This is a genomic window from Kitasatospora sp. NPDC097605, from assembly GCF_040302725.1.
Classification (GTDB): domain Bacteria; phylum Actinomycetota; class Actinomycetes; order Streptomycetales; family Streptomycetaceae; genus Kitasatospora.
Map to the genome: position 1 here is coordinate 1 of NZ_JBEOSF010000015.1, position 56,907 is coordinate 56,907.

The 56,907-nt window shown below is 75.2% G+C and carries 48 protein-coding genes (1 of these 48 only partly in view); 20 read left to right on the forward strand and 28 right to left on the reverse strand.

Annotated features, from left to right (window positions below; all coding sequences use genetic code 11):
- Positions 1–322: 322 nt before the first annotated feature.
- Both ABTX81_RS18490 and ABTX81_RS18495 read left to right on the forward strand, forming a co-directional pair.
- Positions 323–1,867, forward strand: coding sequence for an FAD-binding oxidoreductase (locus ABTX81_RS18490; protein ID WP_350546689.1), 1,545 nt, complete (start codon positions 323–325; stop codon positions 1,865–1,867).
- Between the two features lie 134 nt (positions 1,868–2,001).
- A complete protein-coding gene (locus ABTX81_RS18495; RefSeq protein WP_350546692.1) occupies positions 2,002–3,468 on the forward strand; it encodes an ABC1 kinase family protein in 1,467 nt (488 codons plus the stop codon).
- 103 nt (positions 3,469–3,571) lie between these two features.
- Here ABTX81_RS18495 and ABTX81_RS39665 read toward each other — a convergent pair whose 3' ends face one another.
- From ABTX81_RS39665 to ABTX81_RS18515, 4 genes are all read right to left on the reverse strand, one after another.
- Positions 3,572–3,817 (reverse strand): putative WhiB-interacting protein, encoded by a 246-nt coding sequence (locus tag ABTX81_RS39665; RefSeq protein WP_376092170.1) that lies wholly within the window; start codon positions 3,815–3,817, stop codon positions 3,572–3,574.
- 149 nt (positions 3,818–3,966) lie between these two features.
- A complete protein-coding gene (locus tag ABTX81_RS18505; RefSeq protein WP_502892801.1) occupies positions 3,967–4,332 on the reverse strand; it encodes a WhiB family transcriptional regulator in 366 nt (121 codons plus the stop codon).
- A 168-nt stretch (positions 4,333–4,500) separates the two neighbouring features.
- Positions 4,501–4,977: a hypothetical protein gene (locus ABTX81_RS18510; protein WP_350546698.1), complete on the reverse strand. Its 477-nt coding sequence runs from the start codon at positions 4,975–4,977 to the stop codon at positions 4,501–4,503.
- A 279-nt stretch (positions 4,978–5,256) separates the two neighbouring features.
- Entirely contained in the window at positions 5,257–7,521 is a 2,265-nt protein-coding gene (locus tag ABTX81_RS18515) for an ATP-dependent DNA helicase UvrD2 (RefSeq protein ID WP_502892802.1), read from the reverse strand.
- A 264-nt stretch (positions 7,522–7,785) separates the two neighbouring features.
- Here ABTX81_RS18515 and ABTX81_RS18520 point away from each other — a divergent pair, with 264 nt between their 5' ends.
- Positions 7,786–8,043: a mycoredoxin gene (locus ABTX81_RS18520; protein ID WP_344345785.1), complete on the forward strand. Its 258-nt coding sequence runs from the start codon at positions 7,786–7,788 to the stop codon at positions 8,041–8,043.
- Between the two features lie 92 nt (positions 8,044–8,135).
- On the opposite strand, the gene ABTX81_RS18525 is transcribed toward ABTX81_RS18520, so the two are convergent.
- From ABTX81_RS18525 to ABTX81_RS18550, 6 genes are all read right to left on the reverse strand, one after another.
- Positions 8,136–8,990, reverse strand: coding sequence for a GntR family transcriptional regulator (locus ABTX81_RS18525; protein WP_350546707.1), 855 nt, complete (start codon positions 8,988–8,990; stop codon positions 8,136–8,138).
- Between the two features lie 237 nt (positions 8,991–9,227).
- Positions 9,228–10,178 carry an NAD(+) diphosphatase gene (nudC, locus tag ABTX81_RS18530; protein WP_350546710.1) on the reverse strand — a complete coding sequence of 317 codons (951 nt, stop codon included), beginning with the start codon at positions 10,176–10,178 and terminating at the stop codon, positions 9,228–9,230.
- Positions 10,179–10,308: 130 nt separating this feature from the next.
- Complete coding sequence (locus ABTX81_RS18535) at positions 10,309–11,721, reverse strand: dipeptidase (protein ID WP_350546713.1); 1,413 nt, start codon at positions 11,719–11,721, stop codon at positions 10,309–10,311.
- 136 nt (positions 11,722–11,857) lie between these two features.
- Complete coding sequence (locus ABTX81_RS18540; protein ID WP_350546715.1) at positions 11,858–14,740, reverse strand: FtsX-like permease family protein; 2,883 nt, start codon at positions 14,738–14,740, stop codon at positions 11,858–11,860.
- Positions 14,737–15,510, reverse strand: coding sequence for an ABC transporter ATP-binding protein (locus ABTX81_RS18545; protein WP_350546717.1), 774 nt, complete (start codon positions 15,508–15,510; stop codon positions 14,737–14,739). The genes ABTX81_RS18540 and ABTX81_RS18545 overlap by 4 nt, the downstream gene beginning before the upstream one ends.
- 93 nt (positions 15,511–15,603) lie before the next feature.
- Entirely contained in the window at positions 15,604–16,239 is a 636-nt protein-coding gene (locus ABTX81_RS18550) for a PadR family transcriptional regulator (RefSeq protein ID WP_350546719.1), read from the reverse strand.
- A gap of 134 nt (positions 16,240–16,373) precedes the next feature.
- Between ABTX81_RS18550 and ABTX81_RS18555 the strand changes: the two genes are divergently transcribed.
- The gene (locus ABTX81_RS18555) at positions 16,374–17,345 is read left to right on the forward strand and encodes an endonuclease/exonuclease/phosphatase family protein (RefSeq protein ID WP_350546721.1); all 972 of its coding nucleotides are present in this window, start codon (positions 16,374–16,376) and stop codon (positions 17,343–17,345) included.
- Positions 17,346–17,361: 16 nt separating this feature from the next.
- Here ABTX81_RS18555 and ABTX81_RS18560 read toward each other — a convergent pair whose 3' ends face one another.
- The 4 genes from ABTX81_RS18560 to ABTX81_RS18575 form a co-directional block, all read right to left on the reverse strand.
- Positions 17,362–18,627 (reverse strand): PP2C family protein-serine/threonine phosphatase, encoded by a 1,266-nt coding sequence (locus ABTX81_RS18560; RefSeq protein ID WP_350546723.1) that lies wholly within the window; start codon positions 18,625–18,627, stop codon positions 17,362–17,364.
- A 190-nt stretch (positions 18,628–18,817) separates the two neighbouring features.
- Entirely contained in the window at positions 18,818–22,030 is a 3,213-nt protein-coding gene (locus ABTX81_RS18565) for an ATP-dependent helicase (protein ID WP_350546725.1), read from the reverse strand.
- 96 nt (positions 22,031–22,126) lie between these two features.
- Complete coding sequence (locus tag ABTX81_RS18570) at positions 22,127–25,567, reverse strand: ATP-dependent helicase (RefSeq protein ID WP_502892803.1); 3,441 nt, start codon at positions 25,565–25,567, stop codon at positions 22,127–22,129.
- A gap of 30 nt (positions 25,568–25,597) precedes the next feature.
- Complete coding sequence (locus ABTX81_RS18575; RefSeq protein ID WP_350546730.1) at positions 25,598–25,954, reverse strand: MGMT family protein; 357 nt, start codon at positions 25,952–25,954, stop codon at positions 25,598–25,600.
- Between the two features lie 134 nt (positions 25,955–26,088).
- Between ABTX81_RS18575 and ABTX81_RS18580 the strand changes: the two genes are divergently transcribed.
- Entirely contained in the window at positions 26,089–28,860 is a 2,772-nt protein-coding gene (locus tag ABTX81_RS18580) for a flippase-like domain-containing protein (RefSeq protein WP_350546732.1), read from the forward strand.
- Between the two features lie 62 nt (positions 28,861–28,922).
- Here the strand turns inward: ABTX81_RS18580 and moeZ are convergent, their stop codons facing one another.
- The 5 genes from moeZ to ABTX81_RS18605 form a co-directional block, all read right to left on the reverse strand.
- Complete coding sequence (moeZ, locus tag ABTX81_RS18585) at positions 28,923–30,101, reverse strand: adenylyltransferase/sulfurtransferase MoeZ (protein ID WP_350546734.1); 1,179 nt, start codon at positions 30,099–30,101, stop codon at positions 28,923–28,925.
- Positions 30,102–30,364: 263 nt separating this feature from the next.
- A complete protein-coding gene (locus ABTX81_RS18590) occupies positions 30,365–31,366 on the reverse strand; it encodes an NAD-dependent epimerase/dehydratase family protein (RefSeq protein ID WP_350546736.1) in 1,002 nt (333 codons plus the stop codon).
- 124 nt (positions 31,367–31,490) lie between these two features.
- Positions 31,491–32,531 carry a hypothetical protein gene (locus ABTX81_RS18595; protein ID WP_350546738.1) on the reverse strand — a complete coding sequence of 347 codons (1,041 nt, stop codon included), beginning with the start codon at positions 32,529–32,531 and terminating at the stop codon, positions 31,491–31,493.
- Complete coding sequence (locus tag ABTX81_RS18600) at positions 32,528–34,159, reverse strand: DUF3492 domain-containing protein (protein WP_350546740.1); 1,632 nt, start codon at positions 34,157–34,159, stop codon at positions 32,528–32,530. The genes ABTX81_RS18595 and ABTX81_RS18600 overlap by 4 nt, the downstream gene beginning before the upstream one ends.
- 362 nt (positions 34,160–34,521) lie before the next feature.
- Complete coding sequence (locus tag ABTX81_RS18605) at positions 34,522–35,451, reverse strand: alpha/beta fold hydrolase (RefSeq protein WP_350546742.1); 930 nt, start codon at positions 35,449–35,451, stop codon at positions 34,522–34,524.
- A 234-nt stretch (positions 35,452–35,685) separates the two neighbouring features.
- Here ABTX81_RS18605 and ABTX81_RS18610 point away from each other — a divergent pair, with 234 nt between their 5' ends.
- The 3 genes from ABTX81_RS18610 to ABTX81_RS18620 all read left to right on the forward strand — a co-directional run bounded on the left by ABTX81_RS18610 (position 35,686) and on the right by ABTX81_RS18620 (position 37,241).
- Entirely contained in the window at positions 35,686–36,345 is a 660-nt protein-coding gene (locus ABTX81_RS18610) for a TetR/AcrR family transcriptional regulator (protein WP_350546745.1), read from the forward strand.
- Positions 36,346–36,476: 131 nt separating this feature from the next.
- Complete coding sequence (locus ABTX81_RS18615) at positions 36,477–36,704, forward strand: DUF3107 domain-containing protein (protein ID WP_350546747.1); 228 nt, start codon at positions 36,477–36,479, stop codon at positions 36,702–36,704.
- Positions 36,705–36,908: 204 nt separating this feature from the next.
- Positions 36,909–37,241: a hypothetical protein gene (locus ABTX81_RS18620; protein ID WP_350546749.1), complete on the forward strand. Its 333-nt coding sequence runs from the start codon at positions 36,909–36,911 to the stop codon at positions 37,239–37,241.
- Between the two features lie 57 nt (positions 37,242–37,298).
- On the opposite strand, the gene ABTX81_RS18625 is transcribed toward ABTX81_RS18620, so the two are convergent.
- Positions 37,299–38,030: a ferritin-like fold-containing protein gene (locus ABTX81_RS18625; protein ID WP_350546751.1), complete on the reverse strand. Its 732-nt coding sequence runs from the start codon at positions 38,028–38,030 to the stop codon at positions 37,299–37,301.
- 658 nt (positions 38,031–38,688) lie between these two features.
- Between ABTX81_RS18625 and ABTX81_RS18630 the strand changes: the two genes are divergently transcribed.
- The 5 genes from ABTX81_RS18630 to ABTX81_RS18650 all read left to right on the forward strand — a co-directional run bounded on the left by ABTX81_RS18630 (position 38,689) and on the right by ABTX81_RS18650 (position 43,930).
- Positions 38,689–40,470: a DEAD/DEAH box helicase gene (locus ABTX81_RS18630; RefSeq protein ID WP_502892806.1), complete on the forward strand. Its 1,782-nt coding sequence runs from the start codon at positions 38,689–38,691 to the stop codon at positions 40,468–40,470.
- 114 nt (positions 40,471–40,584) lie between these two features.
- Positions 40,585–41,475: an alpha/beta fold hydrolase gene (locus ABTX81_RS18635; protein ID WP_350546753.1), complete on the forward strand. Its 891-nt coding sequence runs from the start codon at positions 40,585–40,587 to the stop codon at positions 41,473–41,475.
- Positions 41,476–41,846: 371 nt separating this feature from the next.
- Entirely contained in the window at positions 41,847–41,993 is a 147-nt protein-coding gene (locus ABTX81_RS18640; RefSeq protein WP_350546755.1) for a DUF8834 family protein, read from the forward strand.
- A 341-nt stretch (positions 41,994–42,334) separates the two neighbouring features.
- Complete coding sequence (locus ABTX81_RS18645; RefSeq protein ID WP_350546758.1) at positions 42,335–42,973, forward strand: DUF6758 family protein; 639 nt, start codon at positions 42,335–42,337, stop codon at positions 42,971–42,973.
- 96 nt (positions 42,974–43,069) lie between these two features.
- A complete protein-coding gene (locus ABTX81_RS18650; protein ID WP_350546760.1) occupies positions 43,070–43,930 on the forward strand; it encodes a PHP domain-containing protein in 861 nt (286 codons plus the stop codon).
- A 39-nt stretch (positions 43,931–43,969) separates the two neighbouring features.
- Here the strand turns inward: ABTX81_RS18650 and ABTX81_RS18655 are convergent, their stop codons facing one another.
- On the reverse strand, positions 43,970–44,611 hold the full coding sequence (locus ABTX81_RS18655; protein WP_350546761.1) for a suppressor of fused domain protein: 642 nt from the start codon (positions 44,609–44,611) through the stop codon (positions 43,970–43,972).
- 497 nt (positions 44,612–45,108) lie between these two features.
- Here ABTX81_RS18655 and corA point away from each other — a divergent pair, with 497 nt between their 5' ends.
- Complete coding sequence (gene corA, locus ABTX81_RS18660; protein ID WP_350546762.1) at positions 45,109–46,233, forward strand: magnesium/cobalt transporter CorA; 1,125 nt, start codon at positions 45,109–45,111, stop codon at positions 46,231–46,233.
- 8 nt (positions 46,234–46,241) lie between these two features.
- Here the strand turns inward: corA and ABTX81_RS18665 are convergent, their stop codons facing one another.
- Positions 46,242–47,195: a DMT family transporter gene (locus ABTX81_RS18665; protein WP_350546764.1), complete on the reverse strand. Its 954-nt coding sequence runs from the start codon at positions 47,193–47,195 to the stop codon at positions 46,242–46,244.
- 141 nt (positions 47,196–47,336) lie between these two features.
- On the opposite strand from ABTX81_RS18665, the gene ABTX81_RS18670 reads away from it, so the two are divergent.
- From ABTX81_RS18670 to ABTX81_RS18685, 4 genes are all read left to right on the forward strand, one after another.
- A complete protein-coding gene (locus ABTX81_RS18670; protein ID WP_350546766.1) occupies positions 47,337–47,897 on the forward strand; it encodes a pyridoxamine 5'-phosphate oxidase family protein in 561 nt (186 codons plus the stop codon).
- Positions 47,898–48,047: 150 nt separating this feature from the next.
- Positions 48,048–49,334 carry a magnesium transporter MgtE N-terminal domain-containing protein gene (locus tag ABTX81_RS18675; protein WP_350546768.1) on the forward strand — a complete coding sequence of 429 codons (1,287 nt, stop codon included), beginning with the start codon at positions 48,048–48,050 and terminating at the stop codon, positions 49,332–49,334.
- Positions 49,335–49,383: 49 nt separating this feature from the next.
- Entirely contained in the window at positions 49,384–49,962 is a 579-nt protein-coding gene (locus tag ABTX81_RS18680) for a DUF1003 domain-containing protein (protein WP_350547063.1), read from the forward strand.
- A gap of 56 nt (positions 49,963–50,018) precedes the next feature.
- Positions 50,019–51,179: an Mrp/NBP35 family ATP-binding protein gene (locus ABTX81_RS18685; RefSeq protein WP_350546770.1), complete on the forward strand. Its 1,161-nt coding sequence runs from the start codon at positions 50,019–50,021 to the stop codon at positions 51,177–51,179.
- Positions 51,180–51,262: 83 nt separating this feature from the next.
- Here ABTX81_RS18685 and ABTX81_RS18690 read toward each other — a convergent pair whose 3' ends face one another.
- The 4 genes from ABTX81_RS18690 to sigE all read right to left on the reverse strand — a co-directional run bounded on the left by ABTX81_RS18690 (position 51,263) and on the right by sigE (position 54,478).
- The gene (locus ABTX81_RS18690; RefSeq protein WP_350546772.1) at positions 51,263–51,937 is read right to left on the reverse strand and encodes a hypothetical protein; all 675 of its coding nucleotides are present in this window, start codon (positions 51,935–51,937) and stop codon (positions 51,263–51,265) included.
- A 219-nt stretch (positions 51,938–52,156) separates the two neighbouring features.
- Positions 52,157–52,600 carry a sec-independent translocase gene (locus ABTX81_RS18695; RefSeq protein WP_350546774.1) on the reverse strand — a complete coding sequence of 148 codons (444 nt, stop codon included), beginning with the start codon at positions 52,598–52,600 and terminating at the stop codon, positions 52,157–52,159.
- Positions 52,601–52,739: 139 nt separating this feature from the next.
- Complete coding sequence (locus ABTX81_RS18700) at positions 52,740–53,741, reverse strand: zf-HC2 domain-containing protein (RefSeq protein ID WP_350546776.1); 1,002 nt, start codon at positions 53,739–53,741, stop codon at positions 52,740–52,742.
- Positions 53,738–54,478, reverse strand: coding sequence for an RNA polymerase sigma factor SigE (gene sigE, locus ABTX81_RS18705; RefSeq protein ID WP_350547066.1), 741 nt, complete (start codon positions 54,476–54,478; stop codon positions 53,738–53,740). The genes ABTX81_RS18700 and sigE overlap by 4 nt, the downstream gene beginning before the upstream one ends.
- Before the next feature lie 330 nt (positions 54,479–54,808).
- Between sigE and ABTX81_RS18710 the strand changes: the two genes are divergently transcribed.
- A complete protein-coding gene (locus ABTX81_RS18710; protein WP_350547068.1) occupies positions 54,809–55,441 on the forward strand; it encodes an O-methyltransferase in 633 nt (210 codons plus the stop codon).
- Between the two features lie 109 nt (positions 55,442–55,550).
- Here the strand turns inward: ABTX81_RS18710 and ABTX81_RS18715 are convergent, their stop codons facing one another.
- The gene (locus ABTX81_RS18715) at positions 55,551–55,718 is read right to left on the reverse strand and encodes a DUF3117 domain-containing protein (protein WP_014137929.1); all 168 of its coding nucleotides are present in this window, start codon (positions 55,716–55,718) and stop codon (positions 55,551–55,553) included.
- Between the two features lie 298 nt (positions 55,719–56,016).
- Between ABTX81_RS18715 and ABTX81_RS18720 the strand changes: the two genes are divergently transcribed.
- Positions 56,017–56,817 (forward strand): enoyl-CoA hydratase-related protein, encoded by an 801-nt coding sequence (locus tag ABTX81_RS18720; protein ID WP_350546779.1) that lies wholly within the window; start codon positions 56,017–56,019, stop codon positions 56,815–56,817.
- An 18-nt stretch (positions 56,818–56,835) separates the two neighbouring features.
- On the opposite strand, the gene ABTX81_RS18725 is transcribed toward ABTX81_RS18720, so the two are convergent.
- A protein-coding gene (locus ABTX81_RS18725) for a DNA-3-methyladenine glycosylase I (RefSeq protein WP_350546781.1) crosses the window boundary here: on the reverse strand, positions 56,836–56,907 show its 3' end. Its footprint extends 516 nt past the window's final position; only the last 72 of its 588 coding nucleotides appear in the window; the start codon falls outside the window, past its right edge; its stop codon occupies positions 56,836–56,838.

Below are 56,907 nucleotides of genomic sequence, written 5' to 3' on the forward strand. Positions count from 1 at the left end.
CGCGCCCCGCGCTTGCGTGGTGGGCCAGGCGCCGCCCCCCCGCGCGGCGGGGGGCGCGCGCCCCCCCCCCCCGCGGGGGCCCGAGGGTGCCCGAGGGTGCCCGAGGGTGCCCGAAGGAGCCCGAGGGTGCCGTGGAGGAGGGAGGAGGAGGGGCGGGGTGGGGGGTGGGGGGGAGGGGGCCCCGGAGAAAGGAGTGGAAAGAAAGGGGGTTGCGGCGGGGTGGCGAGCGATTACTGTGGCGTCGGCCATCCGGCCGACGCGGCCCGGGCGGCCGGCACAACGATCGCAACGCTCGTGCACGACCTCACCGAGAGGTATCGACATGATCACTCGCAGATCGCTCATCGGCGCCGCCGGCGCCCTGGCCCTCCCGCTCTCCGCCGTCTCCGCCGTTCCCGCCGTCGCCACGGCGGCCGAGGCCCGACGACGACGCTGGTCCCGGCTCTCCGGCCACCTGCACGGCACCCTCGTCCTCCCCGGCGACCCGGCCTACGGCACCGCCAAGCAGATCGGCCAGGCCCGCTTCGACGCCGTCGAGCCGGCCGCGATCGCCTACTGCGCCGACGAGGCCGACGTGGCCCTCTGCCTGCGCTACGCCCAGGACCAGGACCTCCCGATCGCCGTCCGCGCCGGCGGCCACAGCGGCGGCGGCTACTCCACCGGCACCGGCCTGGTGATCGACGTCTCGCGGCTGAACTCCGCGACGGTCACCCCCGGGGCCGCCACCTTCGGCGGCGGCAGCCAGCTGGTCGACGTCACCAACGCCGTCGCCCCGCACGGGCTCGCCGTCTCGGGCGGCTTCTGCCCCACCGTCTCCCTCGGCGGCTTCCTCCAGGGCGGCGGCATCGGCCTGCTGACCCGCCACGTGGGCATATCCAGCGACAAGGTGACCGCGGCGCGCGTGGTGCTCGCCGGCGGCCGGACGGTCACCGCCTCGCCCGACGAGCACGACGACCTGTACTGGGCGCTGCGCGGCGGCGGTGGCGGCAACTTCGGCGTCGTCACCTCCTACACGGTGACGCCCGTCCCGCTGGCCACCCTCACCCTCGCCAGCCTCACCTGGTCCTTCGACCACGCGGTGGACCTGCTGGACGGCTGGGCGCACTGGCTGCCGGACGCGCCGCGGACGCTGGGCGGCGGCGCGGTGGTCGGCCTGCGGGACGCCGCGCCCGGGGCGACCCCGTTCGTCTCGGTGCTGATCGGCTCGGTCGGCACCGAGGCCGAACTGGCCGCCGAAACGGCCCGGTTGACCGACCTGGTGGGCGCGCTGCCGGCCACCGGGAACAGCTTCACCGCCCCCTACCTCTCGGTGATGATGGGCCTCTACGGCTGCGGCTCCTACACCCAGGACCAGTGCCACCGGGCGGGCACCGGCCCGGCGGCGGTGCTGGCCCGGCCGACCGCCGCCGTGGACCGGGGCCGGCTGTTCGACGCACCGCCGCCGCGCTCGCTCTGGGACGCCGCGATCGGCCTGTTCGACCGGGACCGGCTCGCCGGCCAGCAGCGCATGGTGCAGCTGAGCGCGCTGGGCGGCGCCGCCAACGACCCGGCCCGCACCGCCACCGCGTACGTCCACCGCGGTGCGCTGTTCAACGCGAGCTTCGGCGCGGTGATCGCGACCGGCCCGGCGGACGAGGCGGCGCTGGCGGCGGCCCGCCGCTGGGCGGACACCGGGTTCGCGCTGCTCGACCCGCACTCCACCGGCGAGACGTACCAGAACTTCGTCGACCCCGGGCTGCCGGACTGGCGGCACGCCTACTACGGCGAGAACTATCCGCGGCTGGTCGCGGTGAAGCGCCGCTACGACCCGTACCGCCTGTTCTCCTTCCCGCAGGCCGTCGGCGCGGCCCCGGACCCCCGGGACTGACCCGCGCGGCGCGGCCCCGGCGGGACGGCGGGGCGGCGGATTACGGCCGGGGCCGCGCCGCCGAGCGGGCACAATGGCGTATGACGGTCGGCTCCCGCCCCGGGGGCCTTGGGCGTGTCGACTTGGAGGCCCGGGTGAGCGATCTTCCGCGCAAGGCAATGACCCGCACGGCAAGACTCGCCGCCCTGCCGCTGGGGATAGCCGGCCGGGCCACCCTGGGCCTGGGGAAGCGGATCGGCGGCCGGTCGGCCGAGGTGGTCACCGCCGAGCTGCAACAGGCCACCGCCGACCAGCTGTTCAAGGTCCTGGGCGAGCTCAAGGGCGGGGCGATGAAGTTCGGGCAGGTGCTGTCCGTCTTCGAGGCCGCCCTGCCGGAGGAGGTGGCCGGCCCCTACCGGGCGGCGCTGACCAAGCTGCAGGACGCCGCGCCGCCGATGCCGGCCGCGAAGGTGCACGCGGCGCTGGCGCAGCGGCTGGGCGGGGACTGGCGGAGCCTGTTCCGGGAGTTCGACGACCGGCCGGCGGCGGCCGCCTCGATCGGCCAGGTGCACCGGGCGGTGTGGCACGACGGCCGCGCGGTCGCGGTGAAGGTGCAGTACCCGGGCGCGGGGGACGCACTGTTGGCGGACCTGTCGCAGTTGAGCCGGGTGGCGTGGCTGCTGGGTCCGCTGATTCCGGGTCTGGACATCAAGCCGCTGATCACGGAGCTGCGGGAGCGGGTCGCCGAGGAGCTGGACTACGAGCTGGAGGCGCAGGCGCAGCGTCGTCACGCGGAGGAGTTCGCGGGCGATCCGGAGATCGTGGTGCCGGGTGTGGTGGCGCAGGCGGACCAGGTGCTGGTGTCGGAGTGGATGGGCGGCACGCCGCTGGCCGAGGTGATCGCCTCGGGTTCGCAGGAGGAGCGGGACCGGGCGGGCCGGCTGCTGGCGCGGTTCCTGTTCGCCGGTCCGTCGCGGACGGGGTTGCTGCACGCGGATCCGCATCCGGGCAACTTCCGGCTGTTGAAGGACGACGGCCCGGTGGAGGGCTGGCGGCTGGGGGTGCTGGACTTCGGCACGGTGGACCGGTTGCCGGGCGGGTTGCCGGCGCCGATCGGGGCGTCGTTGCGGATGGCGTTGGCCGGGGACGCGGCGGGTGTGCTGACGATGCTGCGCGAGGAGGGTTTCGTGAAGCCCTCGATCGAGCTGGATCCGGACGCGGTGCTGGACTATCTGCTGCCGATCATCGAGCCGGCGGCGGTGGAGTCGTTCCACTTCACCCGGGCGTGGATGCGGGCGCAGGCGGCGCGGATCGCCGATCCGCGGTCGCCCGCGTACAACCTGGGCAAGCAGTTGAACCTGCCGCCGTCGTACCTGTTGATCCATCGGGTGACGCTGAGCACGATCGGGGTGCTCTGCCAGTTGGGTGCGAAGGCGCCGTTCCGGGCGGAGATGCTGGAGTGGCTGCCGGAGTTCGCCGAGGCTGGCTCGCCGGGGAAGCGGGCGGCCGCGCGGACGGCCGGGCCGGTGAAGAAGGCGACGGCGAAGAGCCCTGCGGCGAAGAAGGCGGCGCCCGAGAAGGCGACCCCGGCCAGGCGTCGGAGCCCGTCCGCGGAGGGCTGATCCGCCGTCCGCCACAACGGCCGCAGGCCGCCTCCCGGTGTCGGGGGGCGGCCTGCGGCGCGACGGGGGTCCTGGGTTCAGTGCACCGGCGTCCCGGTCACGGTCACATCAGGGCGACGGCGAGGGCCTTGCGGGCCCGCAGCGAGGCGCGTTCGGCCTTGCGCTTGAGCCGGTGGGCCCGGGCCAGCCGGCCGACGAGCCGTTGGTGCTCGGCCTCCTGGAGGCGCTCTTGCATATGCGCCCGGGCCAGGGATTCGTGGAGGAGTTGCATCTCGAGGGTCCTGTTCTGGATCTGGAGTTCGGTGGTCTGCTCTGCGCGGACGGTCGGATCGATGGCGGCGGCGGTCATGTGGTGGTCCTGCTCGTGGTGCGTCGTCGGGAAGGGGTGGATGCGGGCGGCGTCGGCCTTGGCGGCGGCGAGGCGTACGGAGCGGCGGAGGGCGTTGTCCAGCGGGGGCTGCTCTCCCCGGCGGACGGTTCCGGCTCCGGACGCGGGGTTCACGCCGCGACCTCGGTCTTGCGCGGGCGGCCACGCGGCCGCTTGCGGGCCACGACGACACCCTGGACGAAGAGCTCGCCACCCCAGACGCCCCACGGCTCGCGGCGCTCGAGGGCGCCGGTGAGACAGGCGTCCTTGACCGGGCAGGTGCCGCAGAGGGACTTCGCGTACTCGACGTCGGCGGGCGTCTCGGCGAAGAAGACCTCGGGGTCGAAGGCGCGGCACGGGATGGGGAGGCCGAGCTCCTCGGCCTGGTCGATCGAGGTGATCTGCATGGGGAGAACCTCCGGGGGGTCGGCCTGGTCGGCCTTGATCTGGCTTGTCGGCGGTACGGACGGGGTGGGCGGCGTGATGACCGTGGACACTGTGGGCGTCTTCCTCGTCTTCTCAGTGGGTCCGGCTCAGCTGACTGGTGGGGCTGGGCCGGAGGCCCCGGGGGGCCTGGGTGGTCTTGCGTACCGGACAAAACAGAAGGGCCGCGGATCCCGGTGTGTGGGGTTCCGCGGCCCTGGAGGCGCCGACCTGAGGCTGGCTCAGGTTCGTTCTCTCCAGGGTTCGGGGCCGCGGAAGGCCCGCATCCGGATGGCCGTGGCGCCGTTAAAGGCGGCCATGGCCTGGTTGATCTGCTGCTCGTTCTGCTTCTGGGTGTTTCCGGCACCGATGACCCGCGCATAGCCGCCATGCATGGCAATGGCTACGGCCGTCTTCGATGCCTGGGTCGGTCGCTCATCACGCAGGGAGCGCGAAGCATCGGCCGACGCCCAGTCGCGGGACAGACCAGTCTCGACACTGGTGCCGTCGAGGCTGCCGCCCTGGATGCCGTTGCTGCCGGGGCCAGTGTGTCCGAGGCCACTGACAGCGGGGGCGGGGGAGGCGGGAACGACGGAGACACCGGTGGTGCCGAGACCCAGACCGGCTCCGCACAGCTGGACGGCGAGCCGCTGGTTGGCGGCGCGCAGCGAGGCGGCGACGACGGTCTGGCCAGTCATTTTGGTGATCATGGTTTCCACTGCATTCGCCTCCTCTCGGCGTCTCGCGGAGCCTGGTCTCCCGGGCTCCGAACTGTTCGGATGTCTGTCTCGGTGAAGCTGATGAAGCTGGTGGAGCTGGTTCGAGCTGATGGGCGCAAGGGCGTGCGGCGGCAGGCGTCACCCCGTCCGATCGCGTCCCCTTGACCGCTCCGGCAGGCTATTGCGCTCCCGGTACGGCGCGCAAACTATTTTTCCGGCGAGTTTCCCGACGGTCTCCGCGGCGCCTCGCGGCGCCGGCTGTGATCGCCCCGGACCGGCTCAGGCCGGTTCGTCCGGCTGGTCGTCCATGACGTCCACCGGATCCCTGACGGGCTCCTCCCCCGCACACAACGAGAGCACGGCGGCCCCGTATTTGTCCAGCTTCATCGCGCCGACCCCGGAGATGCCGGCGAGCTCCTGGCGGTTGGCGGGGACGTCCTCGGCGATGGCCATCAGGGTGGCGTCGGTGAAGACGACGTAGGCGGGGGCGCCCTGTTCGCGGGCCTGGGCGGCGCGCCATTCGCGCAGCCGCTCGTAGAGCGCCTCGTCCATGGTGGAGGGGCAGCTCTCGCAGCGGCGGAGCTTGCGCTCGACGGCCTCGGTCAGGGCCCGCCCGCAGACCCGGCAGGTGACCGGGCCGCGGACCCGGCGCCCGGCGGAGCGCTCGCCGGCCTCGCCGCCGCGCCCGGCGCGCCCGGCGGGGCGGCTGCCGGGGGCGCTGGAGCCGGGGCGCAGCCCGTCCAGGAAGCGGCTGGGCTTGCGGGAGGCGCGCCCGCCCGGGGAGCGGGAGAGCGCCCAGGAGAGGGTGAGGTGCTTGCGGGCGCGGGTGACGCCGACGTAGAGGAGGCGGCGTTCCTCCTCGACCTGCTCGTCGGTCTTGGCGTAGATGATCGGCAGGGTGCCCTCGGTGAGGCCGACGAGGAAGACGGCGTCCCATTCGAGGCCCTTGGCGGCGTGCAGGGAGGCCAGGGTGACGCCTTCGACGGCGGGGGCGTGCTGGGCGGCGGCGCGGGCGTCGAGTTCGGCGACGTAGGCGGCGAGGTCGGTGCCCAGGCCCTCGGCGGTGCGGCCGCGTTCGAACTCCTCGGCGAGCCGGACGAGGGCGGCCAGGGACTCCCAGCGGTCGCGGACGGCGCCGGAGCCGGCGGGGGGTTCGGCGGTGAAGCCGCGGGTGGCGAGGACGGCGCGGACCTGGCCGGCGAGGTCGGGGGCGCCGTCGGTGACGGGGTCGGAGGCGGCGCGGGCGGCGCCGCGCAGCAGGACACCGGCGTCGCGGACCTCGGGGCGTTCGAAGAACCGTTCGGCGCCCTTGAGCTGGTAGGGGACGCCGAGGTCGGCGAGGGCCTGCTCGTAGACCTCGGACTGGCCGTTGGTGCGGAAGAGGACGGCGATCTCGCTGGCGCGCACGCCGGCGGCGAGCAGGTCCTTGATCCGGCGGGCGGTGGTCTCGGCCTCGGTGGGCTCGTCCTCGTACTCGGTGTAGACGGGTTCGGGGCCGGCCTCGCGCTGGGAGATCAGTTCGAGGCGGTGGCGGGCGGCCTCGCCGCGGGCCTGGGAGAGGAGTCCGTTGGCGAGGTGGACGACCTGGGGGGTGGAGCGGTAGTCGCGGACGAGCTTGACGACGGTGGCGTCGGGGTGGCGGTTGCGGAAGCCGAGCAGGTAGTCGGGGGTGGCGCCGGTGAAGGAGTAGATGGTCTGGCTGGCGTCGCCGACGACGCAGAGGCTGGCGCCGCCGCCGGGGCCGGTCCACTGGTCGAGCAGGCGCTGCTGGAGCGGGGAGACGTCCTGGTACTCGTCGACGGTGAAGTGCCGGTACTGGGCGCGGACCTGGTCGGCGATGTCGGGGCGGTCCTCGAGGATGGCGGCGGTGAGCAGCAGGACGTCCTCGAAGTCGATGTTGCCGCGGCGGCTCTTGGTCTCCTCGTAGACGCGGTAGACCTGGGCGGTCTCGGCGGGGTCGCGGGGGGCTTCGCGGCCGGACTTGGCGACGGCGGCGGGGTAGTCGTCGGGGCCGGTCTGGGTGACCTTGGCCCATTCGATCTCGGCGGTGAGGTCGCGCAGTTCGGTGCGCTGGACGCGCAGGCCGCAGCGGCCGGCGGCTTCGGCGACCAGCTGGACCTTGCGTTCGAGCAGTTGGGGGACGGGTCCGCCGACGGCGCGCGGCCAGAAGTACTGGAGCTGGCGGAGGGCGGCGGCGTGGAAGGTGCGGGCCTGGACGCCCTCGGCGCCGAGCTGGCGCAGCCGGCCGCGCATCTCGCCGGCGGCGCGGGCGGTGAAGGTGACGGCGAGGACCTGCTGGGGCTGGTAGACGCCGCTGCGCACGCCGTAGGCGATGCGGTGGGTGATGGCGCGGGTCTTGCCGGTGCCGGCGCCGGCGAGGACGCAGACGGCACCGTGCAGGGCGGTGGCGACGGCCCGCTGTTCGGGGTCGAGTCCGGCGAGGACGGCGTCGGGGCCGCCGGCGGCGGCGTCGCCGAAGCGGTGGGCGTCCTGGTGTCCGTCGAACGGGCTGCCGCTCAAGAGGTCTTCCTGCATGCGTTCCATCCTCTCAGTCCGCGCGGACATCCCGGGCGGGGTTGTCCACAGGTGCGGTGTGATCGCACGATGATCGGGACGCGGACGGCGGGTGGTGGTACGCGAGGGCGCGGGTGTTGCGCCTCGCGCCGGGTCGGGTGGGCGCGCGCCGGCGCGGCCGGGCCGGTCGTGGTACGGAATGACCGCCGGGCGGTGGACGTTGTCCCCCCGGAGCCGCGCGCTGTGCGCGGCACCCCCCTGCAGGCCCCTCCCCTACTCGAAGGAGTCCCCTCGATGTCCGGCAGCGTGACGATGTACAGCACGACCTGGTGCGGCTACTGCAACCGGCTCAAGAGCCAGCTGCAGCGCGAGGGCATCGGCTACACCGAGATCAACATCGAGGAGGACCCGGCGTCGGCGGCCTTCGTCGAGTCGGTGAACAACGGCAACCAGACCGTTCCGACCGTGCTGGTGAAGCCGGCCGGCGGCGGCGAGCAGGTCGTGATGACCAACCCGAGCCTGCTGCAGGTCAAGAAGGCCCTGGCGGCCTGACACCCGGCACCGGGACGGCCCGGTGCCCGGCCCGGCGACCGGCACCCCCGCGAACCCTGCGGCGCCGGGCCGGCGCGCACCGCCCACCGCGGCTACGGCGCGTCGGCCCGGGCCGGGTCGACGGGCGCCGCGGGCCCGGGCAGCGAGGCCCGGGCGCCGAGGTCGCCGACGCCGTAGACCAGCCGGCTGCGGTCGGCGGAGTAGCGGGTCTCGATGACCCGGACGGGCCCGCGCCGGTCGTAGGTGACCCGGGTCTGCACCATCAGCGGCACCCCGGGCCCGCCCTGGAACCACTGGGACTCCTCGGGCCCGGGCATCCGGGCGACGAGGTGGTCGACGGCGCCGATCTCGGTGCGGCCGAGGGCGGCGAGCACCGCCTCGTCGCCGCCGTCGATCTGGTCGGGTTCCATCAGCGGGGTGCCGGCGGCGAGGCCGGCCCGGTAGTGGCTCTCCTCGATGGAGTACGGCTCGCGGTCCAGCATGCGCAGCTGGCGGCGGACCACGATGGCCTCGCCGGGCCGCAGTCCGAGCCGTTCGGCGATGTCGACGCGGGCCCGGACGATCATCATCTCGAAGTCGACGGTGAGTTCGCGCCCGCTCTCGGCGGCCTCGCCCCGGTAGACGGCGCTGGGCACGGCCAGGCAGTCGCGCGGGACGGCGTCCTGCGGTTCGAGGCGGGGGGCGGGCCCGTAGGCGCGGTGGTCGAGCACGGGGTGCTCGCGCAGATAGGTGCCCTTGCCCTGGAGGCGGACCAGCCGGCCTTCGTTGACGAGGACGTCGACGGCGAGGCGGACGGTGTTGCGGGCGACGCCGTACTGCCGTTCCAGTTCGCTCTCGACCGGGAGGGCGGACGCGGTGGTGAACTCGCCTTCGGCGATCCGCCGGCGCAGGTCGGCGGCGAGGCGCTGGTATTTGGGGGATTGGGCGGTGCCCCGGGGGATTGTCACCCGAGTGAATGTAGCGAGACGGGTGAGGGGCTTTCAGGCGTTTGCGGCAAAGTCCGCCGGGATCGGTGACTCCGCCGGCCGGAGCCCCGGGGGCCGTACTGGACAGGGCCGCTCCGGTTACGAACATCCTGGGGAGACGGGTTCGAAAAGGAAATCGGGGGCGCGCGGATCAACTCCGCGCGCCCCCAATCCACGGAGCGCCCCGTGAATCCACGGAGCGCCCCGTGACCGCCGGAATTACCAGCGGGCCGCCGACGGCAGCGGCTCCCCGTACCAGAGCTCGACCAGGTGCCGGGCGATCGAGATCCCCGACGGCGGCAGGATCTCCCCCGCCGCCATGCCCGCCCGCAGCTCCTCCCGGGAGAACCAGCGCGCCTCGGCCAGCTCCTCGCCGTCCACGGTGATCTCGGTGTCCTCCGGGTGCGCCCGGCCCAGGAAGCCCAGCATCAGGCTGGACGGGAACGGCCACGGCTGGCTGGCCACGTAGGAGACCTCGGCGACCCCCACCCCGGCCTCCTCCCGCACCTCGCGCACCACCGCCTGCTCGATCGACTCCCCCGGCTCGACGAAGCCGGCCAGCGTCGACCAGCGGCCCTCCGGCCACAGCGCCTGGCGGCCGAGCAGGCAGCGGTCCCGCTCGTCGGTGATCAGCATGATCACCGCCGGGTCGGTGCGCGGGTAGTGCTCGGCCGCGCAGGAGGTGCAGCGCCGCACGTGCCCGGCGCCGGCCTTCTCGGTCGGGTGGCCGCAGCGCGAGCAGAAGCTGTGCAGCCGGTGCCAGTGCTCCAGCGCGACGGCGTGCACCAGCAGCCCGGCGTCCCGGTCGGAGAGCAGCGCGCCGACCTCGCGCAGCCCGGCCGGACGGGCGTCGCCGTCCAGCCGGCCCGGCAGGCTCTCGCCGGCCAGCGCGAAGTAGGAGACGCCGTCCTCGTCGGTGCCGAGGAAGTACCGGTCACCGCTCTGCGGCGCCTCGAAGGAGGGCAGCAGGACCAGCTCGGTCCCCTGCCCGGTGTCCACCACGAACGCCTCGCCGCCGGCGATCGGCAGCACCTTGGTGGTCGGGTGGCTCCACGCGGCCGCCAGCCAGGGCTCGTCGAACCGGTGCTGGGCCGCCCGGTCCACCCCGGCCCGGGCCAGTGCCAGGTGCAGCGGGCGTTCGGTCTCAGGCACGGTGCTCAACTGTTCCATCCCCACGTGATGAGTCTTCCGGACGGTTCGGGTCCCGCGGTCGGGTCCATGGTCGGGCTCACGGTCGGGTGCGCTCGGGCGGCCGGGCCGGGGCGGGCCCGTCCCCGGTCCGCCCGCACCCGCCCGCGGTTCACGCGCTCCCGCCGCCCGGCCGCCAGTTCTCGGCCAGGTCGGCCCACAGGTAGGCGGCGGTCTCGACGCCCTTGGCCAGCAGGTCCAGCTCGACCTTCTCGTCCACCGAGTGCCAGCCGTCCGAGGGCACCGAGATGCCGAGGAACAGCACCGGCGCGCCGAGCACGTCCTGCAGGTCGGCGGCCGGACCGGAACCGCCCTCACGGGTGAACAGGATCTTCTGCTCGAAGGCCCGGCCCATCGCCCGGACGGTGGACTGCAGCGCCGGGTGGTCGAGCGGGGTCAGGCAGGGCCGGGTCGCGCCCGGGAAGACCAGCTCGTGGCGGATGCCCTCGGGCACCCGGTCGGCCACCCAGGCGCGGACGGCCTCGCGGACCTTCTCGACCTCCTGCCCGGCGACCAGCCGGAAGGAGAGCTTCAGGTGCGCCGAGGCGGGCACGATGGTCTTGCCGCCGGGGCCGGTGTAGCCGCCCCAGATGCCGTTGACCTCGGCGGTCGGCCGGGCCCAGATCCGCTCCAGGGTGGAGTAGCCGGCCTCGCCGCGGGTGCCGTACGACTTGGCGGTCCGCAGCCAGGCGGCCTCGTCGAAGGGCAGCTCGGCGAAGAGCGCGCGCTCGCGGTCGGTCAGCTCGACCACGCCGTCGTAGAAGCCGGGGACGGCGACCCGGTGGTCGGCGTCGTGCAGGGCGGCGGCCAGTTCGGCGGCGACGGTGGCCGGGTTGGGCACGGCGCCGCCGAAGGAGCCGGAGTGGATGTCGGTGTCCGGCCCGTACAGGTCGATCTGGGCGTCGGCCAGGCCCCGCATGCCGGTGCAGACGGTCGGCGTGGTCTCGGACCACATGCCGGTGTCCGAGATGATCACCACGTCGGCGGCCAGCCGGGCGGCCTCCCGGCGGACCAGGCCGGCGAAGTGCGGGGAGCCGGACTCCTCCTCGCCCTCGACCAGCAGCTTGAGGTTGACGGCCGGAGCGGTGCGCCCGGTGGCGGCCAGGTGGGCGCGCACCCCCAGGGTGTGGAAGAACACCTGGCCCTTGTCGTCGGCGGCGCCCCGGGCGTACAGCCGGTTGCCGACCACGGTCGGCTCGAACGGGTCGGTCGCCCAGCCGTCCTCCCGGGCGGCGGGCTGCACGTCGTGGTGGCCGTAGACGAGGACGGTCGGCGCGTCCGGGTCCCCGGAGGGCCACTCGGCGAAGACCGCCGGCAGGCCGTCCGTCTCCCAGACCTCGGCCACCGGGAAGCCGGTGTCGCGCAGCTTGGCCGCCAGCCACTCGGCGGAGCGGCGCACGTCGCCGGCCCGGCCGGGGTCGGCGGACACCGAGGGGATGCGGAGCCAGTCGGCGAGGTCCGCGAGGAAGTCGGGCCGGTGCTCATCGATGAAGGAGCGGACGACGCTGTCCGGGGTTCTCGTCATACGGACGACTTTAGTTCGCCCGGGTGCCCGCGAGCGGCCCCGGTCCCGAAGGGTGGGCATCCCCGGGCCTGTTACGTCCGTCACCCCGGACGCACGGGGGCGTCCGGGGTGACGGGAACGGGGCCGCGGAACCGGCTCAGCCGGTGCGGCGCAGCAGCGAGATCCGCGAGCGGGTGAGCAGCGCGGCCAGCGCCACCGCGAGCAGCGGCAGCAGGATCACGGTGGCCCCGATGTTGAGCCACGGGAACACCACGATGCCCTGGGCCTCCTGTTCCTGCAGGCTCATCCCGGGGTAGGCGTTCGCGGCGCCTTCCACCTTGCGCAGCGCGATCGCGGGCACGACGCCGGCGATGGCGCCGAGGACGGCTCCCATGGCGGCGATGACGCCGCACTGGAAGCCGGACAGGGTGCGCCGGATCCGGGGCGCGGCGCCGACCGCCGCGAGGGTGGTCAGGTCGCGCTGGGAGTCGGCGGCGGCGAGGCCGGTGGCGATGCCGGCGGCGCCGAGGGCGACCAGGCCGGCGAACAGGGTCAGGCCGAGGGTCACGAGGTCGCCCGGGGACTGGTACCCGCGTTCGATCTCGAACTGCACGCCGTCGGCGAGCCTGGCGAGCGCGGCGCGGGCCTTCTGCTCGGCGCCGTCGGCGGTCGGGCCGTCGGGCCGCCACACCGAACCGATGTCGCGGGTGGTGAGACCGATGCTCTTCGCGGTGTCGGGGTTGAGCACCACCTGGCCGGTCGGGCCCAGCGGGGCGGCGGCGAGGTGGGCGTCGACGGTGACGGGGTGGATCGTCGGCTCGGCCTCCGGGTTGTTCGCGTCCCTGGGCTCGGTGAGTTCCAGGATGGCCTTGCCGTCCTTGATGTAGCGCTCGTCGAAGACGATGGCCTTGCCCGCCGCGAGGGCCTGGACGGCCGCCTGGTCGGTGACGTCGTAGAGGTTGCGCAGCAGGGCGGCGTCCCCGGCCTGGACCATGCCGAAGGGGCTGCCGCGGGAGATGCGCTCCTCCTGGCAGCGCGGGTCCTCGCGGGCGAGCCGCTCGAACTCCTCCGGCCCCATCCGCAGGGCGTTGATCCCGCGGTTGGGGCAGCGCCGCTCCTCGGGCATGACGAGCGAGGCCCAGCCGCACTCACCGTCGCGGCTGATCATGCAGTCGCCCTGGTAGTTGACGCGCTGGACGTCGGCGCGGCTGCCCAGCCCGGGGACGGAGTTCTGGACGGCGCCGCGCATCTGCGGCAGCAGCGAGCCGTCGGAGCCGGCGCCCCAGCCGGCCGAGAGGACGACGGAGTGGTCGGGGCCGGAGGCGACGTACTGGCGGCGCTGTTCCTCGTCGGAGCTGACGGTGTAGATGCCGACGGCGACGGAGCCGGCGACGGCGGCCATGACGGCGGCGACGGCGGGAGCGGTGCGGCCGCGGTGGCGCACCGAGTCGCGCAGGGCGAGGCGGGGGCCGAGCGGCAGCCAGCGGCCGAGCCGGCCGAAGAGTCCGACCAGGTACGGGGAGAGGGCGACCATGCCGAGTTCGGCGAGGGCCGAGCCGCCGAGGACGCTGAGCGAGCGGCCGCCGAAGTCGCCGGTGGCGCCGAGCAGGGCGAGGGCGGAGCCGCCGCCGAGCATCAGCAGGCCGAGCAGGGCGAGCTTCTTGCTGGGCGGCTTGAGGGTGTCGCGGCCGGTGAGGGCGGCGACGACGTCCTGCCGGGAGGCCTGGACGGCGGGCACGACGGCGGCCAGCAGGCCGGTGACCAGGCCGATCAGGGCGATGCCGAGCAGGTCGAGCGGCTGGAGGTCGAAGTGGCCGAAGCGCTCGCCGGAGAACTCCTCGGCCCGGGTGCGCAGCAGGGCGACCAGCCCGACGCCGAGGACGAGGCCGACGACGGCGCCGGCGAGGCCGAGGACGACACCGCCGCCGAGGACGACGGCGCGCACCTGGGCGCGGTCGCCGCCGCCCGCGGCGAGCAGGCCGAGCTGGCGGCGGGAGCGGCGGGCGCCGACGGCGAAGGCCGGGCCGGCGAGCAGGACGATCTCCAGCAGGGCCATGCCCATGACGGTGCCGAGGACGACGACGGAGGCCCGGTCGAGGAAGGGGGTGGAGCTGCCGCGGCCCCGGCTGTCCTGGTCGACGTAGAACGGCACCTCGGAGCGGGGCGGCGGGTCGAGGAGCACGGTGCGCGAGCCGACCAGGAAGCCGTACTTGTTGAGCTCCACGACCTTGGCCCAGTCGAGGGTGGTCCCGGCCGGCATCTTGACCAGCCAGTCGTTGACCTCGTCGCTGACGGAGGTGCGCCCGTGCGAGCCGGAGTCGGCGCCGGGCAGCCTGGCGAGCTGGTCCATCAGGGCGCCGGGGCGGGCGAACAGGCCCACGCTGCGCAGGTCGCCGGGGTACTCGGCGACGCCGGTGATGGTGTACGGGGTGGCTTCGAGGCCGCGGGGCGAGGTGCGGTCGCCGATCTTCAGCCCGGAGGTGTCGAGGAAGGCCTGGGTGACGGCGATCTCGTGGTCGGCGCTGGGGGCGCGGCCCTTGACCAGGTCGAAGCGGCCCTGCCAGACGGGGTCGGCGAGGTCGAGTTCGGTGATCCGGACGTTGGCGAGGCCCTCGGCGGTGCTGGTGGTGATGAAGGGGCCTTCGCGCAGCGGCACGAGGGTGGCGCCGGGCAGCAGTTGCCGGGCGAGGTCGGCGGGGGCGGTGTCGAGACCGCGCTGCTGCTCGGGGGTGAGGACGGGCTTGCCGTTCTCCTTCTTCGCGTCGTCGACGGTGGTGATCTTGCGGTCGACTTCGGGGTCGGGGGTCTGCAGGACGATGGCGCCGCGGTCGAGGATCTCCAGGGAGGCGTCGGCCTGGCCCATGGTGCGCTCGATCTTCTCGACGGGGTCGAGTTCGGCGCTGCGGAAGAACACGTCGGCGCCGGTGACGCCGAGGACGGGCAGCGCGACCATGGCGACGACGAGGGCGCTGCGGCCCTTGGCGCGCAGGGCGTCGCGGCGGGCGATGCGCAGGGCGACCCGCCAGGAACCGAGCTTCACTCCCCCACCGGGCCCTTCGCGTTGGCGGCGGCGGCGACGAGCAGGCTGCCGGCGTCCTGGCTGGCGCTCTCGTCGACCATCCGGCCGTCGCGCAGGAAGACCACGCGGTCGGCCCAGGCGGCGTGCCGGGCTTCGTGGGTGACCATCATGGCGGCGGCGCCGGCGTCGCAGCGGGCGCGCAGCACGGCGAGGACGGCCTCGCCGGTGGTGGAGTCGAGGGCGCCGGTGGGTTCGTCGGCGAGCACGAGGCGGCGGTCGCCGATCAGGGCGCGGGCGATGGCGACGCGCTGCTGCTGGCCGCCGGACATGTCGTCGGGGAAGCGGTCGGCGAGTTCGCGGATGCCGAGTTCCTCCAGCGCGGCGAGGGCCTCGCGGCGGGCGGCGCGGGTGGAGAGGCCGTCGAGTTCGCGCGGCAGGGAGATGTTCTCGGCGGCGGTGAGGGCCGGGATCAGGTTGTAGTCCTGGAAGACGTAGCCGACGGAGCGGCGGCGGACCTCGGCGAGCCTCTTGCGGCTGAGTCCGCCGAGGGCGACGCCCTCGACCAGGACCTGCCCGGTGCTGGGTGTGTCGAGGCCGCCGGCGAGGGTGAGCAGGGTGGACTTGCCGGAGCCGGAGGGGCCCATGACGGCGACGAACTCGCCGGGATGGACCTTGAGGTCGACGCCGCGCAGCGCCTGGACCTCGGCGGCGCCCTGTCCGTGGACGCGGGTGACGTTGTCCAGGTGCAGAACGGCGCCGGCGCCGTTCCCGCTCGGACCGGTGTGGGACACGATTCCCCCTGCTGTGGTGGGACCCGCCGCGCGGTCGCGCGGGGGCGGGCCGGTGGTTCCTGCGGTTCGGACGGGGCCGTGGCCCCCGGGTGGTCAGGCCTTGCTGCGCCGGCGCCCGAACCGGGTGGGCGCGGGCGGGCTGTCGTCGGAGCGGGCCTCGGCGGCGCGGGCCTGTTCGACCTCGGCGTGCTTGGCGAGGCGGGTCTCGCAGTGGTCGAGCCAGCGGACCTCGGCCTCGGTCTGGAAGATCAGCTGTTCGAGGACGAGCAGCCAGGCGAGGTCGGATCCGGGCTCGCCGGCGCCGCCGGGGCGGCTCTCGCCGGCGAGGGCGCGGGCCTTGAGGCGGGTGTAGTCCTGGAGCGCCTTGATGCTGTGCCGGCGCTGGCCCTGGACGACGGCGGGCACGTCGACGCCGGGGACGGTGACGGCCATCGCGAGCTTGATGGCGAGTTCGTCGCGGGGCGGGTTGGTGCGCGGCACCGGGGTGTCGAACCAGGCGCGCAGTTCGGCGCGGCCGGCGTCGGTGGCGGCGTAGAACTGGTGCCCCTCGTCGTCCTCCCCGGCGGGGACGACCAGGCCGTCGCGTTCCAGGCGGGAGAGGGTGGTGTAGACCTGGCCGACGTTGAGCGGCCAGGTGGCGCCGGTGCGCGCCTCGAACTCGGTTCTCAGTTGGTAGCCGTAGCGCGGCCCCTGGTCGAGCAGGGCGAGCAGGCCGTGACGGATGGACATACCGAGTATGTATACCGGGTATGCTCGACGGGTCAAGCCGGGACGGTCCGGTCGGGCAACCGGCCGCCGGGGGGGCGGGGCGGCGGTCCGGCCGGGGTCCGGGCCGTCACCGGCGGCGGGTAACGTCGTGGGGCGTGAGCCAGTTGCGCATCGCCACCTTCAATCTGCTGCACGGTCAGCCGCTCGCGCTTGACGGCGCCCCGCGGCCCTACCCCGCCGACCCCGGCGGGCCGCTCGCCCAGGCGGTGGCCGCGCTGGACGCCGATGTGCTGGCGCTCCAGGAGGTGGACCGCCGCCAGGCCCGCTCCGGCGGCACCGACCAGGCCGCCGTGGCCGCCGCCGCGATGGGCGCGACGGACTGGCGCTTCGCCGCCGCCCTGCACGGCCGGCCGGCACCGGTGGCCGGCTGGCTGCCGGAGGCCTCCGCCCCCGCCGGGATCCGGGTCTACGGGCCGGCCGAGATCGGTGACGGCGCGCCGCCCTCCTACGGCACGGCGCTGCTGACCCGGCTGCCGGTGCGGCACTGGCGGGCCCGCCGGTTCGCGCCGGCGCCGTTCGGGCTGCCGCTGCGGGTGGCCGGGCGGCGCGGGCTGACGCCGGTGCCGGACGAGCCGCGGGCCGCGCTGGCGGCCGTCCTGGAGGGCGCGCACGGCCCGTTCACGGTGGTGGCCGCGCACCTGTCGTTCGTGCCGGGCTGGAACATGGCGCAGCTGGCGGCGATCCGCCGGTGGATCGCCGACCTGCCGCAGCCGTACCTGGTGCTGGGGGACTTCAATCTGGTGGGCGCGGTGCCGCGCACGGTGCTGGGCGGGGCGAGCGCGTTGGAGCGGTCGGCGCCGCGGGCGCGGGTGCGGGAGCTGCGGACGGCCCGCCGGGCCCGGCCGGCGCTGGTGGAGCCGCGCCGGCGGCGGGTCCGGGAGCCGCGGGCGCGGCTGCAGGGCTGGTCGGACCTGGTGCGCACGCCGACCTATCCGTCGCACCGGCCGGCCGTGCAGTTCGACCACGTGCTGGCGGTGGGGGTGCCGCGCTCCGCGGTGGGCGCGGCGTCCGCGCCGCGCTCGGTGGTGTCGGACCACCGGCCGCTGGTGGTGCGGGTGTCGCTCTAGGGGCGTCCGGGGGCGGTCACTGCCGGGACAGGTGCCCGTTCTGCTGGGGCACGAGCGGAAGGGGCGGGACGGAGGGGACGGGCGGGGTGAGCGGGCGGGCGGGGTCGAGGGGCTCCGCGGCGGCGAGCTCCGGCCGGCCGGCGGCGGGCGGGGGCTCGTACTGCAGGAGCAGCATCGCGGCGTCGTCGCCGAGTTGGCGCCCCACGTGGCGCACCACGTCCTCGTGCAGCCGGCGCAGCACGTCGACGGGGCCGCCGTGGGCGCAGCCCGGGAGGCGTTCGGCGAGCGGGTAGAAGGCGCCGGACCGGTCGCGGGCCTCGATGACGCCGTCGGTGAAGAGCAGGACGCGGTCGCCGGGGAGCAGCGGGACCCGGTGGACCGGGGGGCGGACGTCGGCGGGGTCGAGGACGCCGAGCGGGGGCACCGTCTCGGCGAGTTCGAGCGGACGGGCGGCCTCGGCGCCGCGCAGCAGCAGCGGGGCGGGGTGGCCGCAGTTGACGATCTCGGCGGTGCCGTCGTGGCCCACGCCGATGAGCACGAGGGTGACGAACTCCTCCTCGACGCCGGGGTGGTCGTTCTCGTGCAGGGCGCGGTCGAGGCTGTCGGCGAGCCAGCCGGCGACCTTGTCGAGGGCGGCCTCCTGGTGGGCGGCCTCGCGGAAGGCGCCGAGCACGGCGGCGGCGGTCTCCACGGCGCCCAGGCCCTTGCCGCGCACGTCGCCGACGACGGCGCGCACGCCGTGCCGGGTGTTGACGACCTCGTAGAGGTCGCCGCCGATGCGGGCGTGGGCGGCGGCGGCCGCGTAGTGGACGGCGGCGCGCACGGTGCCGACGCGGTCGGGGACGGGGCGCAGCAGGACGCGCCGGGCGATGGAGGCGACGAGCTGGGCGTCGGCGAGCAGGCGCTCCTGGCGCAGCCTCAGGGTGGCGCTGACCCAGCCGATCGCGGCGACGAGGACGATGGCGAAGACGGTGGCGCTGTGCACGGACTCGCCGAGCACGTCGTTGCGGAAGGCCATCAGGAACGCGGCGGCCTCGGTGCAGGCGCCGATGACGAGGGGGTACCAGGTGCGGCGGCTGACCACGGCGGCCAGCGCCGGGACGGCGGTGAGCGCCGGTTCGACGGTCACTGCGGCGTCGGTGAAGTAGTCGAGGACGACGACCAGCGCCATGCCGATGAACGGCAGTGTCAGTGCCGTCCTCGGCCAGGTGCCGGTCGCGCCGGCGGCGGCCCCCGGGGCCGGCCCGGCGAACCGATCTCTGATCCATCCGGTCGCGCTCAACTTCGGTTCTCCAGCAGAAGACGCCGATGCCCGTGGGCACCTGCGGTGATGACTGAGGGTTAGGGAATGCGGGCCTCGCTGGCGGCCGGAGCTCGGGGGTTGACCGGTTACCGACCCCACAATATGCGCGAAACGTGCACTACGCACAGGTTTCGCCCGATGCCGTGATGACTTGAATGCTCTCCGTGACTCATTCTTCACTGTTCCCGATCAGGAGCCGTTCCAACTCTTTTCGACCGGGAAGTCCTGCGGGTTGTTCGATCCGGCCGCTGCGGACGTACAGGAACGACGCCGTGACCTGCTCCAGGGGGACGCCCGCCTGTTCGGCCCACGCCAGCCGGTAGACGGCGAGTTGGAGCGGGTCGGCGGTCTCCTCGCGGTGCGTCTTCCAGTCCACCACTTCGTAGCGTGACGCGCCGCCGAATTCTGACCCGTCGTCACCCTCGCGGTAGACCGCGTCGATCCGGCCGCGCACCACCCGGCCCGCCAGCACCAGGTGGAACGGCGCTTCGACCCGCAGCGGCTCGCGGTGCGCGTACGGGGTGCGCAGGAAGGCCTCCTTGAGGCGTTCGAGGTCCCGCTCGTCCTCGATGCCGTCGTCGTCGGCGCCGGGCAGCGCGCCGGGGCCGATCAGCATCAGCGGTTCGATCCGGGACTGCACCCAGGCGTGGAAGCGGGTGCCGCGCCGGGCGGCGGGCTGCGGCGGGCGGGGCATCGGGCGGGCGAGGTCGTGCGCGAAGCCGTCCGGGTCGGCGGCCAGGCGCATCAGCTGGGTGGCGGAGAGCGAGGCGGGCAGCGGCACCTGGCGCACCCGGCTGCGGGAGCGCTCCAACTCGCCGAGCAGCGCGTTCAGGTCGCGGTCCCAGGACTCCACCAGCCGGCGGTCCTCGGGGGCCATCGGCTCGGGCTCGGGGGCGGGCGCGCCGGCCAGCCGGCGGTGCACGACCTCGGCGACCCGGCGGCGGGCGTGCTGGGCGGCCGGGTCGAGCGGCAGCGGCCAGGGACGTTCGACGGGCGCGGCGAGCGCCGGGTTCTCCTCGCCGTCGGCGGGCGGTTCGGCCCAGACGGCGATCTCGCCGTTGCCGGGCCGCTCGGTGTGCCCGCGCAGCTGCTCCAGGAAGGCCGACGGGCCGCGCGGGGTCTTCTGGCTGGGCCCCCACCAGTGGCCGGAGGCGAGCAGCAGGGAGCGCGGGCGGGTGAAGGCGACGTAGCCCAGGCGCAGCTCCTCGACGGCCGAGTGCTCGGCGAGGGCGGCCTTGAACTCCTTCATCGCCTTGGCGTTCCAGCCGCCGCGCACATCGGGCAGGGTGACGGCGTCGCCGCGCAGCGCGTGCGGCAGGACCCGCTTGGTGCTGGTCCAGCGCTCGCGCGGGGAGGAGGACGGGAAGACGCCCCTGACCAGGCCGGGGACGGCGACGACGTCCCACTCCAGGCCCTTGGACTTGTGCGCGGTGAGGACCTTGACGGTGTCCTCGCCGCCGGGCAGGCCGGCGTCCAGGCCGCGGTCGTGCTCCTGGGCGGCGCGCAGGAAACCGAGGAAGGCGGCCAGGCCGGGGTCGCCATCGAGGTCGGCGAAGGAGGCCGCGACGTCGAGGAAGGCGTGCAGGGTCTCCCGGCGGCGGGCGGCCAGCGCCTGCGGGGAGGCGGCGAGTTCGACCTCCAGGCCGGTGACGGCGAGGACCCGGTGCAGCACGTCCATCAGCGGTTCGGCGAGCGAGCGGCGCAGCTCGCGCAGCTCGCGGGCGAGCCGGGCGAAGCGCAGCCGGGCCTCGGCGGAGAACGGCAGCTCGTCGTCGTCCTGCGCGTCCAGGAAGGTCTCCAGGGCGTCGGCGAGCGAGACCACCTCGGTGGGGTCGGTCTCGGCGACGGCGGCGGCGAGCGCCTCGACGCCCTCGGGGCGCTCGGTGCGGACGAGTTCGGCGGCGCGCCGGCCGAGCAGGGCGAGGTCGCGCGGGCCGATCCGCCAGCGCGGGCCGATCAGCAGCCGGACGAGGGCGGCGTTGGCGGTCGGGTCCTGGAGCACCTCGCAGACCGCGACCAGGTCGGCGACCTCGGGCAGGTGGAGCAGCCCGCCGAGGCCGACCACCTCGACCGGTACGTCCCGGGCGACCAGTGCGGCGTGCACGTCGGGGAAGGCCGCGCCGCCCCGGCACAGCACGGCGATCCGGCCGGGGGCGGTGCCGGTGCGCACCAGGTGGAGGATCTCGTCGGCGAGCCAGTCGACCTCCTCGGCGTGGGTGGGCAGCAGCGCGGCCCGCACCCGGCCGTCGGACTCGGCGCCGGGGGCGGGGCGCAGCGCCTCGACGCCCTCGTGCATGGCGCGCAGCGGCGCCGCGAGGTCGTTGGCGAAGGCGAGCAGCCGCCCGCCGCTGCGGCGGTTCTCGCTGAGCGCGTACCGGTCGGCGGGGGTGGCGTCGGCGTTCGGGAAGTGGCGGGGGAAGTCGTCGAGGTTGGCGACGGAGGCGCCGCGCCAGCCGTAGATGGCCTGGCAGGGGTCGCCGACGGCGGTGACCGGGTGGCCGGGGGCGGCGCCGTCCGGGCCGGCGCCGAAGAGTCCGGCGAGCATCAGGCGCTGGGCGACGGAGGTGTCCTGGTACTCGTCGAGCAGCACCACCCGGTACTGGTCGCGCAGCAGGGCGCCGACCTCGGGGCGCTGCTGGGCGAGGCGGGCGGCGGCGGCGATCTGGTCGCCGAAGTCCATCAGGCCGGCGGAGGTCTTGCGGCGCCGGTAGTCCTCGACCAGGCGCAGCAGTTCCAGGCGGGCGCGGGCGGTGGCGGGCACGGCCCGCAGGTCCTCGTTGCTCAGCCGCGCGACGGCGAGGGTGTCGAGCAGGTCCTCGTCGAAGGCGCGCAGCGCGGCGGGGTCGACGAGGTGCTCGGCGAGTTCGCCGTCGAGGGCGGTGAGGTCGGCGACCAGGTTGGCGAAGGTGCCGGTGAGCGCGGGGAAGGGGCCGCGGGCGGTGCGCAGCACCTTGGCGGCGAGCTGGAAGCGGGTGGCGTCGGCGAGCAGCCGGGTGTCGGGTTCGATGCCGACGCGCAGGCCGTGCTCCTTGAGGAGGCGGCCGGCGAAGGCGTGGTAGGTGGAGATCTCGGGGTCGCCGAGCGCCTCGTCGCCGTCGGGGTCGGCCACGCCGGCGCGGTGCAGGGCGGCGCGGACGCGTTCGGCGAGCTCGCCGGCGGCCTTGTTGGTGAAGGTGAGGCCGAGGACCTGTTCGGGGCGGACGGCGCCGGAGCCGACCAGCCAGACGACCCGGGCGGCCATCACGGTGGTCTTGCCGGAGCCGGCGCCGGCGACGATGACGGCCGGCCGCAGCGGGGCGCCGATGGCTGCCATCTGCTCCCGGTTGAAGGGGATGCCCAGCAGCTCCTTGAGCTGGTCGGGATGGCTGAGCACGGCGGTCACCACGCCACGGTAGCCGGGGGCACCGACAGCCGGGGCGCCGCTGTGGCGACGGCCACGTGCCGCGTCCGCCACATCCGGCGTCCACCCGGCGTTCCGCTACTCGACGAGCTGGTCGCCGTCGCGCTGGGCGGAGCAGCTGCGGCGGAAGGCGCAGCGGTCGCAGCCGCCGCCGGTCCGCGGGACGAACCGTTCGGCGAGGATCCGCCCGGCGGCGTCGGCGAGCAGGTTCTCGATCCACGGCTCGCCCTCGGGCGGGTCCTGGCGCTGCACCTTGGGCGCGTCGGCGGCGCCCTTGTCGGGCTTGCGCAGCTGGACGAGTTCGGCGCCGCCGGACTCGGGGGCGGCGTCGAAGCCGGGCAGCCCGTTGAGGGCGCCGGAGCGGACGGCGAGCTGGTAGACGGCGAGCTGCTTGTGCTCGGGCAGGGACTTGTCGGTGGGCGCCTGCTTGCCGGTCTTGAAGTCGACGACGTAGGCGCGGCCGGCCTCGTCCTTCTCGACGCGGTCCATCGAGCCGCGGATGCGCACCTGGACGCCGCCGGCGTCGAGGGTGACGTCGAAGCCGTGCTCGGTGGCGACCACCTCGCGGCCGCGGGCCATCACGTGCCAGGTGAGGAAGCGCTCCAGGGCGGCGCGGGCCTCGGTCTTCTCCTGCTGGGACTTCCACGGCGCGTCGAAGGCCAGCGCGTCCCAGACGGTGTCCAGGCGTTCCATCAGGACGGCCAGGTCGGCGGGGGTGCGCCCGGAGCCGACCTCGTCGGCGAGGGCGTGCACGACGTTGCCGAAGCCCTGCGCGGCGGAGGAGGTGCCGCGGGCCTTGACCTCCTTGTCGAGGAACCACTGCAGCGAGCAGTCCTCCAGCTGTTCCAGGCCGCTGCCGGACAGCCGCACCGGCAGGTCGGCGGAGCGCAGCGGGTCGGGGGCGGCGGTCGCGTCGTCCAGGCCCCACCAGCTCTCCGGGCGGGCGGCGGGCACCAGCGGGCGCTGCTCGTCGTCGGTGGCGAGGGCGAGGGTGGCGAGCCGTTCGGCGGCGGCGCGGCGCAGTTCGGGCGAGCGGGCGGGGTCGACGGTGACCGCGCGCAGCTCGGCGACCAGCGCGGGCACGGCGAGCGGGCGGCGCGGGCGGTGGGTGACGTCCTCGACGGTGACCTGCGGGGTGCGCCGCAGGACGCGGCCGGTCCTGGGGTCGAGGTCCTCGCGGTAGAGCTCGCGCAGGAAGCGGGACGGCTGGTCGCCGTCGTCGGCGGGGGCCTTGACGGCGGTGACGACGAGCCGGTCCCTGGCGCGGGTGGCGGCGACGTAGAAGAGGCGGCGCTCCTCGGCGAGCAGCGCGGTGGGGGTGAGCGGTTCGGCGAGGCCGTCGCGGCCGATCCGGTCGGCCTCCAGCAGGGAGCCGCGGCGGCGCAGGTCGGGCCAGAGGCCGTCCTGGACGCCGGCGACGACGACCAGGCGCCATTCCAGGCCCTTGGCGCGGTGGGCGGTCATCAGCCGGACGGCCTCGGGGCGCACGGTGCGCACGGTGAGGGTGTCGGCGGCGATGTCCTGGGCCTCCAGTTCGGCGAGCAGGTCGAGGGCGCCGCGGTGGCCGGTGACCTGCTCCTCGGCCCGGGCGGCGGTCTCGAACAGGGCGCAGACCGCGTCGAGGTCGCGGTCGGCGTTGCGGCCGCCGGCGCCGCCGCGCAGGGCGGCCCGCTCCAGCCGCTCGCGCCAGCGGCGGGAGCCCTCCCACAGCTGCCACAGGGCGTCCTCGGCGGTGCAGCCGCCGGCCAGCGCCTCGCGGACCTTGCGCAGCAGGGTGCCGAGGTCGTGGGCGCGGCGGGCGTACGGGGCGTCGAGGACGGCGAGGCGCTCCGGTTCGGCGAGGGCCTCGCGCAGCAGCTCGCCGGCCGGGCGGGGCACGGCGGCGGGCGCGCCGTCGCCGTGCGCGGCCTCCTCGCGCAGGGCGGCCCGCTCCTCCTCGCGCAGGGTGCGGCCGAGGCGGCGCAGGTCGGCGCCGTCGAGCCCGCCGAGCGGTCCGGTGAGCAGGGCGTGCGCGTGGTCGGTGGTGAGCGGGTCGGGGCCGCCGTCGAGGCCCTCGCTCTCCTGCCGGTCGCGCAGGGCCTGCTCGGCGCAGACCCGCAGGGCGAGCAGCAGTTGCGCGACGGCCGGCTCCTCGCGCAGCGGCAGGTCGTCGCCGTCGATCTCCAGCGGGACGCCGGCCGCGCCGAGCGCCCGCCGCACGCCGGGGATGGACCGGGCGCCGGCCCGGACCAGCACCGCCATCTCGCCCCACGGCACGCCGTCCTCCAGGTGGGCGCGGCGCAGCAGGTCGGCGATCGAGTCCAGCTCGGCGCCGGGCGTCGGGTAGGTGTAGACCTCGACCCGGCCGCCCTCGCGGACCGGCAGCGGGGCGCGGTGCTGGGCGAGCTTGTCGGCGGGCAGCCGGCCCATCGGCATCCGGCGGGTGAGTTCGCGGGCGGCGGCGAGCAGCACGGCGCCGGAGCGGCGGGAGACCCGCAGCACCTTGACCTCGGCGGGGCGGCCGTCGGCGTGCCGGAAGGTCTGCGGGAACTCCAGGATGCCGTTGATGTCGGCGCCGCGGAACGCGTAGATGGACTGGTCGGGGTCGCCGACGGCGACCAGTTCGCGCCCGCCGCCGGCGAGCCGGCGCAGCAGCCGGACCTGCGCGGGGTCGGTGTCCTGGTACTCGTCGACGAAGACGGCGTCGTAGCGCTCGCGCAGGCTCCGCTCGACCTCGGGGCGGTCGGCGAGCAGGACGGCGCGGTGCACCAGTTCGGCGTAGTCGAGGACGCCGCGCAGGTCCAGGACGTCGAGGTAGTCGGCGAGGAAGTGGGCGGCGGCGGCCCAGTCGGGGCGCTGGACGCCCTCGGCGAAGCGGGCCAGCTCGGCCTCGCCGAGGCCGAGCTCGCGGCTGCGGGCGAGCACGGCGCGGACCTCGTCGGCGAAGCCGCGGGTGGTGAGGCAGGCGCGCAGGTCGAGCGGCCAGGCGATCCGGGAGCGGCCGCGCCGGGCGTCCTCGGCGCCGCCGGCGAGCAGTTCGCGGACCATGACGTCCTGCTCGGGGCCGGAGAGCAGGCGCAGCGGCTCGGCGTAGTCGGCCGGGTCCTGGTGGGCGCGCAGCAGGGCGTAGCAGAAGGAGTGGAAGGTGGTGGCCTGCGGGGCGGCGGCGCGGGAGCCGGCGGCGGTGGCGGAGAGCCGGCCGGCCATCCGGTCGCGCAGTTCCATGGCGGCCTTGCGGCTGAAGGTGAGGACGAGGATCCGCTCGGGGTCGGCGCCGTCCTCGATCCGCCGGGCGACGGCCTCGACGAGGGTGGTGGTCTTCCCGGTGCCCGGCCCGGCGAGCACCAGCAGCGGGCCGCCCGCGTGCTCGACCACGGCGCGCTGGTAGGCGTCGAGTTCGGGCGGGGCGGGCGGCACCAGGGGGCTGCGCACCAGACGGTAGGGGGAGCTCACGGACGTCCTGGGGGTCGTGCTCGGGCAACTGCGGGCGGACCCCGCCGAGGGGCCCGCCGTATCGAGCCTACGATCCTGCCCCGTCATTCCCGTCCGCGCACGGGGTTCCGCGGATCCTCACTCCCCGGCGGGCCGGCCGTCCCAGCGGGCGCGCCGCAGGTCGACCCGGGGCGGGTCGGCGAGGTCGCGCAGCGGGGTGCCCTCCTCGCCGTAGTGGGCCAGGGCGCGGTGCTCGTGGCCGGGCAGCAGGCGGCCGTCGGCGCGGATCACCCGCCACCAGGGAACGGCGCCGCCGTACAGGGCCATCACCCGGCCGACCTGGCGGGGGCCGCCCTGGCCGAGGTACTCGGCGACGTCTCCGTAGGTCATCACCCGGCCGGGTGGAATCCGCTCGGTCAGGTCGAGCACCAGTTCGGCGAAGGGCGGCAGCTCGCCGTGGCCGGCGTCGTCGGGGGCGTCCGTCACCTGCGGCATTCTTCCGCATCGGGCCGGCCCGCGGGCCCGGTGCGGGTGATCCGCCGCGCCCGATCCGGCCCCTGTCCAGCGCGGGGCGCCGAGGCATGCCACCATCTTCGGGGCGGTGAGTGGTGATACGAGGACAAGACCAGATGACCGGGACGGCTGACGTGGGTGTGGACGAGGGCTCCGACGAGTCCTCCGACGGCATGCCCGCGGGTGGCGGTGGCGACACCGCCGCCGAAGCGCCACCGGAAGTCTCCCTGATCAAGGACCGGACGATCAAGAGCCCCAAGCCGGCCGGCCCCGCGAACGGGGCCCCCGCCGTCGTACCGACCCAGCCGACCGCGCCCGAGGCGGCCTCCGGGCCCGCCGCGACCACGCCGGACCAGCCGGGGGACCAGCCCGCGGACCCCGGCCCGCGCCCCGGGCCCGACCCGCTGGACGACGCCCCGCACCTGGACGTCGACGAGCCGCTGCTCGCCGCCCGCGCGCACCGGCCCTCCGACCTCATCCGCTTCCTGGCCGGCGTCCTCGGCATCGTCGCGGTCTTCGTGCTCGCCGGGGTGGCGACCTCGACCACCACCGGCATCGAGATCGACATCGCCGAGAACGCGCCCCGCTTCTCCCCGGTGCTGTCCACCATCACCGGCCTGATCTCCAACGTCGCGGTGCTGGCCGTCCCGCTCGCCTTCGCGGTCGAGCGGCTGATCAAGCGCGACGGCCTGCGGGTCGCCGACGGCGTGCTCGCCTCGGTGCTGGCCTACGGCGTCTCGCTGGGCATCGACTGGTGGGTCGCCGAGGGCGCCTCCGACCACATCCGGGACGCGCTGACCCGCTTCCCGCTGGACTCCGTCGGCACCCTCACCGACCCGGTGCACGGCTACCTCGCCCCGGTGATCGCCTACATGACGGCGGTCGGCATGTCGAGCAGACCCCGGTGGCGGGTCGCCCTGTGGGTGGTGGTCGTCTTCAGCGGCATCACCGAGCTGCTCGGCGGCTACACCACCCCGCTGTCCCTGCTGCTCACCGTGCTGATCGGCTGGTCCGTCGCCTACGGCACCCTCTACGCGATCGGCTCGCCGAACATCCGGCCCACCGGCCAGCACCTGATGATCGGCCTGCGCAAGGTCGGCTTCACCCCGGCCAGCGCCCACCGCGCCCCCGACGCCCCCGGCGGCACCCGCCGCTACCTGGTCGCCCAGCAGAGCGGCCCGCCGCTGGACGTCCACATCGTCGACCGCGAGCAGCAGGCCTCCGGCTTCTTCTACCGGGCCTGGCGCCGGCTGCGGCTGCGCTCGGTGGCGGTGCGGCGCAGCCCGCAGTCGCTGCGCCAGGCACTGGAGCAGGAGGCGCTGATCGCCTACGCGGCCGCCGCCTCCGGCGCCCGCGCCCCGCAGCTGGTCGCCACCTCCGAGCTGGGCCCGGACGCCGCGATCCTGGTCTACGAGAACGTCGAGGGCCGCACCCTGGACGACCTCGCCGACGAGGAGGTCACCGACCAGGTGATGGCCTCGCTGTGGGAGTCGGTCGCCGCCCTGCACGAGCGCCGGATCGCCCACCGCCGGCTGACCGGCGAGTCGCTGCTGGTCGTCGACGGGAAGACGGCCTGCCTGGTCAACCTCTCCGGCGGCGACATCGCCGCCACCGACCTGACGCTGCGCATCGACGTCGCCCAGCTGCTCACCACCTTCGCGCTGCGGATCGGCCCCGAGCGGACGGTCGCCACCGCCAACGCGGTGCTCGGCGCCGAGCGGGTCGCCCAGTCGCTGCCGCTGCTGCAGCCGGTCGGTATGAGCCGCTCGACCCGCATCGACCTGAAGAAGCTCACCAAGGAGCGCAAGACCGCCGCCCGGGCCAGGGCGCTGGAGCAGGTCGCCGCCGGCGAGCGCACCCAGCAGCAGGCCGAGGAGGACATCGCCGCGGCCGGCGAGGACCTGCTCAGCCGGATCCGCGCCCAGATCCTGCAGATCGCCCCCGAGGCGCCGATGGAGCCGGCCAAGCTGGAGCGGCTCAAGCCGAAGAGCCTGATCATGGTGGTCGCGCTCACCTTCGCCGCCTACCTGGCGCTGACCACCGTCAAGCCGGCCCAGCTCAAGCTCTCCCAGATGAACTGGGCCTGGGCGGCGGTGGCGCTCGCCGCGGCCGCCTTCTCCTACGTCGCCGCGTCGATGAGCCTGACCGGCTTCGTCCCGGAGAAGCTGCCGTTCCGCCGCACCGTGGCCGCCCAGCTCGCCGGGTCGTTCGTGAAGCTGGTCGCCCCGGCCGCGATCGGCGGCATCGCGCTGAACACCCGCTACCTGCAGAAGGCGGGCATCCGCTCCGGCCAGGCGGTCGCCTCGGTCGGCGCCTCCCAGCTGGCCGGCCTGACCGGGCACCTGCTGCTGCTGTTCAGCTTCGGCCTGATCACCGGCAGCCAGACCAACGGCGACCTCTCCGCCTCCCGGGCGGTGATCATCGGCGTGCTGAGCGCCGCCGTGCTGGCCCTGGTGGTCGCGGCGGTCGCCCCGCTGCGGCGGTTCGTGCTGAACCGGCTGCGCTCGCTGTTCTTCGGCGTGGTGCCGCGGATGCTCGACCTGATGCAGACGCCCAGCAAGCTGATCACCGGCTTCGGCGGCATCCTGCTGCTGACGCTCTCCTTCACCGCCTGCCTGGACGCCTCGGTGCAGGCCTTCGGCGGGTCGATCTCCTTCTCGGCGGTCGCCGTGGTCTTCCTGACCGCCAACGCGGCCGGCTCCGCGATCCCCACCCCCGGCGGCATCGGCCCGGTCGAGGTCGCGCTGATCGGCGCGCTCACCGTCGCCGACGTGCCGCCGGCCGTCGCCACCCCGGCGGTCTTCCTCTACCGGGCGCTGACCTTCTGGCTGCCGGTGCTGCCCGGCTGGATCTCCTACAACGTGCTCCAGCGCAAGGGCGCCCTGTAGCTTCCGGCACGCGAAAGGGCCCGCCGGAGCGGGCCCTTTCACACGTCCTCACACGGTGCGGATCAGTACACCGGCTTGTGCGGCTCGATCTGGTTGACCCAGCCGAGCACGCCGCCGCCCAGGTGGACGGCGTTGGCGAAGCCGGCCGACTTCACCACGGCCAGCACCTCCGCCGAGCGGACGCCCGACTTGCAGTGCAGCACGATCTTCCGGTCCTGCGGCAGCTGCTCCAGCGCGTTGCCCATCAGGAACTCGTTCTTCGGGATCAGCACCGCGCCGGGGATGTTGACGATCTCGTACTCGCCGGGCTCGCGGACGTCGATGAGGAAGATGTCCTCCTCCTCGTCCTGCCACTGCTTGAGCTGCTTGGAGGTGATCGTCGAACCGGCGGCCGCGGCCTGCGCCTCCTCCGACACCACGCCGCAGAAGGCCTCGTAGTCGATGAGCTCGGTGACGGTCGGGTTCTCGCCGCAGACCGCGCAGTTCGGGTCCTTGCGGACCTTCACCTGGCGGTAGTTCATCTCCAGGGCGTCGTAGATCATCAGCCGGCCGACCAGCGGGTCGCCGACCCCGGCCAGCAGCTTGATGGCCTCGGTGACCTGGATCGAGCCGATCGAGGCGCACAGCACACCCAGCACGCCGCCCTCGGCGCAGGACGGCACCATGCCCGGCGGCGGCGCCTCCGGGTAGAGGCAGCGGTAGCAGGGGCCGTGCTCGGCCCAGAACACGCTCGCCTGGCCGTCGAAGCGGTAGATCGAACCCCACACGTACGGCTTGCCGAGCAGCACCGCGGCGTCGTTCACCAGGTAGCGGGTGGCGAAGTTGTCGGTGCCGTCCACGATCAGGTCGTAGCCGGAGAAGATCTCCATGACATTGGAGTTGTCGAGGCGCTCCTCGTGCAGGATCACGTCGACGTAGGGGTTGATCTCCTTGACCGAGTCGCGCGCCGACTCGCCCTTGGAGCGGCCGATGTCCGACTGGCCGTGGATGATCTGACGCTGCAGGTTCGACTCGTCGACCACGTCGAACTCGACGATGCCGAGCGTGCCCACACCGGCCGCCGCGAGGTACATCAGCGCGGGCGAGCCCAGGCCGCCGGCGCCGACGCACAGCACCTTGGCGTTCTTCAGCCGCTTCTGCCCGGCCATGCCCACGTCGGGGATGATCAGGTGGCGGGAGTACCTGCGGACCTCGTCAACGGTGAGCTCGTCGGCCGGCTCGACCAGGGGTGGCAGCGACACGGGGACTCCGATGGTCGTCAGTTCAGGTGGCCAGGGCCAACCTCTAGGGGCTTGTTGCTCCGCCACACAGGTGGCTCTGCTACGCCAACAGTGTCATGCCGCTCCGGTATTCCGAGACAGCTCGTCCGATGGGCGAGACGGGCCGCGCCGGATGGTGGGACCACGGAGCAGGCCCCGGACCGGCCCCCGCCGGAGCGTCCGGGGCCGGTCCGGGGCCGGTCGCGGGCCCGCCGGGTGGGTGCGGCCGGTGGGTGCGGCGGGCCTCAGACCCGGCAGGCCGTCTCCAGCCAGACGTCCCCCAGCGACTCCTCCAGCGGCACCTGCGTCCGCCAGCCGAGACGGTCCCGGGCGGTCCGCACGTCCGCCTGCCGCCACGGCACCGGCTCGCCCGGGGCCACCCGTCCCTCGCCCGGCCGCGGCTCCACCGGCCGGTGGCCCGGCAGGTGGTGCGCGGGCACATGGCCCGGCACGTGCTCGACCGGCCCGCCGGCCTGCGAAGGCAGCACGACCTGCCGGTTCTCCTCCACGACGGTCCCCTCGAAGCCGGACGCCCGGACCAGCAGCTGGGCCGCCTCGCGCGCCCGGACGGCGTGCCCGCTGCCGATGTTGATCACCCCCGTCGCGGCCGACACCGCCGCCGCCTGGATCGCCCGGGCGACGTCCCGCACGTCCACGAAATCCCGGTATCCGGACAGGTCCGGCATCCGTACCTGGGACTCCTCGCGCTCCAGCGCCCGCCGCAGGCCCTCCGCCAGCCGCCCGAACAGCGAGGCGGTCGGCGCCCCCGGCCCCACCACGTCGAACACCCGCAGCACCGCCGCGTCCAGTCCCGAGGCCAGCACCAGCTCGGTGCCGGCCAGCTTCGACACCCCGTACGGGCCCACCGGGCGCGGCTCGGCGCTCTCCGACACCGGGACCCCGCCCGGCACCGGTCCGTACTCGGCCGCCGAGCCGACGTGCACCAGCCGGGCCGGCTCCCGGCTGCGCCGGATCCCCTCGCAGACCGTCGCCACGGCGAGCGTGTTGGCCCGGATCAGCGTGCGCGAGCTGCCGTAGGTGGCGCCCGCGCAGTTGATCACCACCTGCGGCGCGACCGCGTCCAGGAACCGGGCCAGCGCCCCCGGACTGCCGGTGGTCAGGTCGAAGCGGATGTCGGCGGAGTCACGCCGGCCGAGCACCGTCACCTGCAACTCCGGATCCACGAGCAGGCGGTCGGTGACCCGACGGCCGATGAAGCCGTCGGCGCCCAGCAGCAGCACCCTCATCGGGGGTGTCCTTCCACGAAGCCGGACCGGGGAACGGTCCGGCGGGTCCGAGTGAACAACGAGGTCGAGCGGATCGAATCGGAGGGAGCGGGCGGCCGGCGCGCACCGGTGCGCGCCCGGAGGGTCACCGGTGCGCCTCGGGACGGCCCAGCGCCGGCCAGGCGTACGCCAGCAGCGCCAGCGCCACCGCGCCGCCCGCGAGCGGTGCGGTGAACGGCCCGGTGAGCGGTGCCGGCGGCACCGCCGTTCCCGCCGCCCCCGCCAGCGCGCCCAGCGCGGCCGTCCCCGTCCGGCCGCAGCGCGCCAGCAGCGCGGGCAGCACCAGCAGCAGGCCGAGCACCCCCTGTGCCGCCCACTGTGCGGGCGCGGCACGCTCGGCCGCCAGGTGCAGCAGGCCGCCGGCGTGGCCCGGCCCCGGGCGCGGCGCGAGGGCGGTCAGCACGGCGAGCGCCGCGAAGCTCAGCACCCCCAGCACCGCCAGGTGCAGCGCCAGCGCCACCGGGAGCACCGGCCGCATCCGGGAGCGGAACTCGGCCAGCGTCGCCGCCGCGTCCAGATGCCCCCGGGCGACCTGCCGGAACCACCGGGCCGCCCACCGCGCCGACCCGGCCGACAGCGCCGCCGCCAGCACCAGCGCCGCCGTCACCCGCCGCTCCCCCGGCCCGCCGGACGGCACGGCCAGCGGCGCCAGCAGCAGCGCGGCCACCCCCGCCCCCTGGGCCGGCGCGCCCCAGCGGCGCCACCGGCCGGGCCCCGCGTCCTGCGGTCCGCCCCGCCCGCCCCGCGCCGACACCAGCGCGAGCGGCACGGCCGCCGCCAGCAGCACGGGCCGGCCCGCGCCGAGGGCGACCGCCGCCGCGCACGGCAGCGCGGCCGACACCGCGGTGCGCGCCGCCGCACCGGGCCGGCGCGTGAGCGGCGCCGGCGGGACGGCCGGCTCCTCGGCGGGCGGCCGGCGCGGCACCCGGGCGTACAGCTCCTCGGCGAGCGCGAACAGATCGGCGTGCCGGCAGCGGGCCGCGGCCGCCGGGCCCAGCCCGGCCTCCTCCAGCCCGGCGGCGATCTCCAGGGGGTCGACGGCCCGCTCGCAGAGCGCCCGGTGCCGGGCCATCACCTCCCGGACCGGATCCCCCGACACCGTCGCGGCGCCCCCGGCCCCGGTCATCGGACCGCCTCCGCGAGGGCCCCGGCCGGCACGGCCGGCTCCCCCGCCGACGGGCCACCGCGGGACCCCCCGGCCATCGCCTCGGCGCCCGCCGCGTGACCCGCCGCCGTGGCGGCGTCCGCGGCGACGGGCCCGCGGTCGGCCAGCCAGTACTCGGCGGGGCGGGCGAAGGGGCGGGGCCGCGGGCCGGGGGCGCCGGCCGGGAAGGCCGGCCAGTGCGAGACGAGCTCCAGGTAGATCTCCCGGAAGGCCCCGGTCACCGGTTCGACGGCGAAGCGTTCCTGCGCCCTCAGCCGGCCGGCCGGCCCGAGGCGGGCCCGGCGCTCCTCGTCGCGCAGCAGGGCGAGGCAGGCCCCGGCCAGCGCCCGCGGGTCGCGGGCCGGGACGAGCAGCCCGGTCGGGCCGACCACCTCGCGGACCACCCCCACGTCGGTGGCGACCAGCGCCCGGCCGCTCAGCATCGCGTCGGCGAGCGGCCCGGGGCGGTGCTGGGAGAGCGCGGAGAAGACCACCACGCCGCCGGCCTCCCAGGCGTCGGCGGTCGAGCGTGGCCGACCGGCGAACTCCACCGCCTCGCGCACCCCGAGCCGTTCGGCGACGGCCGCGCAGTGCGCCAGGTAGCCGGGGACGGCCTCCTCGCCGTACACGACCAGGCGCGCGGCGGGCAGCTCGGCGCGGACCCGGGCGAAGGCGTGCAGGGCGAGCTCGGGGTCGCGGCCCGGCTCCAGGGCGCCCGCCCAGACCAGGGTGGGCGCGGCGGGTTCGGGGCCGGCGGCGGGCCGCCCGACCGCCGGGGTCCCCTCGTACACCACCCGGGTGCGCGCCGGATCGGCCCCGCAGCGCAGCTGCCAGCGCTGGTCGTGGGCGCTCCCGGGGGTGAGTATCGCGGCCTGCCGGTAGGTCTCCTCGGTGAGCGCCCGGAAGAAGGCGAGCAGCAGGGCCCGCACCGGCCACCGGTGGGGGGCCTCGCGGTGGCCGAGGTACTGCTCGCGCAGGTGCGGCCGGTGCTCGGTGACCACGAACGGGACGCCGTGCAGCCGCTTGGCGACCAGCGCGGGCAGCGCGGCCGGGCCGCCGCCGACGACGTGGCAGAGGTCGGCGGCGCCGAGGCCGCCGGGGGCGGTGCCGTACCAGGGGGCGGAGAGCGGCCGCAGGCACTGTTCGAGCAGGTCGGCGGCGACCAGGACGTCGCGGACCAGGGGCTGTCCGGCGGAGGTGTCGGCGCCGGGCGAGCGCCAGACCCGTTCCAGCACCCGCCGGGCGTGGGCGGAGACCAGGAAGGCGGGCAGCGCGCGGTCGGCGCGGGCGAGTGCGGCGAGCCGGTACAGGCCGGGGCCGAAGGCGTCGCGTTCGCCGGGGCGCACCAGGGCGCGGACGAACTGCTCGTAGGCGGCGGTGTACTGGCGGCGGCGCGGCGCGCCGGGTGCGCGGCCGGCCGGGCGGCGGCCCCGGAGGGCGAACTCCCGGGTGCCGGGACGGGGGTCGGCGGGCGCCGGGCCGGGCGCTCCGGTGAGGACGTACCACTCGAAGTCGTGCTCGCGCAGGCCGTCCACCAGCCGGTCGCACCAGCCGCCGGTGCCACGCGGGGCGTGCGGGCGCACACCCTCGGTGAGCAGTGCAACGCGCACGGGGGGACCTCCAAGGACAGAGCGGATCGACGGATGGCTGAGGCGACCCCGGCGGGCCGAGCGGGGCGGTGCGCGCTCCGCTCGGGCGGCCCGGGGCGGGGGAGGGCGGTCCGCCGGAGGCACCGCGGCCGGGCCGGCGGCCGCCACCGGCTGCCGGTGTCCCTCGCGCGGCCGCCCTCCGGGTTCTCCGGCGGCCGCGACTCCCCCACACCTGTTCGGTCCGACAGCAGAAAGGTAGGTCCGGCCCGGGGTGATCCATCGGTCACTTGCCTGGCTGCCACCTGAACGAGTGAACCGGAGTGACCTCGTCCCGATCACGGCGTTAACGGCGGCCGGTCACGGGGTGTCCGTCGAGGCCGCCGTCAGGCCCGCCGGAGCAGTTCGCGCACCGCGCGGGCGACGGCGTCGGGGTGCTCCATCATGGCGACGTGCCCGGACTCCGGGAGCACCAGCAGCCGGGAGTCCGCGAAGGCCGCGCAGGCCCGGCGGGCGGAGCGGTAGGCGACGAGCTTGTCGCGCAGCCCGTACACCAGCAGGACGGGCGCCTTCACCCGGGCGGCCTGCCGCCAGAGCGCCTGGTCGCCGCGCTCGGTGTAGGCGGAGACGATCCCGCGCGCCGAGCCGGCCAGCGCCCGCATCGCGTAGGGCAGCTCGGTGCGGCGCCGGTACTGGGCGAGCGCCTCGGCGCGGGTGGCCTCGGAGAGGCTGTCGGGGTCGCCGCAGACGAGCCGGAGCAGGTCGTCGGTGACCTGCTCGGGGCCGCGCCGGCCGGCCGGCAGCCGGCGCAGCAGCGCGGGCAGGCCGGGGACGGCGAGCAGCCCGGTGGACCAGGCGGTGCGCTGCGGGGGCAGCTCGGGCAGGGCGGGCGAGACGAGGGTCAGGCTGCGGACGAGGTCGGGGCGCAGGGCGGCGAGCCGGACGGCGACGGCGCCGCCGAGCGAGTTGCCGAAGAGGTGGACGGGGCCGCGGCCGGTGGCCTCCAGGTAGCCGATGACCGCGCGCACGTGCCCGGAGAGGCCGAGGTTGCCGTCGGCGGGCGGGGCGGAGTGGCCGAAACCGGGGAGGTCGAGGGCCTCGCCGTCGAGCTGTCCGGTGAGCCGGGCCATCAGCTCCGTCCAGTTGGCCGCGGAGCCGCCGAGCCCGTGCACGAACAGCGCGGGTTCCCGTCCGCCGTCCGGGGCGGGGTCCCCGGCGGGCCGGTGCACGGCCAGGGCCGCGCCGGACACCTCGACGGTGCGCAGCGGTGCCAGGGCGGCCGGTTCCGGGAGTATTTGCTGCTCAGCGCTGTCCATGGGGGACGATGGTAGTGAGCCGGTGCCGCCGCGGCCGACGGGCCGCCCCGGTGCCGCGGGGTTCCCCGTTGCCCCGTGCTCAGCACTGCCGACGGCCGTGGTGAGCGCCGTATTGTGGGCTCCTGACAAGGGGGATCGCCGCTTTTCTCGTGCCTGCCGAGCGCGAACGCGGTTACCCGAAAGTAGAATCGGTCATCTTGCCGACCCCGTACGACCCGTGAAGTGAGGAGCGCCGTGACGGCCATCCAGGAGGCGCAGGAGCGCCCGCGCGGTGCCCGCCTGCCGCGAAGCGCCCGCCGTGAACAACTGCTCGGTGCCGCCCAGGAGGTGTTCGTCGCGCAGGGTTACCACGCGGCCGCCATGGACGACATCGCCGACCGTGCCGGGGTGAGCAAGCCGGTCCTGTACCAGCACTTCCCCGGGAAGCTGGAGCTCTACCTGGCGCTGCTGGACAAGCACTGCGACGCCCTGGTCGACTCGACCCGGGAGGCGCTGGAGACGACCACCGACAACAAGCTGCGGGTGGCCGCGACGATGGAGGCGTACTTCAACTACGTCTCCAGCGAGTCGGGCGCGTTCCGGCTGGTCTTCGAGTCGGACCTGACCAACGAGCCGGCCGTGCGGGAGCGGGTCGAGCGGGCCGCCGAGGCCAGTGCGACGCTGGTCAGCAAGGTGATCCAGGAGGACACCGACCTGCCGGAGGCGGAGTCCAAGCTGCTGGCCGCGGGCGTCTGCGGGCTGGCCCAGATCACCGCCCGGTACTGGCTCTCGCAGGGCCTGGAGATCCCGCGCGACGAGGCGGTCCGGCTGGTCGCCAGCCTGGCCTGGCGCGGGCTGAAGGGCTTCCCGATGCACCCCAACGAGTCGCCGGAGGCACCCGCCGCCGGCCAGTGATCCACCGACCCTGGCCGGGGTGCCGACCGGGTGCTCTATGGTGAAGCGGTACGGCGCGGTCGCCGGGCCCGCCTGTCCCAGGCGGCGCGGTGCCGCGCGTGGATGGCTGCAACCCCGGAGGGACGGAAGCCGTGGAGGTCAAGATCGGCGTGCAGAACGCGCCGCGCGAGATCGTGATCGAGAGCTCGCAGACTGCCGATGAGGTCCAGGACGCGGTCACGAAGGCGCTCGAGGGCACCGAGAAGCTCTTCTCCCTGAGCGACGAGCACGGCCGTCGCATCATCGTCCCGGCCGACCGCCTGGCGTACGTGGAGATCGGCGAGCCGGCCGCGCGCAAGGTCGGCTTCGGCACGCTCTGAGCCACGGGCCTCGTCCGGTGCCCCGCTCCCTCGGCCGAGGGAGCGGGGCACCGTCGTTTCCGGGGGGCCGTCGTCTCCGGGGGAACCGTCCTGTCCGGGGCGGCGCCCGGCGCGGACGGGGCCGGGTGTACGGGTGGGGCGGCCGGGGTACGGCGACAGTACGGCCGGCCGAGCGCCGGGCGCCGGTACCCCGGGGAGGCATCCTTGCTCGTCGAGACGTTCGCCTTCGTCCTCGTCGGCGTGGTCGTGGGCGCCGCCGCGCTGCTGTCCTGGCCCGCCTACTTCCCGGCCGGACGGGCGCCGACCCTGGGCACGGCCCTGGGTTCGGCGCTGCTCGCCGGGGTGATCGCGCACTTCACCATGGACGGCCGGTACCCGGCGGCGAGCATCGCGGTCTCGGCGGTCGCCTCGGCCCTGCTCACCTCGGTGCTGGCCCGGCCCGACCTGGCCGCCGGCCGGGCGCCGGCGCACCGCCACCGCCCGCACCGGGCGGGCGCCCACCGGGCGGGCGCGCACCGGCGCCAGCGGCACGCCTGAGCCGCCGGTCCGCGCCGGGCGCCCCGCGCACGCCGGGCGCCCCGTCCACCGGCGGGGTCAGGAGGCCAGGCCGAGCGCCGCCATCCGCCGGGTGTGCGCCTCGGTGATCCGGTTGAACATCTTGCCGACCTCGACCAGGTCGAAGCCCTGCACCCGGACACCGCCGACCAGCAGGTTCGACAGCGCGTCCCGCTCGGCGACCACCCGCTGCGCCTGGCTGAGCGCCTCGCCCATCAGCCGCCGGCCCCACAGGGCGAGCCGGCCGCCGGCCCGCGGGTCGGCCTCGATGGCCTGGCGCACCTTGTCGACGGCGAACTGCGCGTGCCCGGTGTCGGACATGACGCCGAGCACGAGGTCACGGGTGTCGTCGTCGAGCCGGACGGCCACCTCGCGGTAGAAGTCGGTCGCGATGGCGTCGCCGACGTAGGCCTTTACCAGGCCCTCCAGCCAGTCCGAGGGCGCGGTCATCCGGTGGAAGAGCTCCAGCGGCTCGACGAACGGGCGCATCGCCTCCTGCGGGTCGGCACCGATCTCGGCGAGCCGGTCGTGCAGCCGCTGGTAGTGCTGGAACTCGGCGGAGGCCATCCGGGCCAGCGCGGCCTTGTCGGCCAGGTCGGGCGCGAGCTTGGCGTCCTCGGCGAGCCGCTCGAAGGCGCTCAGCTCGCCGTACGCGAGGGCGCCGAGCAGGTCCAGTACGGCGGCCCGGTAGCCCGGGTCGGCCGAGCAGGCCGCCCAGTCGCCGATCGAGCCGGCCGCCACGTCGTCCTGCGTCTCACCACGGTTCTCCATGACCCGCCACCTTAGTGCCGCTCCGTCCCCGGGCACCTCTTCCACCGCTCCGACCTGCGATGTCGTCCGCGTCACGTGTTCGAGTCGTCGGGTGACTGTATGGTGGTACGGAGGCCCGTCGTGCTCGCACGGTGTCACCGCCGTCTCGGTGCCGCCGGGCAAGCCCGCTCCGCAGCGACTCCGTCCCCCGAAGGACGCGCCGCGCGGAAGCCGGGTACTCAACGTACGCGGATGCCCGGTCGGAGAGCCGATCGGCTCCGACCAGGGCTTGGACTTCAAGCCTTGGCACCGCATCAGTGGCCGAGCGAGGGCCGCCGAGACCGCGCCAGCCGGCGCAGGTCCCGCGCAGGTCCCTCACGGGAATCCTCCCCGACGCCGCCGGCGACGCGCCCCTTGACCGGGCCGCGCGCACCGGCCGGCCGCAGGGACCGGCGCGGTTGTGCGTCCGCGCAGCTGTATTCGGGGCCGTCCAGGCCCGTACGCAGCCGCGCGGCTGCCCGCCCGCCGCTCGCTCTCGGCCCCTCCACACGGAAGAGGCAGCACCCTGTCCACCACCGCTGAACCCACCAAGACCACCTTCCGGGACCTGGGCATCCTCCCGGAGACCGCCGAGGCCCTCGAGTCCGTCGGCATCGTCCACCCCTTCCCGATCCAGGAGATGACCCTCCCGGTCGCGCTGACCGGCCACGACGTCATCGGCCAGGCCAAGACCGGCACCGGCAAGACCCTCGGTTTCGGCCTCCCGCTGATCGAGCGGGTCGTCGTGCGGGCCGACGTCGACGCCGGGCGCGCGCAGGAGGAGCAGCTCTCCGACTGCCCGCAGGCGCTCATCGTCGTGCCGACCCGCGAGCTGTGCACCCAGGTCACCAACGACCTGCAGACCGCCGGCAAGGTCCGCGACGTGCGGGTGCTCGCCGTCTACGGCGGCCGCGCCTACGAGCCGCAGGTCGAGGCGCTGAAGAAGGGCGTCGACATCGTCGTCGGCACTCCCGGCCGCCTGCTCGACCTGGCCGGCCAGAAGAAGCTGAACCTGTCCGAGGTCCGCTCGCTGGTCCTGGACGAGGCCGACGAGATGCTCGACCTCGGCTTCCTGCCGGACGTCGAGAAGATCATCACCATGCTGCCGGCCAAGCGGCAGACCCTGCTGTTCTCGGCGACCATGCCGGGCCAGGTGATCAGCCTCGCCCGCCGGTACATGAGCCAGCCGACGCACATCCGCGCCGCCGCGCCGGACGACACCGGCACCACGGTCGCCAACATCGAGCAGCACATCTTCCGCGCCCACTCGCTGGACAAGGTGGAGATGGTCTCGCGCATCCTGCAGGCCGACGGCCGCGGGCTGGCGATGATCTTCTGCCGGACCAAGCGGACCGCCGCCGACGTCGCCGACCAGCTGACCCAGCGCGGCTTCGCGGCCGGCGCGGTGCACGGCGACCTCGGGCAGGGCGCCCGTGAGCAGGCGCTGCGCGCGTTCCGCAACGGCAAGGTCGACGTGCTGGTCTGCACCGACGTCGCGGCCCGCGGCATCGACGTCGAGGGCGTCACGCACGTGATCAACTACCAGTGCCCGGAGGACGAGAAGACCTACCTGCACCGGATCGGCCGCACCGGCCGGGCCGGCGCCTCGGGCACCGCCGTCACCCTGGTCGACTGGGACGACATCCCGCGCTGGCAGCTGATCAACAAGGCGCTGGACCTGCCGTTCAACGAGCCGGAGGAGACCTACTCCACCTCGCCGCACCTGTACGAGCTGCTGAAGATCGCGCCGGGGACCAAGGGCATCCTGCCGCGCTCGGAGCGGACCCGCGCCGGGCTCGGCGCGGAGGAGGTCGAGGACCTCGGCGAGACCGGCGGGCGCGGTTCGCGCTCCGGCGGGCGCGGGCGCGGCGGGCGGAGCGGCTCCGGCCGGGCCGCGGCCGCCGTCGAGCCGGCCGCGGCCGAGGAGAAGCCGGCCCGCAAGACCCGTGAGCGCCGGCGCACCCGTCGGGGCAGCGCGGTCGACGGGGTCGCGGCGGTCGTCGACGGGGCGCCCGACGCTCCCGTCACGCCCGGCGCGCCGGAGGCTCCGGCCGCCGTCGAGGGCGCCGAGGGCGAGTCCGCGGCCCCGCGCCGCCGCCGTCGCCGCTCGCGCGGTCCGGCGTCGGGCGAGGGCACGGCCGCCGAGACCGTCGCCACCGAGGTCGCCGAGGCCGCGGTCGTCGAGCCGGCCGCCGCTCCCGCCGAGGCCGCCGCCGACGCGCCGGCCGCCGAGAAGCCCAAGCGCACCCGCACCCGCTCGCGGGCGAAGGCCGAGGCTCCGGCCGAGGTCGCCGCCGCCGAGGCCCCGGCCGCCGCTCCCGCCGAGGCCGCCGCCGACGCGCCGGCCGCCGAGAAGCCCAAGCGCACCCGCACCCGGACCCGCCGCCCGGCGGCCGCCCCCGAGGCGACCCCGGAGAGCTGACCCGCGTTCCCGCGAAGGGGCGGCCCGGACTCCCGGGCCGCCCCTTCGGCGTTCCCGGGGACGATCTACCCTCGGGTCACCCGCCAGTTCGCCCCGGTCGCCGGAGGTCCGTTCATGAGCACGCCGCCGTTCCTCGCCCTCCCGCCCTGTGCGCGCGCGCTGCGGGTGGTGACGGCGCGCGGGGAGTTCGCGGCGCTGCGGGCCGAGCCGGCCGGGGCGGTGCGCGGCTCGGCGCTGCTGGTGCCCGGCTTCACCGGCAGCAAGGAGGACTTCATCGCGCTGCTGGAGCCGCTCGCCGCGGCCGGCTACCGGGTGACCGCCGTCGACCAGCGCGGCCAGTACGAGACGGGCGGACCGGACGACCCGTCCGCCTACACGGTGGCCGCGCTGGGCGCGGACGTGCGGGCGCTCACCGCCGCGCTGCTGGCCGAGGGCGGCACCGGGCCGCTGCACCTGCTGGGCCACTCCTTCGGCGGCCAGGTGGTCCGCGAGGCCGTCCTGGCCGAGGCGGACGCGGACGTCCCGGCGCTGCCGTGGGCGTCGCTGACCCTGATGTCCACCGGCCCCGGGGCGATCGACCCGGCCGAGGCGGAGCGGACCCGGCTGCTGATCAGTGTCCTGCCCACGATGGGCCTGGAGGAGATCTGGCGGGTGATGCAGCAGATGGAGGAGGGCAGCGGGGACCGCGCCCGCCGTCCCTCCCCCGAGGTCGCCCGCTTCCTGCACCACCGCTGGCTGGCGAACGTGCCGCAGGCGCTGATCACCACCGGCGGCCATCTGGTCGCCGCGCCGGACCGGGTGGACGAGCTGGCCGCGGTGCTGGCCGCCGGCCTGCCCGCCCTGGTGCTGTCCGGCGAACGCGACTACGCGTGGCCGGTGCCGGAGCAGACCGCGATGGCCCGGCGCCTCGGCGCCCGCCGGGTGGTGGTGGCGGACGCCGGGCACTCCCCGAACGCCGAACGGCCGGCCGCGACCGCCGAGGCCCTGCTGGCCCTCTGGGGCTGACCCCGCGGCCCGTTCGGGCCGGCGCCGGGGCCCCGGCTCGACACCTCCGGGAGGCCCCTGGTACAAGGGGGGCGACAAAATTCGTTAGTTGCGGTAATATTTGATTCGGTCCTGGAAACATCGTCGACAGTGCCGTCGGCGCTCCGTCGACGCGATCCATCCGAAACCAGGACTTCACGGACGGGCAACGACCCGGTAGCAGCGCCACCGCAGCGTGGTTCACGAGGGACCACGCGCCTCTGGCGAGCAGGGGGGAGCCCTCTTTGCCGCGACAGCGGTCGGTCGACGAATCGACCCGACGGACCCCGAATGGGCTGATTGCGACTCAGCCACGACCGCCCCGCCCGACGGGGCCAGGAAAGGACAGGCCCATGCGCTTCGAGATCCTCCGACTGGACGACGCCAACGGCACCGCCACCGACCGCCTGATCGCCGACGCCGAGACCGTCCGCGAGCTCGTCCAGGCCGCCGCCCGCACCGGCGAACGCCTGCTCATCCGTCCGTGCCCGACCGTCTGACCGGGCGCGGCCCCCGGGAGCCCGAGCACTCCCCCGCCGCCGACGAGCCCGGCCCGTCCGACCCGGACGTTCCGATACCCGACTGACGCCCCGTCATCGCACCAGCGACAACGGGGCGTCAGCGCGTTCGGGCCCTGTCCCCGCACGGCGCGCGGCGCACCCCGGCGCGCGCCGCGGACGTTTGCCGCCGCCCCCCACGGGACATTTCCCAACGGGAGCCGCCCGCACCGCGCCCACCCCGCGCCGCGCGGGCGCCCGCCACCGACAGGTGCCGCCGAGCCGCCCTCCGTACGGGTGATCGTCCTTGACGCGGCGGTCCGGAGGGAGGAGCGTTGACGGCTATGAGGGGCGAGCCAAGCTGCCCGAGGTGCGCCGGTCGGGTCCGCGCCCCCGGTCTGTTCTCAGACACGTGGCAGTGCGACCGGCACGGCGCCGTGCACCCGATGCAGCCGGTGCTGCCCCCGAGCGTGGAGGCGCTGGGCGTCGCCGTCGCCCGCTCGCAGGTCCCCGTCTGGCTCCCCTGGCCGCTGCCGGTCGGCTGGCTGTACACCGGGATCGCGCACGTCGGGGACGACGTCTCGGGGGCCCGGGCCACCGCCGTCGCCTGCTCCGGGCCGGCGCCGCTCGGCGGTTTCGGCGAACTGGTGCTGGTCGCCGAGGAACTGGGCGTGGGGCTCGGCGCGCGGTACGCGGGCCTGGCCGGCCCGGACCCGGGCGACGACGTCGGCCTCTACAAGCCCGCCGACGCCAAGCTGATGGCGGCCGGCCGGCCGACGCCGATGTTCCACGTACCGGACGCCCCGGCGGACCGGGCGGTGTTCGTCGGCGAGGCGCGCGGCCTCTGGCTCTGGGCGGTGGCCTGGCCGGAGCAGTCGGCCCTGGTGATGTACGACGAGCTGGTGCTGACCGATCTGCGGGAGGCCGGCGCGGAGCTGGACCTGCTGCCCTGCGGGGCCCTCACCCCCCGCTTGCTCGGCTGACCCCCGCCCCCGCCGCACTATCCTGGGCGTCACCCCGCCGGCAGGCCGTGCCGGCGCCAGCGCCGCCCGGCGCCGACCCCCGAGGGAGCACCACCCGTGCGCATCGACCTCCACGCCCACAGCAACGCCTCCGACGGCACGGACAGCCCGGCCGAACTGGTCGCGGCGGCCGTCGGGGCCGGGCTGGACGTGGTGGCGCTGACCGACCACGACACGGTGGCGGGCCACACCGAGGCGGCCGACGCGGTGCACGCGCTGCCGGCCGGCACCCGGCTGACGCTCGTCCCCGGCGCGGAACTGTCCTGCGTGGTGGACGACATCTCGATGCACCTGCTCGCCTACCTCTTCGACCCGGCCGAGCCCGAGTTCGCGGCCGAGCGCGAACTGGTGCGCACCGACCGGTTCCGGCGCGGGCGCGCGATCGTCGAGCGCTGCCGCGAACTGGGCGCGGACATCAGCTGGGAGCAGGTGCGGCGGATCGCCGGGGAAGGCTCGGTGGGCCGTCCGCACATCGCCAGCGCGCTGGTGGAGGCGGGCGTGGTGGCCTCGGTGTCGGACGCCTTCACGGCGGACTGGCTGGCCAACGGCGGCCGGGCGGACGTCCGCAAGCACGAGACCGACCCGGTGACGGCGGTCCGGCTGGTCCGGGCGGCCGGCGGGGTGCCGGTCTTCGCCCACCCGGGGGCGGTGAAGCGCGGGCGGACCGTCTCCGACCAGGTCATCGCCGACCTCGCGGCGGCCGGGCTGGCCGCGCTGGAGATCGACCACATCGACCACGACGAGCCCACCCGGGAGCATCTGCGGGGCCTGGCCGCCGAGTTGGGACTGCTGACCACCGGGTCGAGCGACTACCACGGCGCCCGCAAGACCGTCCGCCTCGGCGAGTTCACCACCGACCCGGCCGTCTACGAGGCGCTGGTGGACCAGGCGACCGGCGCCAAGCCGATCGGCGGCTGAGCCCGCCCACCGCACCCGCCGGGCCGGCTTGACGCCGGGTCAGTCCAGCCGGACGCCCCGGCGCTCCGGGTCGCGCAGGTCGGTGCCGTGCTGGAGCCAGCGCTCCTGCAGGGCCGCCGCCCCGTGCACCCGCTTCCAGCCCGCCTCGTTGGGCGTCATCGGCAGCAGCGGCAGGAAGCGCACCGGGTCGGCCGGCGCGTCCAGCTCCAGGTCCTCCACCAGCCCGCCGGGCTCGGCGGCCAGGACGGAGGTGAACGGCGCGCCGTCCCAGAGCGGGGCGCCGAGGTCCAGCGAGCCGCCGGGGGCCACCACCAGCCCCTCCACCTGGGGTGTCGCGGCGAAGGTGGCCAGCGGGCGGAGCACGTCGTCGCGCCCGCCGCGGATCGTCAGGACCAACTCGGCGCGCGGGCCGCGGACCTGGTCGACCACCGCCGCGGCCGGGTCGGCCATCGGCGCGGCGGACATCCCGAGGGTGGCGTAACGGACCAGGCCCTCGGCATCCGGGCCGAAGCGCAGCACCTCGACGCGGTCGGCGCCGAGGAAGGTGACGGCGGCGCGGCCGCTCGGCTCGCCGAAGACGGTGAGCAGCCGGGCCTCGACGGCGGCCAGCACCGCCTCCCGGGAGGGGCCGTGCGGGCTGCCGCCGGAGGGGTCGCCGAAGAGCGGGAAGTCGTGGGCCATGCCGGTGAGCGTAACCCGCGGACCCCGGGCCGTTGGCACGGCCTTTACGTGAACGCGGGCGCGGCGAAGGCGGTTCGGATGTTAGTGTGAGCGACTGGCTACCGGGGATCCTCATCCTCCGGGGCAGCGGCGCGAAGGAGGTGGTTGCGGTGGATACCAGCCGACCATGCAGTACCGGCAGCTCTACCCGGCCCGATCGCCTTCCCCGTACCCCTCGACGCGCGGGCTGAAACAGCGGGCCTGAGAGACCTCGGCGATCGCCGGGCCTCCTCCCCAGCACTGCGGACCCCAGCCTTCCCCGTGCCGACGCGCGGCGGAACTCCGGTCCGGCCGGGAGAGCACCTTCACCGACGTCCGGCCGTTCCGATTCCCGTGCCCCGGCAAGGCACCCGGGGACGGCCGCGGGCGCCGGAGTCCATCGGTGTTCCTCCGCCGTCGCACCGCGGCCGTTCGTCGTCGCGCCGTCGTGCGGCGGTTCCTGCCCAAGGGAGCCAGCCATGTCGATGATCAACAGCCTGCGCGCAGCCGTCCGCACCAACCGCCGCCGTTCCGCGGCGGCCCTGTTCGACTCGATCCACCCGGGCGCGACGCCGTCGGCGGTGGTGGACTGCGCGGTCTACCAGCACGGGAAGCGGCACGGCGAGACGTGCAGCCCGCGCGAGGCGGCCCGGCTGGTCAAGGCGTCGAAGCAACTGCCGGACGGCGACGGCTCGTTCAGCTGGATCGGGCTGCACGAGCCGACCGAGGCGGAGTTCGAGGGCATCGCGCAGCGGTTCGGGCTGCACCCGCTGGCGGTCGAGGACGCGGTGCACGCGCACCAGCGGCCGAAGGTCGAGCGGTACGACGACGTGCTGTTCGCCGTCTTCAAGACGATCCGCTACCTCGACCACGACCAGCTCACCCCGACCAGCGAGGTGGTCGAGACCGGCGAGCTGATGGTGTTCGCCGGGCGGGACTTCGTGATCACCGTGCGGCACGGCGGACACAGTTCGCTGAAGGAGCTGCGGCACCGGCTGGAGGCCGACGCGGACGGCTCCGGGCTGCTCGCCAAGGGCCCGTCGGCGGTGCTGCACGCGATCGCCGACCACGTGGTGGACAACTACCTGCTGGTCGCGGACCAGTTGCAGACCGACGTGGACGAGATCGAGTTCGAGGTGTTCTCCAACCGGGGCGGCCGGGGCGCGGACGTCGGGCGGGTGTACCAGCTCAAGCGCGAGGTGCTGGAGTTCAAGCGCGCGGTGGCGCCGCTGCTGCGGCCGATGCAGCAGCTGTCGGAGCCGCTGCAGCGGCTGGTCGATCCGGAGATCCAGAAGTACTTCCGGGACGTCGCCGACCACCTGGCCCGGGTCACCGAGCAGGTGCACGGCTTCGACGAGCTGCTCAACTCGCTGCTCCAGGCGAACCTCGCGCAGGTCTCGGTGGCGCAGAACGAGGACATGCGCAAGATCACCGCCTGGGCGGCGATCTTCGCCGTGCCGACCATGATCACCGGCGTGTACGGGATGAACTTCGACTACATGCCGGAGCTGCACCACAAGTACGGCTACCCGATGGTGCTGGGCAGCGTGGTGCTGATCTGCATCGGCATGTACCGAGGCTTCCGCCGCAACGGCTGGCTGTAGACCCCGGCCTACCGCCGGTCCGCGCGGGCGACCAGGACCAGGCCGGCCAGGATCAGCACCACCGCCGGGTAGGCGGCGGCCGGGGGCCACTGGCCGAGCCAGAGCGCGGCGATCAGCGCGGCGCCCGGGGTCTCCAGCAGGATCGCGGTCGAGGTGACCGAGGGGCCGAGGGTGCGCAGCACCCGGTTGCTGAGCGAGTGGCCGAGCAGCTGGGCGGTGACCATCAGCAGCACGATCTGCCACCAGGCCCCGGCGGGCCAGCCGGACAGCGGCGTCCCGGCGGCCAGGCAGACGACCAGCAGCACGACCGCCGTGGTGGCGTAGCAGACCAGTGTGTACGCGGTGGTGCTGACGGTGCGCCGGACCTCGGCGCCGAGCAGCAGGTAGCCGGCGGCGGCGAGCCCGGCGGCCAGCGCGAGGGCGTCGCCGGCCAGGGCGCGCGGCGACAGCGAGAGGTCGACCCCGGTGAGCACCAGCACGCCGGCGAAGGCCACCGCGGTGCCGATCCAGACCATCCGGGGCGCCCGCACCCCGAGCAGCCGCATCAGCACGATGGTCCACAGCGGGGTGGTGGTGACCAGGGCGGTCGCGGAGGCCACCGAGGTCATCCGCAGACTGGGCATCCAGAGCGCGAAGTGGACGGCGAGCAGGGCGCCGGCCGCCATGGCGAGCAGCAGCGCGCGGCGGGAGACGGCACGCAGCTCGGCGCGGTGGCGCAGCAGCGCCCAGGGGCCGAGCACGCCGACCGACATGAGGTTGCGCCAGAAGGCGATGGCCAGGGCGGGCGCGGCGGTGGCGCTGATCAGCGGGGCGGAGAGCGAGATGCCGGCGACCGAGACCGCGAGCAGCAGCAGGTCCGTCCTGGGGAGCGGTCGCGCGGGGCCGGCCGGGCCGACGGGGGCGGTGGATGCGGGGGCGGGGACCGCGGCGGGCGCGGCGGTCTCGGGCCGGGCGGCGGGCACGGCGCTCCTCGGGTCGGCGGGGCGTTGCGGGGGCGGGCGGGGGCGGGGCGGCTCCTACGGTAAGGCCCGTGCGCCGTCCATGGAACTGTCGCCCGAACCGTGGACCCTCGCCCGCCCGGCGCAGGCCGTACGCTGTGCGCCATGGACCGTACGCCCGCCGCAGCCGCGACCGCCGACGACTTCCTCGACCGGGCCCTGTTGGAGGAGGCCGCGAAGAAGTCCGGCCTGCTCTGGGTCCGGGCGGACGGTCAGGAGCACGCGCGGGCGCTCTGGCACGCCTGGCACGACGGCGCGGTGGTGGTGGTCGGCGACGGCGCCGAGCAGCCGCTGCACGGCCTGGCCGGCGGGACGGGCGCGACGGTGACCGTCCGCAGCAAGGACAAGGGCGGCCGGCTGACCGGCTGGCCGGCCCGGGTGGTCGAGCTGGCGCCGGGCGGCGAGGCCTGGCTGGGCGCCGTCGAGGAGCTCAAGGGCAAGCGGCTGAACGCGCCCGACACCGACACCATCGCCGACCGCTGGGCCCGCGAGTGCCGGGTACTGCGGCTGGAGCCGGCCGGCACGGCGGGCGCCGAACTCGCCGAGCGGCCCGGCGCGATGCCGGCGGACTCGCACGTCGCGGCCCCGCTGCCCACCCCGGCCACCACCCGCCGCCCGATCCCGGCCGGGCTGCCGAAGCTGCTGCTCAAGCGCCGCAAGGGCTGACGCCCCGCCACGCCCCCGCCCCCTCCCCCCGGCCGCCCGATTCGCCCGGCTTTCGCCGAGCCTGGGCGGTGATGCCCGAGTAGCCTTGGCCGCGGGGCGTGCCCGCGCACCCGACCAGGCGTCGAGCGAGGCGAGGGAGTCCAGAAGTCCATGGCAGGGCCAGGCAACCGGGTCTTCATCTCGCACCTCTCCGGCATCGCCGTCTTCGACCCGAACGGCGACCAGGTCGGCCGGGTCCGGGACGTCGTGGTCACCCTGCGGGTCGGCGGCCGGCCGCCCCGGGTGCTCGGCCTGGTGGTGGAGGTGGTCGGCCGGCGCCGGATCTTCCTGCCGATGACCAGGGTGACCAGCCTGGAGTCCGGCCAGGTGATCACCACCGGTGTGATCAACATGCGCCGCTTCGAGCAGCGCCCCGCCGAGACGCTCGTCCTCGCCGAACTGCTGGACCGCACCGTCACCTGGACCAAGAGCGGCCAGGACGTCACCGTCCTGGACGTCGCGATGACCCAGACCCGGCTGCGCGAGTGGGAGATCGGCAAGGTCTTCGTCCAGGTCGGCCGGGTCGGCCGGCTGCGCAAGGCGCGCGGCGAGACGCTCACCCTGGACTGGCAGGACGTCACCGGCTTCACCCTGCCCGAGGAGAACCAGGGCGCCGCCAACCTGCTCGCCACCTTCGACCAGCTGCGCGCCGCCGACCTCGCCAACGTCATGCACCACCTGTCCGCCAAGCGCCGCGCCGAGGTCGCCGCCGCGCTCGACGACGAACGGCTCGCCGACGTCCTGGAGGAGCTGCCCGAGGACGACCAGGTCGAGATCATCGGCAAGCTGAAGGACGAACGGGCCGCCGACATCCTGGAGGCGATGGACCCGGACGACGCCGCCGACCTGCTCTCCGAGCTGCCCGGCGACGAGGCCGAGCGGCTGCTCCAGCTGATGGAGCCGGACGAGGCCGAGCCGGTGCGCCGGCTGCTGACCTACGAGGAGAACACCGCCGGCGGTCTGATGACCACCGAGCCGATCGTGCTGGAGCCGGACGCCACGGTGGCCGAGGCGCTGGCCCGGGTGCGGATCTCCGACCACAAGCCGGCCCTCGCCGCGCAGGTCTTCGTCTGCCGCCCGCCGAACGAGACCCCGACCGGCAAGTACCTGGGCACCGTGCACTTCCAGCGGCTGCTGCGCGAGCCCCCGTACACCCTGGTCGGCTCGCTGGTCGACGACGACCTCGACCCGCTGCCGCCGGACACCCCGCTGTCGCTGATCACCAGCTACCTGGCCACGTACAACATGGTCGCCGCGCCGGTCGTCGACGACGCGGACCACCTGGTCGGCGCGGTCACCGTGGACGACGTGCTCGACCACCTGCTGCCGGAGGACTGGCGGGAGGCCTCGCTGCACGGCGGACCCGCCGACGAGAGAGAGGTGACCGGTGGACGCTGACCGCAAGGGCCGGCGGGACGAGTCCCCGCGCCAGCGGCTCCAGGGCGAGCTGCGGGAACTGCGCCAGCTGCGCGAGCTGCGCGCCCGCGAGGGCGGCGCCCGGGACCGCCGCACCGAGCCCGCCGCCACCGGCCCCGGCCCCCGCAGCCGCCTGGACCAGCCGCGCACCGCCCGCCCCGGGCTGATCACCCTGCCGTCCTACGACCCGGAGGCCTTCGGCAAGCTCTCCGAGCGGATCGCCCGCTTCCTCGGCACCGGCCGGTTCATCGTCTGGATGACGGTGGTGATCATCCTCTGGGTCGCCTGGAACACCCTGCTGCCCGACGCCGCCCGGTTCGACGACTACCCCTTCATCTTCCTCACCCTGATGCTCTCCCTCCAGGCCTCCTACGCGGCGCCGCTGATCCTGCTGGCGCAGAACCGGCAGGACAACCGGGACCGGGTCAACATGGAGCAGGACCGCGCCCGCAGCGACCGCAACATCGCCGACACCGAGTACCTGACCCGCGAGGTCGCGGCGCTGCGCCAGGGCCTCGGCGAGGTCGCCACCCGGGACTTCGTCCGCTCCGAACTGCAGGCGTTGCTCAAGGAGCTCGACGAGCGCCGGGAGGCCCCCGAGATGCTGTGACCCGCAGCACGCTACCGACCGGTTATGCACCCCGCGCGGCGCCGTACCATCAAGGCATGGCCAACGAGACAGAGGTCGCGGCCGGCGCCACGGAGGAGTCCGTGCGCCAGGCGCTGGCGACCGTCAACGACCCGGAGATCAACCGCCCGATCACCGAGATCGGCATGGTGAAATCGGTCGAGATCGGCGAGGGCGGCGCCGTGCGGGTCGCGGTCTACCTGACCGTCTCGGGCTGCCCGATGCGCGACACCATCGTCACCCGGGTCCGCGAGGCCGTCGGCCGCGTCCCCGGCGTGAGCGGCGTCGAGGTCGAGCTCGACGTGATGAGCGACGAGCAGCGCAAGGAACTCTCCCAGCTGCTGCGCGGCGGCGCCCCCGAGCGGGAGATCCCGTTCGCCAAGCCCGGCACGCTGACCCGGGTCTACGCGGTCGCCTCCGGCAAGGGCGGCGTCGGCAAGTCCTCGGTGACCGTCAACCTGGCCGCGGCGATGGCCGCCGACGGCCTGAAGGTCGCCGTGGTGGACGCCGACATCTACGGCCACAGCGTGCCGCGCATGCTGGGCGTCGAGGGCCGGCCCACCCAGGTCCAGGACATGATCATGCCGCCGCAGGCGAACGGCGTGAAGGTCATCTCGATCGGCATGTTCACCCCGGGCAACACCCCGGTGGTCTGGCGCGGCCCGATGCTGCACCGCGCGCTGCAGCAGTTCCTGGCCGACGTCTACTGGGGCGACCTGGACGTCCTGCTGCTGGACCTGCCGCCCGGTACCGGCGACATCGCCATCTCGGTGGCCCAGCTGGTCCCCAACGCGGAGATCCTCATCGTCACCACCCCGCAGATGGCCGCCGCCGAGGTCGCCGAGCGGGCCGGCACCATCGCGGTGCAGACCCACCAGAAGATCGTCGGCGTGATCGAGAACATGTCCGGCATGCCGTGCCCGCACTGCGACGAGATGATCGACGTCTTCGGCACCGGCGGCGGCCAGACCGTCGCGGACGCGCTGACCCGCACCGTCGGCGCCACCGTCCCGGTGCTCGGCTCGATCCCGATCGACGTCCGCCTGCGCGAGGGCGGCGACGACGGCCGCCCGGTCGTCCTGGCCGCCCCCGACTCCCCCGCCGGCACCGCCCTGCGCGCCGTCGCCGGCAAGCTCGGCGGCCGCCAGCGGGGCCTCTCCGGCCTCTCCCTCGGCCTCACCCCGAAGAACAAGTTCTGACCCGGCGTCGGCCGAAACGCCCGCAGGGGCCCACCGGAGCGTCCGGCGGGCCCCTGCGGGCGTTCTGCGGGGGTCAGGGCGTCCTAGGGGCGGGTGTAGGCGACCAGGTCGGGGACGGCGGCGAAGCCGGCGCCGTAGGCGCTGACGCCGCGGCCGTAGGCGCCGAGCAGGACGCCCGGGGCCTCGCCCGCGAGCACCCAGCCGTACTCGGACTCGCGGTAGCGGAACGGCTGCGGCAGGCCGTTCACCGGGAGGCTGAGGGTGGACCAGCCCGGGCCCTCCAGGTCGTCGGCGAGGTCCCAGGCGAGCGTGGACTGCTGGTCCAGCCAGTCCTGGCGCCGCGCGCGGTCCAGCTGGCCGGGCCAGGTGGCGGCGAGCAGGCCGGAACTCGCCAGCCAGGCGGCGGAGGAGGCGGACGTCGCCTCCAGGGTGCCGGTGTTGTCGGCGCTGCGGCGGCTCTCCCGGCGGGCGACGGTGACGACGACGGCGAACTTCCGCACGTCGCGCGGCTCGTACTGGCGGGCCGGCTCCTCGCCGTGGCCGAGGCTGCCGTAGTCGACGGTGCCGTGCGCGCCGGCCCGCGGGCCGCCGAAGCCGCTCGGCAGCAGGAAGCGGCGGCCGCTCCAGCCCTCGTCCAGGCCGTACCAGGGGAAGTCCGCGGACAGGTACGGCACCAGCGGGTCCGCCGGGCCGGCCTGCCCGCCGACCACGGGTCCGCCCGCCGTGGCCGTCCCGACCGCCTGACTCGTCGCGTCCATCCCCGGGGCCTCCTCAAACGACGTTTGCCTGCCGTGGCACGCTCCCATCGTGGCGTACCGCGGCGCCCCCACCGACCGCCTTCGCCCCGGACGGGACCGGAAGTGACGGACGGCACAGCGGGAACAATCAGCACAATAGCGGCGCGTACGCCGGAGCCCCGCTCAACCGTGGGGTTGGCGGGGCCCGGTGTCAGCGATCGCGCATCGAGTCAGGGCGAATTACGTCGCGTCGGGGTCGAAGGGCGGGCGCTCGCCGGGGGCGAGCGGGGCGCCGGCGGAGGCGGGGGCCGGGGCGGCGGCCTTGTCGAAGGAGACGCTGCCCGAGCGGCCGGTGCCGTTCACCGGGGCGGCCGGCTTGTCGTCCAGCACCGAGCGGATGTCGAGGGTGTCCCGCATCTCCTTGAGGCCCAGCGGGTCCTCGTCGCCGCCCATCAGCTGCTTGCGCACGAAGGTCTTCGGGTTGAGGTCCTCGAACTCGAAGTCCTTGAACTCCGGGCCCAGCTCGCTGCGGATGTCCTCCTTCGCGGTGTCCGCGAAGGACCGGATCTTCCGGATGAAGCCCATGGTGTCCTGGATCAGCTTCGGCAGCTTGTCCGGACCGAAGATCACGATGGCCATGATGACCAGGGTCAGGATCTCCAGTGTGCCCACGTCGCTGAACACCAAAGCTCCCTAAGCTCGCGATCGGATCGGACAGACGCTCCTCACAGCGTAATGGCCATCGGCGGGTCCATGACCCCCGGTGTGATGAAGCCGTGGTGAAGACCCGCCGATGATCAGGGCCGCGAGGGACCCGTGGGACCTATCTGTTCTCGTGGTGCAGGCCGGCGACGCCGGAGCTCGGCGAGCGGTCCGGCAGCTCGTGGGGCGGCGTCGTGCCCCGGGTGACCGCCACCGGGCGCACCGGCAGGTCCACCGCCGGCACCTGGGCGTTCATCGGGAGCATCCCGCCCCGGCCGCCGCCGGCCGGGCTGACCGTGGTGCCGTGCTGGTCGTCGCCGCCGCCGAGGGTGCCGACGCCGCCGAGCGTCACCGCGGCGACCGAGAAGGCGCCGGCCGCGGCGAAGACGAAGCGCCGCCCGCGCGCGGGGGCCTGCCGGACCACCGGGGCGGCCGCGGCGGCCGCCAGCGGCTGGACCGGGGCGTCGGGGCGGGGCGAGCGCCGGCCCATCAGCGGGCGCAGCACCGAGCCGCGGCCGAAGGCCCGGGGGTCGACACCGGGCACCGGAGCGTCGGCGCCGAGCGCGCCCGCGCCGAAGGAGGCCCCGGCGCCGCGGCCGAACGAGCCGCCGTCCAGCCGGCTGCCGCCGAGCGTGCCGGCGGCCGCGACACCGCCGCCGGGCAGGTCGTCGTCGTCCCGGCGCGGGCGGTCGGCGCGCGGCTGCCGCTCGTCCTCCGGGAGCGCGCCGACGGCCATCAGCCGGGCCATCAGCCCGGAGGACGGGCCGGGCGTGCCGGTGCGGGTGAGCAGGTGTTTGACGGCGCGGCCCTCGTCGGCCTCGGCGAGGCACTGCGGACAGGTCGCCAGATGGGCCTGGACGCGCTCGCGCGAGTCGTGGCCGAGTTCACCGTCGACGAAGGCGGAGAGCCGCTCCCCGAGGTGGTGCTCCTCGGCGGCGGGCTCGACGGCCCGCACGGCGACGGCGCGCAGCGCCGGCTCTCCCGGGGGCGCCGGATGCGGCGCGGTGTCGGCGGCGGGCCCGTCCTGGCCCCGGCGGCCCAGTGCGGGCCAGCCCGCGCGACGGGCGAGGGTGCGGCCGGGCGTCTCCGGATGCCCCGGCCCCGATCGGCCGGTTCCGCTCACGATCGCCTCCGTCCGCGCCCGCCCGGCGCGACCGCGGCCCCACCGGCGGCGGCGCCGACCGGCACCGGCTGCTCCTCGCCGCCGCCGCGGCGCTCACGGCCGGGGGCCGAGCCGGGGGCGCGGTGCTTGAGCGCGGCCCGCAGGTGCGAGCGGCCGCGGTGGATGCGGCTGCGGACGGTGCCGAGCTTGACGCCGAGCGTGGCCGCGATCTCCTCGTAGGAGAGGCCCTCGATGTCGCAGAGCACGACGGCGGCGCGGAACTCGGGCGCCAGGGTGTCCAGCGCGTGCTGGACGTCGGCGTCGAAGTGGGTGTCGCTGAAGTGCTGCGCCGGGCTGGGCTCGCGGGAGGCCAGCCGCTCGGCCGCGTCCTCGCCGAGCGCGTCGAAGCGGATCCGCTGACGGCGGCGGACCATGTCCAGGAACAGGTTGGTGGTGATCCGGTGCAGCCAGCCCTCGAACGTGCCGGGGGTGTAGGTGGACAGCGAGCGGAACACCCGGACGAAGACCTCCTGGGTGAGGTCCTCGGCGTCGTGCTGGTTGCCCGTCAGGCGGTAGGCGAGGCGGTAGACGCGGGCACTGTGGGCCTCGACGATCTCCTCCCAGCTGGGCGGAGTCCAGGTCTGCGCGTCGGGGCCCTCGGCGAAGGTCGCGAGGGCGGGGGCCTCGGCGGTGCCGGCGGCGGGCGCCTCGGGCGCGGGGGCCGGCTGGTCCAGGGTGGAGTGCGCAGGCTGGTTCATCACGGGCTTCGGCGTACGGGTCGACGCGGTGCCGCGGGAGTGCCGCCGCACAGGGACGTCGCCCTCGGCCACACCTCCTCGGTCGGCTCTTCTGCCCAGCAGGGCCACCACCATATCCACCTCGCCCGTCAAGCCCGGATAAGAACCGCCCGGGACCGGCCGGCCGGTTGACCGGCCCGGAGGGTGTCCGGGACGTCCCGTTCCCCCGGTCCCTGCCGAACCAACGGCCCGCCGCCGTACGCGGTTCCCGTCCGGCCAGTAATCTGTGGCAGGAAATATCGACATCCGCTCGGCGCCGGGCCGTCACCCGGGGCTCCGAAAGAGGCAGCCATCAGCGAGTTCGGGCCCGCACGCGCGGCTCTCGCCGACACCTACGTCGGCGAGGACGCGGTGCTGACCTACGCCCGGGCGCAGTCCGCGCGGACCGGGATCCGGGCGATCGGACCGAGCGGCGGCGCCTGCCTGCGGCTGCTGGCCGCCGCGCTGGACGCCAAGGCGGTGGCCGAGATCGGCACCGGGACGGGTGTCTCCGGGGTCTACCTGCTGCGCGGGATGCGGCCGGACGGGGTGCTCACCACCGTCGACTCCGAGCCGGTGCGCCAGCAATTGGCGCGGGAGGCCTACCAGGCGGCCGGGTTCGCGGCCAACCGGTCGCGGTTCATACCGGGCCGGGCGCTGGAGGTGCTGCCTCGGCTCGCGGACGGCCAGTACGACCTGGTGTTCTGCGACGGCGACCCGGCGGAGTCCCGGGAGTACCTGGCGGAGTCGCTGCGGCTGCTGCGGCCGGGCGGGATGGTCTGCTTCGAGGGCGTGTTCCAGGAGGGCCGGCTGGCCGAGCCGGAGCTGCAGGACCCGCAGACGCAGTCGGTGCGGGACCTGGTCCAGGCCGTCCGGGAGAGCGAGGCGCTGCTGCCCGCCCTGCTGCCGGTCTCGGACGGGCTGCTCTGCGCCGTGAAGCGCTAGCCGGAGCGCTCGGGGGCGCCGCCCGGAAAAGTACGGGGCCCGGGCCGACGCGATGGTCGTACCCGGGCCCGGCAGCACATCTCCAGGAGATGGCGAGCACCCGCTGCGGTCAGCCGCAGGCCTTCTTCAGGGCCTCGCCGAGGGCGTCGGCCTCGTCAGGCGTGAGCTCCACCACAAGGCGTCCGCCGCCTTCGAGCGGAACGCGCATGATGATGCCCCGCCCCTCTTTGGTGACTTCGAGCGGGCCGTCACCCGTCCGCGGCTTCATGGCCGCCATGCTCGTTCCCCTTCCTGCAACCGCTCAGCTACGCACCGGCAGTCCGTCCACCGCCGGTATCGAACGCATTGATCGGAAGCCATTATCCCGCATGCCACGGCCTGATGACCAACATCACTCTCGGTGCAACCTCGTCCGGACCACCGCAATCCCGCACATTTTCCGGCATAAGCCCCGGCGCGGCGGCGGTCCGTACGCCGCCGAAAGGTGCGATACCTCACACTCCCCAGGCGGCCGGGCTCTCCGGCATCCTGGCAGCGACGATCAGAGCCGATCACGAGCAAGGGAGCCCTCGCCCATGTCCGATTCCGTGCTGTACGAGCTGGACGGCGGCCTGGCCGTCATCACCGTCAACCGCCCCGAGGCGATGAACGCGCTGGACGTGGCGACCAAGGTGGCGCTGCGCGACACCGTGACCGCGGCCGCCGAGGACCCGGCGGTGCGGGCGGTGCTGCTGACCGGCGCGGGCGACCGGGCGTTCTGCGTCGGGCAGGACCTCAAGGAGCACCTGGGCCTGCTGAAGCGGGCCGAGGAGACCGGCGAGGGCGCGCTGAAGACCGTCGCCGAGCACTACAACCCGCTGCTGCGGGCGCTGGCCGGGATGCGCAAGCCGACGGTGGCGGCGGTCGGCGGGGTGGCGGCCGGCGCGGGCGCCTCGCTGGCCTTCGCCTGCGACTTCCGGATCCTCTCGGACACCGCCGGCTTCAACACGGCGTTCGCCGGGATCGCGCTGACCGCCGACTCCGGCGCCTCCTGGACGCTGCCCCGGTTGGTCGGGCACGCCCGGGCGACCGAGCTGCTGATGCTGCCGCGCACCGTGAAGGCGGCCGAGGCGAGGGAGCTGGGCCTGGCCACCAAGGTCGTGCCGGCCGCCGAACTGGCCGCCGCCGCCCGGGAGTTCGCCAAGGAACTGGCGGAGGGCCCGACGGTGGCCTACGGCGCGATCAAGGAGTCGCTGGCGTACGGCGCCTCGCACGCGCTGAGCGAACTGCTCGACAAGGAGGACGAGCTGCAGACACTGGCCGGCGAGAGCGAGGACCACCGGATCGCGGTCCGCGCCTTCATCGCCAAGGAGAAGCCGACGTACCTGGGCCGGTGATCGGGGCGGTGGTCCGGCTCACCCGCCGCTTCTCACGTGGCAGTCGGCCAGGTGGTCGTCGACCAGGCCGCAGGCCTGCATCAGCGCGTA

Excerpts from the sequence above, each read along its gene's own strand:
- ABTX81_RS18655 (WP_350546761.1), bottom strand. The coding sequence starts at position 44,611 with ATGGCCCACGACTTCCCGCTCTTCGGCGACCCCTCCGGCGGCAGCCCG.
- ABTX81_RS18580 (WP_350546732.1), top strand. The coding sequence starts at position 26,089 with ATGACCGGGACGGCTGACGTGGGTGTGGACGAGGGCTCCGACGAGTCC.
- ABTX81_RS18675 (WP_350546768.1), top strand. The coding sequence starts at position 48,048 with ATGGCAGGGCCAGGCAACCGGGTCTTCATCTCGCACCTCTCCGGCATC.
- sigE (WP_350547066.1), bottom strand. The coding sequence starts at position 54,478 with ATGAACCAGCCTGCGCACTCCACCCTGGACCAGCCGGCCCCCGCGCCC.
- ABTX81_RS18690 (WP_350546772.1), bottom strand. The coding sequence starts at position 51,937 with ATGGACGCGACGAGTCAGGCGGTCGGGACGGCCACGGCGGGCGGACCC.
- corA (WP_350546762.1), top strand. The coding sequence starts at position 45,109 with ATGTCGATGATCAACAGCCTGCGCGCAGCCGTCCGCACCAACCGCCGC.
- ABTX81_RS18625 (WP_350546751.1), bottom strand. The coding sequence starts at position 38,030 with ATGGAGAACCGTGGTGAGACGCAGGACGACGTGGCGGCCGGCTCGATC.
- ABTX81_RS18630 (WP_502892806.1), top strand. The coding sequence starts at position 38,689 with ATGACCCTCCCGGTCGCGCTGACCGGCCACGACGTCATCGGCCAGGCC.
- ABTX81_RS18570 (WP_502892803.1), bottom strand. The coding sequence starts at position 25,567 with ATGACGGGGCAGGATCGTAGGCTCGATACGGCGGGCCCCTCGGCGGGG.
- ABTX81_RS18520 (WP_344345785.1), top strand. The coding sequence starts at position 7,786 with ATGTCCGGCAGCGTGACGATGTACAGCACGACCTGGTGCGGCTACTGC.
- ABTX81_RS18685 (WP_350546770.1), top strand. The coding sequence starts at position 50,019 with ATGGCCAACGAGACAGAGGTCGCGGCCGGCGCCACGGAGGAGTCCGTG.
- ABTX81_RS18575 (WP_350546730.1), bottom strand. The coding sequence starts at position 25,954 with ATGCCGCAGGTGACGGACGCCCCCGACGACGCCGGCCACGGCGAGCTG.
- ABTX81_RS18590 (WP_350546736.1), bottom strand. The coding sequence starts at position 31,366 with ATGAGGGTGCTGCTGCTGGGCGCCGACGGCTTCATCGGCCGTCGGGTC.
- ABTX81_RS18535 (WP_350546713.1), bottom strand. The coding sequence starts at position 11,721 with ATGACGAGAACCCCGGACAGCGTCGTCCGCTCCTTCATCGATGAGCAC.
- ABTX81_RS18635 (WP_350546753.1), top strand. The coding sequence starts at position 40,585 with ATGAGCACGCCGCCGTTCCTCGCCCTCCCGCCCTGTGCGCGCGCGCTG.
- nudC (WP_350546710.1), bottom strand. The coding sequence starts at position 10,178 with ATGGAACAGTTGAGCACCGTGCCTGAGACCGAACGCCCGCTGCACCTG.
- ABTX81_RS18640 (WP_350546755.1), top strand. The coding sequence starts at position 41,847 with ATGCGCTTCGAGATCCTCCGACTGGACGACGCCAACGGCACCGCCACC.
- ABTX81_RS18670 (WP_350546766.1), top strand. The coding sequence starts at position 47,337 with ATGGACCGTACGCCCGCCGCAGCCGCGACCGCCGACGACTTCCTCGAC.
- ABTX81_RS18595 (WP_350546738.1), bottom strand. The coding sequence starts at position 32,531 with ATGACCGGGGCCGGGGGCGCCGCGACGGTGTCGGGGGATCCGGTCCGG.
- ABTX81_RS18490 (WP_350546689.1), top strand. The coding sequence starts at position 323 with ATGATCACTCGCAGATCGCTCATCGGCGCCGCCGGCGCCCTGGCCCTC.
- ABTX81_RS39665 (WP_376092170.1), bottom strand. The coding sequence starts at position 3,817 with ATGACCGCCGCCGCCATCGATCCGACCGTCCGCGCAGAGCAGACCACC.
- ABTX81_RS18645 (WP_350546758.1), top strand. The coding sequence starts at position 42,335 with ATGAGGGGCGAGCCAAGCTGCCCGAGGTGCGCCGGTCGGGTCCGCGCC.
- ABTX81_RS18715 (WP_014137929.1), bottom strand. The coding sequence starts at position 55,718 with ATGGCGGCCATGAAGCCGCGGACGGGTGACGGCCCGCTCGAAGTCACC.
- ABTX81_RS18515 (WP_502892802.1), bottom strand. The coding sequence starts at position 7,521 with ATGGAACGCATGCAGGAAGACCTCTTGAGCGGCAGCCCGTTCGACGGA.
- ABTX81_RS18550 (WP_350546719.1), bottom strand. The coding sequence starts at position 16,239 with ATGTCCATCCGTCACGGCCTGCTCGCCCTGCTCGACCAGGGGCCGCGC.
- ABTX81_RS18720 (WP_350546779.1), top strand. The coding sequence starts at position 56,017 with ATGTCCGATTCCGTGCTGTACGAGCTGGACGGCGGCCTGGCCGTCATC.
- ABTX81_RS18605 (WP_350546742.1), bottom strand. The coding sequence starts at position 35,451 with ATGGACAGCGCTGAGCAGCAAATACTCCCGGAACCGGCCGCCCTGGCA.